Here is a 46,704-nt window from a genome sequence, read left to right on the forward strand (position 1 = left end):
GAAGCAATCTATATCAATATCACCTAAGTTTTGTAGACACTCACTGTAACTACTTGCTTCAAAGCTAACTTGCCAATCAGGATCTTCTTCTTCGATGAGAGCCTTAAAACCTTCCCTTACCATTTGATGATCGTCAATAAGCGCAAATTTCATAACAACTCCATGTATTGATTAATCCCATTATAACGCGGGAGTGGATTACTAAGGTAAGAAAAATTCTTATAAGCCTAAGAAAAGTGGAAGTAATTTTATTGTTTATCTCCTTGTAAGCTTACCCAAAATGACAAGGAAATAGCCATGAAAAAGATCGCAGGGGAAACAAGCCACTTTCAAAACATCACCGTATTACTACATTACATTGGCGAGTCAAATTATCGTATTGAGTGGACAAGTAAAATGACAAAAGGCTCTACTAACCTAGTCAAAACAGGTAAAAATAAATATGTAGTCATGCGTAAATGGCCAGAATCAAAAGCCTTAGCTAATGTTACGGCTAACTTCACTTCACGAAATGCCGCGTTTGTTCATTTCATTAAAAATGTAGACATAATTAAAAGTAATGACGAGACCATCAATAAAGCAAAACAGCAATGTTTAGATTATTTTACTCAGTGCGAGCATATCAAGCCGGTAACCAAAACAGCTTTCCCTAAACCACGCTTGCAAGGAGCTTTAGGTCGTGAAGTGATTGTAAAACATAAGCGTAATATGTCAGATATTGCTAAAGGGCATTTATTACAACTCATTGGAAATAAAGCTGAAATTCAAGTTACACAACGTTATACTTTGTGTAACCCTAGCGCCAAACAACAGTTTGATACGACGCAAGTTTATATATTATAAAAAGGTTATGCTTACTCATGGATAGAGTCTTCAACAAAAATTACTTTGTTCCGCTAGCTTTCAAGTTGAAGAGCACCCAGCGCAGTGACATAGTAAAGTTTGCATTGTTTTCGTGCTTAATAGTTTTAATTGCGCCAGTTATCGAAAATAGTCTTTATTTATTTTCCTTTAACTATGTTGTGTACGAGGACTTTGTTAGTTGGTACTTTCCGGTTGGCTTCAGAGTAGTTTGTTATCTGTTTTTTCCTTTACGTTATTGGCCAGCATTAGCAGTAGGTTTTACATTAGGACAAATCAGTTATGTTTGGTATTTTTATGATGTTCCTCTTGATGATGTCCTCTATAGACTGGTTAGCTCTGCATGCCGAGAGTTTTTGATTCTTACTCCTCTTGTGCTGGCAAAGCTTTTCAAAGTTCGATTAGATATTCAAACTGTTAAAAGTGCTGTTACAGTATTATTTATTGCAATTTCATATCGCTTTATACGATCAATGCTCATTATCTTACCGAGTGATAGCCAAAATAAATACCGACTTATTGCTGATGAAGATCGCTTTGAAATGATGTTAGCTCATCAGCTTGGCGGTATCATAACGACACTTATCATGTTGCTTTTCGCGTTTCATGCTAAAACAATTTACCAGCAATTAAATAAACTTATAACTAAAGAAGTTGGCACGCTTTTAGTGCAGCTGTGTTTTTGCCTCACTGTTTTTATTGGGGTTTACCTGTTTGAACCTAAATCACTCTACCTCTTGCGAATGCTCGCTATATTTCCTTTGATATGGTTTAGCTATCGATACGGGGCCTTAGGTGCTCTGAGCTATGCAAGTGTAACTGTTATATCTTTGCTCATTAACGTCTATGGTGTGAATGAAACCGAATTACTCCTGACTACGCAACTTTACATAATAAGTTACAGCGTTCTGGCTCTTTTGCTCAGTGCATTTGTTACTGAATTAAATGAGTCTAAATCCGCATTATTAGAGCAAAATAAAGAGTTAATTGAACTTAGTACGTTAACTCAAAACTTAGCTACTAAAGTTGTTAATGTTCAAGAATCTGAGCGAAGCCAGCTTTCACAAGAATTACATGATGATATAGGTCAAAACCTGACAGCTTTAAAAACAAATATTGCAATATTAGAAAAGAAAACAGCTAACCATAACGAGTTAGCATCGACAATTACAAGACTTCAAAACGTTTCAAGCCATATGTATGACTCGGTATACAGGTTAATGCACTGGCTGAGACCTCGTCTATTAGACGAATTAGGTTTAGAAGCAGCATTAAAAAGCGAGTTATTCTCTGAGCACCTAAATGAAGCTGGAATCGCTTATCAATGCAAAATAAGTGGACCGATAGATAGCTTAAATGATGATTTTAAAATCGCTATTTTCCGCATTTGCCAAGAAGCATCAACCAATGCAGTTAAGCACTCTCTAGCCACTGAGTTTTCAATAGATATTACTTACCAAGAAAGTGAGCTTGAGATAATTATTTTTGACAACGGCATAGGGTTACCTGAACATAAAAACTCAAATGCTAAGGGCGGGTTTGGTGTATTAGGGATCGTCGAACGTGTCTCAGTGCTCAAAGGTAAAACTCAGTTTAAAAATGGTGAATGTGGTGGTTTAACAATAATGATAAATTTCACTATTTAGCATAATGGTTAGGCCAAAATAGCAATCAGCTAAAAACTCTGCTATTACCCTCTCCTTGTATACTTTTATGCAAAAAAATAATCCGCTGTTTTGTATGAGCGGAGTGGATTTTCTCCGCCTAAAAAGCAAAAAGCCCGTAGCATTCACTACGGGCTTTAATATGATTTGGTGAGTCAGCCAATAAGCCGCTGTTTTATATGCGCGGAGTGGATTTTCTTCACCTAAAAAGCAAAAAGCCCGTAGCATTCACTACGGGCTTTAATATGATTTGGTGAGTCAGCCAGTAAGCCGCTGTTTTATATGCGCGGAGTGATTTTTCTCCGCCAAAAAACAAAAAGCCCACAGTTTTCACTGTGGGCTTTCTTTAATTTGGTGAGTCAACCAATAAGCCGCTGTTTTGTATGCGCGGAGTGGATTTTCTTAATTTTGTGTCCATGAAGATAGCAAAAAGCCCCGCATTGCTGCGAGGCTTTTTATATAATTTGGTGAGTCAGCCAATAAGCCGCTGTTTTGTATGCGCGGAGTGGATTTTCTCCGCCCAAAAAACAAAAAGCCCACAGTTTTCACTGTGGGCTTTATTTAATTTGGTGAGTCAGCCAATAAGCCGGGTTCTGTCGTGGATAATCATTCGTCTAGGCCATAAATTGCTCTATGGCTCAAGCAACCTACCCGGTTCCAACGTGGGCCACGCCATAAGGAACCCTATTTGGTCTTGCTCCGGGTGGAGTTTACCTTGCAACCAACTGTTACCAGTGGCCCGGTGCGCTCTTACCGCACCCTTTCACCCTTACCAACCGAAGTTGGCGGTCTCCTCTCTGCTGCACTTGTCGTAGGCTCGCGCCCCCCAGCCGTTAGCTGGCACCCTGCCCTGTGGAGCCCGGACTTTCCTCCCCCTGCGCATTTTCGTTGCAGGCAGCGATTATCTCGGCTGACTCGGCGCGTAGTATACCTGAGCGCGCACGTCTATGCAGTAAAGAATTAGCCTTTTTCGTCAATAATTGCTTTATAAAGTGCGTTTTTCTTCAAACCAAAATACTCAGCCACAACACCACAGGCTTTTTTCAGTGGCATTTCGGCTTCGAGTAAACCGAGCATGCGGCGCGCATCTTCTGGAATATCGTCACTTTGCTTTGCTTTACCCGGTAGCATCAGTACGATTTCACCACGCTGCTTAGTGGGATCATCCGTTAAGAACTGTTTTAGCTCGGCAACTGTGCCATTGAAAAAGGTTTCGAAAGTTTTGGTAAGCTCTTTGGCAAATACTACAGGCTGTTCTTTACCGAGCGCTGCTTCTAAATCATCAAGGCTCGCCATAATACGGTGGGTACTTTCATACATAATGCTAGTAATACCTGAGTTTACCGCTTCGATAAAAAAGGTCTGCCTTGCTTTACTCTTTGCTGGTGTAAAACCAATAAACTGAAAACGATCTGTTGGTAAACCAGAACAACATACAGCGGTAATTGCAGCACATGCTCCCGGCACTGGCGTGACGTGCGCGCCTTGTTCACGGCATAAATTGACCACTGCATAACCTGGGTCGCTAATAAGAGGCGTGCCGGCGTCAGATACCAGCGCAATGTTCATTCCTTGCTCTAACCAATCTACAATTTGTTGCGCTTTTTGTTTCTCGTTATGGTCATGCAGAGCAAAGGTTTTTGCTTTGATATTAAAGTGGCTTAACAACTTTCCTGTATGACGAGTATCTTCAGCGGCTATTAAGTCAACCTCAGATAGGGTTTGGATGGCACGCTGGCTGATGTCATCAAAGTTACCAATAGGCGTGGCAACAATGTAAAGAGTGCCGATTTTATCTGAATTGTCCTCATTTAACATTGAGGTCTCCTGCGTCAGTCAGTAATATAAGCAAATCGCGTTAACGTATCGGGAAATCATTGTGCGACTTAAACTTGTTAGTCTATTAATTGTATTGTCAGGGTTATCGGCTTGTAGCACAACCGAAAAACCTCGAAATAGTGCAGAAAATCAATCGAGCCAATCGAGTATTGCGCTATCACAGCTAACCGACGCACAATCTATGTACCAAGCGGCGCTAAACCGTCAAGGTGCCGATAAAATCCAGCTTTTATATACTGCACGTGATGCGGCTATCAGCGAAGAGCGCTGGGCACTGCTAGAAAAAATCTGCCTCGAACTAGAAGCAACCCCAAGTGTCGACCAAATTCAAAACAAACTTTACATTGCCCTTGCGCAAGAGCATCAAGGCAAAAGCGACTTAGCTTTAGCTCAGTTACAACAACTTGAGCCTCAGTTAAGCCAGCCAGAGCATCAAGCATGGCATCAATACCTGACTGCGCGCGTTTACGCGTCGCAAGGTATGCCAAAACAAGCAATGCCTTTCTTTTTTAAGGCATCAATACTTAGCAGCGAAAATAACTTTACTGTAGCGAATTTAAACAAAGATTTATGGCAAAGCCTAACCCAGCTTTCATCGTACGCACTTGAGCGCTTTAACCGAGGCTCTGTGGTGCAACAAGGTTGGGTTAATTTAGCGCTTTATCATCAAGTATATTTAGGTGCGCCTGTTGAACTTCACCAAGCAATGAATAACTGGCTGCGTCGCTACCCGGGTCACCCAGCCGCTGAAGTGCTGCCAAAAAAAGTGACTGAGCTGGTACAAATTGAGCCTTTAAATGTGAACCGTTTAGCTGTGCTTATTCCACAATCAGGTGCTAATGAGCGATTAGGTGATGCCTTAAAAGCCGGTGTGCTTGCGGCCTTAGATGGACAGTCATTAGAGCAAACTCTATTTATTGATGAATCACTATCAGCTGCAGAGATCTCACTCAAGCTAAGCGAATTTAATGCTGATTTTATTATTGGCCCACTACTAAAAAGCAATATCGAAAAGCTTACTAGCGCACAAACACTGGTTGATTACCCGGTAATGCATTTAAACACCTTTGATGGTGAGCGCATTTCACAGCAGCACTTTTTCTTTGCACTAAGCCCTGAGCATGAAGTTCAGCAAGCATTAGAGCGATTTTTAACAGCAGGCTATCAAAAGCCGATGTTGCTAGCCCCTAATAATAGTAACGGTAAGCGTTTAGTTGAACACTTTAATACGCAGTGGCAACGATACAGCGAAGTTAAACCACAAATAGGGTTTTACTCAGGTAAAGATGATATGCCGAAAACGATCACTGGCTTACTTGAAGTAGACCAAAGTAAAGAGCGTATTAAAGTCGTCAAATCATTATTCAAGCAAGAAGTAGAAAGTGAAACCCGCTCACGCAGCGACATTGACGTGATTTATATTTTAGGTGATGCCACCGAAACACGCTTAATCAAGCCTTATTTAGACGTTAATGTGAGTACCTTCGCAGATAGAATCCCGCTTTATGCCAGCTCAAAAAGCCACAGTAAACAAATTGATAGAACCGATAAAGGCGACTTAGATGGCCTTTATTTTACGGAACTACCTTGGATGCTTGACGGTCAAATTCAGCAACACAATTTACGCCAACAGTACGAAAGCTTATGGCCAGAAAACGCTGATATAAGCCAGCGCTTATTTGCCATGGCGTTCGATGCAGCCAGTATGCTCGGTGATGTAAAACAACTGAGTATGGTACAAGGCAAACGCTTTAGTGGTATCAGTGGTCAATTAAGCATTGCTAGTAATGGCTATGTTACACGCACCCTAGATTGGGCACAGTACAAGAATAAGAAAATCATTGCGGTTGATTTAGCGACTGAGCAACCAATCCCGCTATTTATGCAATCTGCTATTGGGATCAATGCCGCTGAATAACCTTTTTTAAACGTAGAATTAGCTCAAGGATGAAGCTATGTCGTGGTTTAATCAATTGTGGCAAAATAGCCGCGAGAAAGGCCTGTATTACGAACATCAGGCAGAACAGTATTTAATACAACATGGCTTAAAAGCCATTGAGCGCAATTACTTATGCAAGTACGGCGAGCTCGATCTAATAATGCGTGACGGGCAAACACTGGTATTTGTAGAGGTAAAGTTTAGAAAAAATGCCCTGCGTGGTGGTGCAAACTATGCGCTCAGCAAACAAAAGCAGCAACGATTACGGCGCACAATTAGCCATTATCTTGCCGAAAAAAAGATCTCACACCAGGCAATGCGGATAGATTATGTCGCTATAACAGGTGAGCTTAACAGCACCCTAAACTGGTTTAAAAATATTTACTAACGCCGTTTGGCGTCGGCTTAATTTGGTAGGTTATGCAAGAAACGATAAAAAAAATCTTTACCGAAAATATTCAAGTTCAAATAGCGGCAGGTGAAGTACTGCCAAGCGCACTTGAATCGGCAGCGTTCACCATTGCACAAAGTCTTATTAACGGCAATAAACTGCTATGTTGTGGCACTCCTAGCTGCCACATGTTGGCACAGCACATGGCAGGGCTATTAATTAACTTTTATGAAACCGAGCGCCCATGCCTACCCGCAGTTGCGCTTGCACAAGATCAAGTTAACTTAGGCTCAGCCGCAAATAATGATGAGCACGAAACCTTTGCACGACAAATTCGTGCATTTGCACAGCAAGGCGACCTTTTATTAGCAATTGCTGTCAATGGTAATGAAAAGCAGATTATCTCAGCCGTTGAAGCGGCACTGACCCGTGATATGAAAGTAATTGTGCTTGTTGGTGATGACGGCGGTGAATTAGTTGGCTTACTTGGCCCAAATGATGTTGAAATTCGTGTTCCATCCAAACGCCCAAGCCGTATTGTTGAGTCACACTTAGTGAATTTGCACTGCCTCAGTGAGCTTATCGATTTAACCTTATTCCCACAGGAAGAAAATTAATGTTTAAACAGTCTTTACTAGTATTTGGTACCGTTTTATTGCTGCAAGGCTGTGCAGCTGCCGTTGTCGCCGGTACTGCAGGCGCTGTAACTGCTGCGAATGATCGCCGCACGATTGGTTCACAAATCGACGATAACAATATCGAAATTAAAAGTTCTATTGCTATCAGCGAAAATGAGCACCTACATAAATTTGCTAACGTTAACGTCATTAGCGTTAATGGCATTGTGCTTATGATTGGCCAAGTTGCCAACGCAGAAATGAAAGACGAAGCACAACGCGCTATTGAAGGCGTTGATGGCATTCGTAAAATCCACAACCAAATTCGCATTGGTTCAAATATTGGCATGAGCACGCAAACGCACGACTCTTGGTTAACCTCTAAGGTGAAAACGCAATTACTCACCACAGAGAGTATCAGCAGCAATAATATCAAAGTAGTAACAGAGAATGGCGAAGTCTTTTTAATGGGCTTAGTGAGCGATTCTGAAGCGAATTTAGCGGTTGATGTAGCACGTAACGTATCAGGCGTTGAACGTGTTATTAAAGTGTTTGAATATTTGTAATATCCAACCGTAAATTGATAATAAAAAACCCGCTAAATAGCGGGTTTTCTTTTGTCTGACTAAGGTTACTTAATCACTCGTAAGTGAGCACCTTTTTTCTTCTCTGGTTTAGCAGGTGGTTCATCATCTGGCGTAATCTCGTCAGGTGTTTCAACACTTTCTAATACCGGAGCAAAGTCGTCTTCGTCCTCGATGAATTCTTCTGCAGTAAATACAGTCCCTTCACCATTCTCACGTGCATAAATTGCGAGCACAGCACCCATAGGTACGTACACTTGCATTGGTTGGCCACCAAAGCGCGCATTAAAGCTAAGCTGTTGGTTGTCCATTGCAAATTGTGTTACCGCTGATGGGCTAATGTTCAAAACGATCTGACCGTCTTGCACAAACTGTGTTGGTACTTGTACAGCAGGAAAATCAGCGTTAACCACTAAGTGTGGTGTGCACTGATTATCAACAATCCAATCAAAGAAAGCGCGTAGTAAATAAGGACGATTAGGCGTCATTATAAACGGATCTCACGCTCTGCTTCAGTTAGTGAAGCTTGGAATGATTCACGCTCAAATAAACGCAACATGTATTCTTTAAGCTCTTTCGCGCCTGCACCATTAAGCTCAATGCCAAGCTCAGGTAAACGCCAAAGTAGTGGTGCTAAGTAACAATCAACTAAGCTGAACTCTTCACTCATGAAGTAAGGTGCTTCAGAGAAGATTGGTGCAATTGCAAGTAACGCTTCTGTAAGCTCTTTACGTGCTTGCGCAGCTTCGCTGCTACCGCTAGTGATTTTGTTAGCTAGGCTATACCAATCCGTGTCGATACGATGCATCATCAGACGACTACGGCCACGCATAACCGGATAAACTGGCATTAGTGGAGGATGAGGGAAACGTTCATCAAGGTATTCCATGATGATGTTTGCCTGATATAAACCAAGCTCACGATCGATCAGTGTTGGTACTGTACCGTAAGGGTTAATCTCATGAAGTGCTTCTGGCAGGTTATCCTTTTCAGCCAGGTGAATGTCAACACTTACACCTTTTTCAGCAAGTACGATACGTACTTGATGGCTATACATACAGTTAGCACCAGAAAACAGGGTCATTACAGGGCGCTTATTGGCAGCTACGGCCATGCCTACCTCCATTATATTACAAAAACAGCAATAGGGGCTTAAGCCCCTATCACAAAACTACCTTTCAAAATGCCCAGGATTAGTGAACATCTCTCCAGTATTCTTTCTTCAGCATGAATGCCAAGATAAATAGAATCACTAGGAAACCAATTACCTTTAGACCTAACGCTTCTGACTCTAAACGTGACGGCTCGCCAACGTAAGCTAAGAAGTTAGTTAAGTCACGAGCAGCACGATCGTACTCGTCAACACTCATTTCACCAGAACCATCTGTTTCAACGCCAACAACTTTAGTCACAGTGTGACCATGTTCTTCCACTTCTTCAGTGATTGGTGTTGGTAAGCCTTGTAGTTCTTGAAGAACGTGTGGCATACCTACCGATGGGAAAACAACGTTGTTTACGCCAAACGGACGAGACTCGTCTTTATAGAATGACTTCAGATAAGTGTAGATCCAGTCAGTACCACGAACTCGCGCTACAAGCGTAAGATCCGGTGGCGCTGCGCCAAACCATTTAGCTGCGTCATCTTTATCAATCGCATTTTTGATGTGGCTACCTACTTTTGAGCCATCAAAAATTAGTTGCTCTTGACCAATCTCAGTAGGAATACCGATATCGCGGAACGTACGCTCATAACGTTGATACTGCATTTGGTGACAACCAAGACAGTAGTTCATGAACAATTTAGCACCGCGCTGTAAAGATGCGTTATCTTTAAGGTCAATGTTCGCATCCATTAAAGGAACCGAAGGACCTGCTGCCATTGTCAACGATGGCAACAATGCGAATAAACCGATAATTAGCTTTTTCATCATTTCGTCAACCTCGTTGGTAATGGCTTAGTTTTCTCATTCTTGCTGTAAACAAATAACAATACGAAGAACATGAAGTATGTCACAGTCGTGATTTGTGATAACAGCGTTTTGAAATCAGTTTGTGGTGTAGCACCAACCCAACCCAAGATAACGAAAGTTACCACGAATTGTGCGATGTTTAACTTGTGAAGACCACAACGATAACGAATAGAGCGAACCGAACCACGGTCAATCCAAGGTAGTAACGCAAGCACTACGATAGATGCACCCATCGCCACAACACCCATTAACTTGTTAGGGATTGCACGTAGGATTGCGTAGAATGGCGTAAAGTACCAAACTGGGAAAATATGCTCTGGTGTTTTCAGCGGGTTAGCTGCTTCGAAGTTTGGCGCTTCTAGGAAGAAACCATTCATCGCAGGCATAAAGAATACAACCCAACAGAATAAGATTAAGAAACCAACCACACCCACAATATCTTTTACTGTGTAGTAAGGGTGGAACGGGATTGCATCAACAATGTCTTTCTTGTTGGTGTAATACTCGTGGAATTTGAATTTAGGCTTATCTTCTTCAGCTACAGTGCCTTTCTTACGCTTAATTTCAACACCATCTGGGTTGTTTGAACCCACTTCGTGTAGTGCAACAATGTGTAAGAATACTAAGATAACGATTACTAAAGGTAATGCAATTACGTGTAGTGCAAAGAAGCGGTTAAGCGTAGCACCAGAAATTACGTAGTCACCACGGATCCAAAGCGTTAAGTCATCACCAATAACCGGAATCGCACCGAATAGTGAAATGATTACCTGTGCACCCCAGAAAGACATTTGTCCCCAAGGTAGTAAGTAACCCATGAAAGCTTCAGCCATAAGCGCTAAGAAGATGAACATACCGAATAACCACAGTAATTCACGTGGTTTTTGGTAAGAACCGTAGATCATGCCACGGAACATGTGCAGGTATACAACGATAAAGAACGCTGATGCACCTGTTGAGTGAAGGTAACGAAGTAACCAACCGTATTCAACATCACGCATGATGTATTCTACCGATGCGAAAGCACCTTCAGCAGATGGTACGAAGTTCATTGTTAACCAGATACCAGTTACGATTTGGTTAACAAGTACTAACATGGCTAAAGAGCCAAAGAAGTACCAGAAGTTAAAGTTTTTTGGTGCTGGATACTGTGCAATATGCATGTTCCAAACACGTGTCATTGGAATACGATCGTCGATCCAACCAATAATTTTACCAAACATTACGCCACTCCTTTTTCTTCACCGACTAGAATAGTCGTGTCATCAAGGAAGGTATACGGAGGAATTTCTAGATTTAATGGTGCAGGTACAGATTGGAATACACGACCAGCCATATCAAATTTAGAACCGTGACACGGACAGAAGAAACCGTCGTCTGTGCCCTCTACTTTCTCACCAAAGCCACCTTGTAGGAAGCTAGGAGAACAACCTAAGTGCGTACAAATACCAACAGCAACGAAAATTTCAGGACGTTGCGAACGATATTCATTGGTTGATGATTCAGGTTGTTGAGGCTCTTCAGACGCAGGATCACGAAGTTGACCTTCATGTTCTTTCATCTGTTCAAGCATTCTTGGTGTACGATTAATAACCCAAACAGGTTTTCCTCGCCACTCAACACGTATTAATTGTCCTGGCTCAAGCTTGCTGATATCTACTTCTACAGGCGCACCCGCAGATTTAGCTCGCTCACTTGGATTCCAAGACGCAATAAAAGGAACAGCAGCCCCAGCCGCACCAACACCACCAACAACAGAGGTAGCTATGGTTAAAAAGCGACGTCGGCCATTGTCTACAGGCGCATTGCTCATCCACTTATCTCCACTATGATTCCCAACACTTGCCATATTGAGAACATCAGTTACAGCAGGTTAATTTTTAGAAATTTCAAAATAGACGCGATCATAATTAAAACCCTTGATTAAAACAAGGTTATTCACAGTCTCATGCTCGAATAAACCCTATTTAATGAATTATTAATTTAGGTTAGCTCGAGTATGAAGCCGCTGGTTATGATAACGCATATAAAAAAACAATATACTGACCAAGATCAACCTCACTAAGAGGAAACAGAATTCTGCATTAGCTGTTGTTGAACTCACTCACATTACTTGCCCCCCAATTGTAGCAAAAAATTTCATCAATTAACTGATGGATTTAAGCTAATTTTGCTAAATCTTGAAGTTTTTTTACTGTTATACGTACTAATTATTAACAGTGGTTAAATATCGAACGAAAAAAGGTAGGATTTTGCGCTTCAGCGAGATGAGAGATGCGAGATGCGAGATGCGAGATGAGAGATGAGAGATGCGAGATGAGAGATGCGAGATGCGAGATGCGAGATGCGAGATGCGAGATGCGAGATGCGAGATGCGAGAAGTATATGGGAATATTAAGCCTTGGCAAGAACTTGTTCATTCAAGCAGAGAGCCCTCTTTCGATTAGCTAAAAACTGACGTCTGAAAGCTGACAGCTCCAAGAAACAAAAAACCCAGCCGAAGCTGGGTTTTTGGTATTCTGATAAACGTAAATATTAACGTTTTGAGAATTGTGGACGCTTACGTGCTTTCTTAAGACCCACTTTCTTACGCTCAACTTTACGTGCATCACGTGTAACGAAACCTGCTTTACGAAGTGTAGGACGTAGAGACTCGTCAAACTCCATAAGTGCACGAGTGATACCGTGACGGATAGCACCAGCTTGACCAGTAGTACCACCACCTGAAACAGTGATGTGTAGGTCAAACTTTTCAGTCATTTCTACGTGCTCTAATGCTTGACGAACAACCATGCGAGCAGTCTCACGACCGAAGTACTCTTCTAGAGAGCGCTTGTTGATTACGATGTTACCAGTGCCTGGGCGTAAGAATACGCGAGCACTTGAACTTTTACGACGACCTGTACCGTAGTATTGATTTGCCATGATAGTGCTCCTTAAATGTCTAGAACCTGAGGCTGTTGTGCAGCATGGTTGTGCTCAGTACCTGAGTAAACTTTAAGTTTACGGTACATTGCGCGGCCTAAAGGACCACGTGGCAACATGCCTTTAACAGCTTTTTCGATGATCATTTCAGGCTTTGCAGCTTGAAGCTTGTCGAAAGTAGTAGACTTAAGACCACCTGGGAAACCAGTATGAGCGTAGTACATTTTGTCTTTTGCTTTATTACCAGTAACAGTAACTTTCTCAGCGTTGATAACGATGATGTAATCACCAGTATCTACGTGAGGAGTGTATTCAGCTTTATGCTTACCGCGTAGGCGACGAGCGATTTCAGTAGCGATGCGACCTAAAGTTTTACCTTCAGCGTCAACTACGTACCAGTCACGTTTTACTGTTTCTGGCTTAGCAACAAACGTTTTCATTTATTAAAATCCAATGTTTTTTAATTAAAACCACAGGTAATTATTATAAATTACCGCTCTAAGTTGAATGCTTTAACCCCTTCGAGTTTAAGACTTTGAGCCATCAATTAGAGGCTAAACTAATATCTGGCAATAGAACGCAACGTGGCAGACGCGGGAGTATACCAGCACTTGAACCACATTGCTATATGATGGTTGTTTTTTATTCGAGAAAATCAGCTAAGTGCGCGCGAAATAAATTTCACGCCTACATTAATTAGTAGGCGTCACGCTTGCTTGGCGCGCCTTACATTCAACACCGATCAGCTAAAAACTGACAGCTGAAGGCTGACAACTTGACTAAGCTAGATGCTCTTTTGCCAAATACTCTAACGATTGCATTTCTTGTAGTCGGCTAATACAACGCTTAAATTCAAAATTTAAGTTACCTTCGCTATATAGCTCAGTTATTGGCTTTTCAGCAGAAATAATCAGCGTGACATGGCGCTCGTAAAATTCATCCACTAACGCGATAAAACGACGTGCGGCATCATCATTGGCTTGGCCCAGTGATTTTACGTTAGACAAAATCACCGTGTTATAAAGTCGGCTTATTTCCATGTAATCAACTTGGCTGCGGGCTGTTTCGCATAGTTCACTAAACTCAAACATAGCAATACAGTCAGACACTTTACGGGTTTTGATCATCCGCCCTTCAATTTCAATTTCTTTATCGAGCACACCCGGCTCAGGTGACAACTTATCGAAGTATTCAAATAAATTATCATCAGCTTGCTTATCAAGCGGACTATGGAAAATTTCGGCTTGCTCAAGGGTACGTAAACGATAATCAACCCCCGAGTCCACATTTACGATTTCGGTGTTGGCTTTTACCAGCTCAATTGCTGGTAAGAAACGCGCACGTTGTAAACCATTTCGATACAGGTCATCAGGCACGATGTTTGACGTCGCAACCAGCACAATGCCACGTTCAAATAATGCTTCCATCAAACCACCTAGTAGCATTGCATCAGTGATATCTTGTACAAAAAATTCATCAAAACAGATAATATCTGTCTCTGATTTAAAGATATCTGCAACTACATTTAATGGATTACTGGTATTTTTTAACTTTTTCAGCTCATCATGCACGCGATGCATAAAACGGTGAAAGTGCACACGCATCTTACGATCAGTAGGTAAAGCTTCGTAGAAAGTATCAACTAAATAGGTCTTACCTCTACCTACTCCGCCCCAAAAATACAGCCCTTTTATACTTGGCGTGCTATCTTTAGAGAATAGTTTGGCAAACCACCCCTTCGCGGCCGGTTTGTCTGCCGTTAGGTCATCATAGAGTCTTTGCAAATGGCGCACTGCATTTTCTTGCGCTGCATCATGTACAAAGTCTTCACGTTGTAAATCTTGTTGGTATTTCTGCCAAGGAGTCATAGGTCGTTACAATAAAACACAGTTAAATTTGCACAGTATATTAACACGCATCGTATCTCAGGGTATATTAGCCCGCAGTATGATTTCACAATCAAATTAAGCATATTTTAATAATGATTGGACTATAAATGCTTTTAAAGTATTTGTTTTTGTTATTTTTTCCCAAAGGGGTAGATTTATGGGCACAATTACCTGGATAGGTATTCTAATCATCGTTGCAATTTCAGCATTCTTCATTGGTGCTTTTGTAACCAAAAAACAATTTAAGCAAGACGAACTAGAACAACAAGTCGAGCAAGCTAACAATGCGCTTGAACAATATCGTCAAGATGTAGCTGATCATCTAGCGAGCACAGGTAAGCTAGTATCTAAAATGAAAGATAACTACGACCAGCTACTGAACCATGTAGAAGAAACAAATAAACTACTACTTGCTGATAAAAAACAGCATCCAAATGAGCCTTTCTTTTCTAAAGAAACGACTGAGCAATTACAAAACTCATTACAAGACCGCAGAGGCGATCGTTCAAGTGCTGAAGCTCAGCCTGCTGACTATGTTGTTGGTGAAACGGGCCTGTTCACTGGCTCAGAGAAAGTTTCAGAACATTCTAAAGCCTCTTGATGAACTTTTTTTTGACCCCATAGTCTTTAGATATAACAGCTTTATATCTAAACCAAGAAAAGGGCTGCTTATGCAGCCCTTTTTAGTTTTTGCTTTATCTCTGAAGTGGAGTAAACCCAGACTATGAAAATGAAATTATCTGTTATCAGTGCTGCTATTTTATCTTCTAGCTTATTATTAAGCCCTGCAATTTCAATGGCAAAACTTCCTGTTGCTGTAAATGGTCAACAATTGCCAACCCTCGCACCTATGCTTGAACAGATCACACCGGGTGTGGTGAGTATTCAAGTGTCAGGCTCTAAAGAAGTTCGCCGCCGTGCGACTCCTTTTGATGACTTTTTTGGTGTTCCTCGTGGTGGCAGTCAAAAGCGTGAATTTAGTGGCCTAGGCTCAGGTGTGATCATTGATGCAGACGAAGGTTACGTGGTAACCAATAATCATGTTATCGAAGATGCCGAAAAAATGGTGGTGACCTTAGAAGATGGTCGCGAATATGAAGCAACTAAAATCGGTAGCGACAAAGAATCAGATATTGCCTTATTGCAAATTGATGCAGAGGACTTAACCGCGCTTAAAATTGCCGATTCGGATCAGTTACGTGTAGGTGATTTTGCAGTTGCCATTGGTAATCCATTTGGTTTAAGTCACACAGTAACATCAGGTATCGTCAGTGCCCTTGGCCGTAGCGGTTTAAATATAGAAGGCTATGAAGACTTTATTCAAACCGATGCAGCTATTAACCAAGGCAACTCAGGCGGTGCGTTAGTTAACCTTAACGGTGAACTGATTGGTATCAACACCGCTATCTTAGGCGCATCTGGCGGTAACGTGGGCATTGGCTTTGCAATTCCATCTACCATGATGAAAAACCTTGTTGACCAAATTATCGAACACGGCGAAGTACGTCGCGGTTCGTTAGGTATTTCGGGACGCCCACTTGATGCAGGCCTTGCTAAAGCACAACAACTTGACGTGAAGCAAGGCGCTTACGTTATGCAAGTAATGGATGATACCGCAGCAAGTAAAGCGGGTATCAAAGCCGGTGATGTAATTATTAGCGTCGATGGCACCGAAATTAGTGGCTTCCATGAACTACGCAGTAAAATTGCCACACTTGGTGAAGGCAAAAAAGTAAAACTGGGCATTTACCGAGATGGCAAAGTTAAAACTGTAAATGTCACACTCGATGGTGCATCAGCAACTACTGCCGCTGGCGAAGAGACACACCCAGCTTTCCAAGGTGCAACATTAGAAAACACTCAGAAGAGTGATGGAAAAGGGGTTGAAGTAACCGGCGTGCAAGCACGTTCTCCTGCTGCTCGTGTTGGCCTTGAAGAAGGTGACGTGATCATGCAAGTTAACCGTCAACGCGTTGAAACAATCCGCGACATGAATAAGATCATCGAAAATACCAAAGGTAACATCGTACTAGGTGTTAAACGCGGTAGAGAGCTTATTTTCGTACTGATCCAGTAAACCTAGTTGATAAATCATGAAAAAATAACAGCGGTGCTTGCCGCTGTTATTTTTTTTGTGCCATCATTAAGGGATTGCTCACTGATAATAAGAATACTGTGCTAAAACTTTTTAAATTTATCCTTCCTCCGCTTTTCACCGGTTTAGGCATTGCCTTTTTAGTGGTGTTATTTAGCCCAAGCCTTCGTAGCACACTGTTACCAGATATGAATTTACCTGCGGCGATATCATCAGAGCACATGAGCTTTGCTGATGCAGTGCAAAAAGCAGCACCTTCGGTTGTTACTATTTTTTCAGAAAGCATTTCCAATCAACCGCGCTATAAACGCCAAAACACCGTTCAAGCTCTTGGCTCCGGCGTGATCATGACCCAAGACGGCTATATTCTTACTAACTACCATGTAATCAAAAATGCCGATCTCATTATCGTTACACTCGCTGATGGCCGTCGCTTTTATGATGTACAAGTGATTGGTTTTGATACTCAAACAGATTTAGCGCTATTAAAGATCAGCGCTGAGCATTTACCAAAAATTCCAGTGAACGATAAATTTAAGCCACGTGTTGGTGATGTTGTTTTAGCGATTGGTAACCCACTTAACTTAGGCCAAACCATTACCCAAGGTATTATCAGTGCGACGGGTAAACAAAATTTAATCGATAGCCCTTACAGCAGCCTGTTACAGATGGATGCTGCGATTAACGTAGGTAACTCAGGTGGCGCGTTAGTCAATTCACGAGGTGACTTAGTCGGTATTACCTCGGCGCAATTTAAAACTCATGAAAATCTCGATATTCAGGGTATCTTCTTTGCGGTACCTTACTCGATTGCCAAAGATGTGATGGATAAGCTAATCAAACATGGTCGTGTAGTCCGTGGCTATTTAGGCTTCAGTGGCACAGGTATTGATAGCACGGGCAAAGATGTAAGTGATAGCTTTACACCTGTTGCAGGAATGCGTATTTCTCAACTTGATCCATTTGGCCCAGCTTGGAAAGCAGGCATCAGAGAAACTGACATTGTAATCAAAATTGGCGGTATTCCTGTAGCAAACCCACAACAAGTGCTTGAGAAACTAGCGAATACAGAGCCAGGTAAAGAACTTGAATTTGAGATTTACCGCGATGGTAAGGTCTTAAAAGTGATGGTAACTGTTGCAGAACTCGAAGACGAGCAGTAGTTACTGAAACAACACAGATATAAAAAAGGCCTAACTGATGTTAGGCCTTTTTTGTAAGTCTTAGCGATTAGCTTGAACGGCGCTTGATATTGGCACCCAGCGCACTCAACTTATCTTCAATGCGTTGATAACCACGATCTACGTGATAGATGCGGTCAACAATAGTCTCACCTTGAGCAACGATGCCAGTAAGAATTAGACTTGCAGAGGCACGTAAATCAGTTGCCATTACCTGTGCGCCCGATAAGCTTTCTGTATCCCCACAAATTGCTGTATTACCTTCTAAGCGAATGTTTGCGCCCATACGCTGTAACTCTGGCACGTGCATAAAACGGTTTTCGAAAATCGTTTCTGTGATGGTTGCACTGCCCTTCGCTACCACATTTAAAGCTGTAAATTGCGCTTGCATATCGGTAGGGAAACCCGGGTGTGGCATAGTCTTAATGTTAACCGCTTTTAGTTCGCGGCCACGCATATCAAGGTAAATGCTGTTATCAGTGACTTCAACCAAGGCATTGGTAGCACGCAACTTTTCAATCACAGGATCAAGACTATGGTGGTCTGTATTTTTACAAAGTACTTCACCGCCAGCCATTGCCGCCGCAACCAAGAAAGTGCCTGTTTCAATGCGATCGGGAAGAATGCTGTATTCACAACCCGATAGTGACTCAACCCCTTCAATTTCGATACGGCTAGTGCCTGCACCACTGATCTTCGCCCCCATCGCAATTAAGCAATTAGCAAGATCGGTAATTTCAGGTTCGCGAGCTGCATTTTCCAGTACAGTTTTACCGTCAGCCAGCGTTGCTGCCATTAGTAAGTTTTCTGTTGCGCCAACACTGACCATCTCCATAAAGATCTCAGCGCCTTTTAAGCGACCATCAACCTTGGCATTAATGTAACCATTTTCAACCTTGATGATAGCGCCCATGCGCTCAAGACCTTGAATATGGATATCAACTGGGCGAGCACCAATTGCACAACCACCTGGCAGTGATACTTGCGCTTCACCAAAACGGGCAACTAAAGGGCCTAATGCAAGCACTGAGGCACGCATTTGCTTTACCAACTCATACGGTGCAAGTGTTTTATCAACCGTCGCACCATCAATGATTAGCTTGTCTTGCTGCCACTCGACATTTGCACCCAGTGTTTTTAACAAGGCTTCTGTGGTGCCGATATCGCGTAAACGAGGAACATTACTAAAGGTACTTTTTCCCTGCCCTAAAAGCGCAGCAAAAAGAATTGGAAGAGCGGCATTTTTAGCGCCAGAAATAGTGACTTCACCTGCCAGCGAGGTGCCACCTTGAATAACAAATTGATCCATTAGGAGGCCCTGCGACTATTGAGGTAAAATAAATTTTTGTTCGCGTTTCCATTCAGTCGGTGTGAACGCTTTGATAGATACAGCGTGGATTGTACCGTCTGAGATTGTTGACATTAACGGAGCATAAACCAACTGTTGCTTCTTCACGCGAGATAAACCATCAAAACACTCACCAACAGCAATCACTTCATAGTGGCTACCATTTGCTTTAACAATCACTTCATCTAGTTTTAGTTCGTCGCGTAATAACGTTTCGACTTGGCTTGTTTCCATAAATCTCACTCAAATAGGTTTGTGACCTGACCCAACTGCATTAAATTTTGCAATTGTTCAGGGCTATTTTGCAGTTCAAGGTGAATACCTTGCTGCTTTAATTCTGCGAAAGAGTGAATTAACCAAGCTAAGCCCGCCGTGTCAACCCTAGATAGCCCAGAAAGGTCAAAATACCATGTTTTATGGCTAGAATCTGGCTTGGCGTTCAGAAGGCGTTCACGGCCAATTGAATTTCGAGTCAGTTCGCCACTGACTCGAAACTGGTTATCTTCAAGTTGAGTAATCTCGACTTTACTCATCGCCACCATCACCTCTAAATTGCACTGGCAGTTGGCTCTTCTGCTCTAGTAAGTCACTTACATAATCTAGACCATGTTGGCGTAAAATACCTTGTAATTCACTTTGTTTAGCATCAAGCAAACTAATACCCTCTGCTATCATATCGTACGCGCCCCAGTCACCACTGCGGTCTTCACGTACTTTAAAGTCGATTCTGATATCAGGTTTACCGGCTTCAACAATCTTAGTTTTAACAACCACCACATCTTGGCCTTTGAAAGGCTGAGGCGGAGCAAACTCAACGCTTTGATTAGTGTATTGAGTAAACACACCTGCGTAAGTAGCAATTAAATACTTTTGAAAAACGTCAATGAAGCGTTGTAACTCTTTAATCGCTTTCGCTTTTTCCTCTTTATCTTCGATAGCACGAACCTTTGACACGTGATTACCTAGTACGCGCAGTGCAGCATACTTGTAGTCAATGTAAGGCATTAGCTCTTCTTGTACGATAACGCGAAGATGCTCTTTGTCTTTCGCAATAAGAGGTTGATCTTTCGTAATACGAGCAAAAGTATTATCTGACACTGTACGAACCATTTTGTACGGGTCTTTTAAATCAACCTTAGGTTCAGCGGCTTGTGCGTTTAGGCTAAACAGCACAGCAATACATAATAAAAACTTCTTAAACATAATTATTCACCACCCTGGTTGAATAAGAACTGACCGATTAACTCTTCTAAAACAAGCGCTGATTTCGTATCAGTAATGTAGTCACCATCTGCAAGCGCTTTACTCTCAACACCAAATAAATCATCTAGATCTGTATCATGCTCACTTGCTGTTACATCTTCACCCATACAGCGTTGCTCAGCAGATTCAGGAGCAATAACAGGGTTAATGCCTAAGTACTGCTCACCTAAAATACCTGATGTCAAAATAGAGATTGATGTTGTGTCTGAAAACTTACATAAGTAATTTGCATCAATCGCCATATTTACCACAGGCACAAACTCTTTTGGGTGAATAAAGATTGATTCAACTCGGCCAACAACTACACCACCTACTTTAATCGGCGCACGAGCTTTTAAAGAACCAATGTTTTCAAACTTTGCGTTCAGTTGGTAAGTCTCACCACTACCACTAATGCCGGCATTCGCAACTTTAAATGCTAATAATGCAAATGCAGCGATACCAAGGGCTACAAAAAAGCCAACTAATATTTCTAATTTCCGTGAATTCATCTTTATACCCTAATTAGCTGGTAAACATTACCGCTGTTAAAATAAAGTCAAAACCTAATACTGCCAATGACGAGTGCACAACGGTTTCTGTTGTCGCTTTACTGATCCCCTCAGATGTAGGAACACAGTCATAGCCTTTGTAAAGTGCAATCCAAGTCACAATCATGGCGAATACAAAACTCTTAATCATGCCGTTCACAATATCTTGTTGGAACGACACTTGCGCTTGCATGATTGACCAGAAGCTTCCTGAGTCAACACCAAGCCAATCAACACCCACTAAATGAGCGCCGATAATAGCAACCGCAGAAAATATTAATGCAAGTAATGGCATACTGATAAAACCAGCCCAAAAACGCGGTGCAATAATGCGTTTAAGTGGATCAATCGCCATCATTTCTAAACTTGATAATTGCTCGGTTGCTTTCATTAAACCAATTTCAGCAGTAAGTGCACTGCCCGCGCGGCCTGCAAACAGTAACGCTGTTACTACAGGGCCTAACTCACGTAATAAGCTCAATGCCACTAAAGGCCCTAAGCTATCTTCAGCACCATAGCCTACTAATACGGTGTAACCCTGCAGGGCGAGCACCATACCGATGAATAAGCCTGACACCATAATGATTAAAAGAGATTGCGAGCCCACCATATATAATTGGCGAACAAGTAAAGGCGTGCCTTTTTTGAAGTTCGGCACATTAACGAGTGCACCAAACAGCATCTGAGTAGAACGGCCAAGCGCAGCAAAGCGCCCTAATGTTTTGTGACCTAACTTCTGGAATAGATCAAGCATTATGCACTCCTAGTAATTCATCATCATACGCAGGAGCTGGGAAATGGAATGGTACAGGGCCATCCGATAAACCATTTAAGAACTGTTGTACAAGTTCGGATTCATGGTTTTGCATTTGCTCTGGTGAACCTTCGCCTATCACCCCTTGATCAGCAATGATGATCACGTGATCAGCGATGCTCATCACCTCTGTTACATCATGGGTCACAATCAGTGATGATAAACCTAGCACCTCATTCAGTGACTTTATTAGTTTAACTAACACACCCATAGAGATAGGATCTTGGCCAGCAAATGGCTCATCGTACATGATAAGCTCTGGATCAAGAGCAATTGAACGCGCTAAAGCAGCACGGCGAGCCATACCACCAGAAAGCTCAGACGGCATTAAGTCTTGTGCGCCACGTAAGCCGACAGCTTGTAATTTCATTAAAACGACAAGTCGGATTAAATCTTCGCTGAGTTGAGTATGTTCGCGCAAAGGAAAGGCGATATTGTCAAACACTGACATATCGGTAAATAAAGCGCCACTTTGAAACAGCATACTCATTTTGGTGCGGGCAGCATAAAGTTCCTTGCGAGTCATGCCAGGAATGCTGTTGCCTTCAAATAAAATGTCACCAGAATCAGGTTTAAGCTGACCGCCAATTAAGCGCAACATGGTGGTTTTACCAATGCCGCTTGGTCCCATGATAGCGGTAATCTTGCCTTTCGGAATGTTAAAACTCATATTTCTATATATGATTCTATCGCCCCGTGAAAAGGTTACATCCTTGATTTCTACTATTGATTGCGACAAGTCGCTCTCCATAACGTTTTTCACTAGTTTTGCCATTTTAAGGGTTTTTTAGTCAAGATGGAAAAAACAAATCGTAAAATTTTGTAATATTTTCTATCAATAAATTCTAAAGCTAGCTGCAAAGAGCTTAACGACACCTGAAATTTAGTTTCCTTGCTAAGCACGCTTTATGCTCGCCAGCCCATTCTTTTACTTATACTTTCAGGTTCGCTTTTGTTACTATTTGCAGTCATCTGTATAAGTAATGTTGGCGTATCACAATGGTGACTTCTTTTGTCATTTTAATTATTGGTTTTGCTGCACTCGTTTGGAGTGCCGATCGGTTTGTTTATGGGGCGGCTGCACTCGCAAAAAATATGGGGATCCCCACCCTAATCATTGGTTTAACCGTTGTTGCTATGGGCTCATCAGCCCCTGAAATGATGGTATCTGCATCGGCAGCACTTGCTGATAAAACAGATACTGCGGTAGGTAATGCGGTCGGCTCTAACATTACTAACATCTTACTTGTACTTGGTGTCACAGCTTTACTACGCCCTCTTTCAGTATCTTCAATGACACTTAAACGTGAAATGCCGCTGGTCCTGTTAATCTCTGTAGCTGCTTGGTATGTGTTCTCAGATAACTATTTTTCGTTCGCTGAAGGCATTGCCTTGATGATTGCTTTTGCCGTGTTTATTGGTGGCTTAGTTATTGTGTCTCTGCGTGCTAAAAACCAAGATGACCCATTTGTCAGCGAAGCATGTGAAGACGTTCCGAACGATGTAAGCACTAAATCAGCCGTATTTTGGTTAGTCATCGGCATGATTTTATTACCCATTAGTTCACACTTTTTAGTTGAATCAGCCGTTGATATTGCGAAATATTTTGGTCTATCAGACCTTGTAATAGGCTTAACCATTATTGCTATTGGTACCAGCTTACCAGAGCTGGCAGCCTGTATTGCAGGGGTATTAAAAAACGAAGACGATTTAGCGCTTGGGAATATCGTTGGCTCAAACATTTTCAATTTACTCGCCGTATTACCACTTGCGGGTATTATCAATCCATCAGTTATTGACCCTTCTGCGGCAAACCGCGATGCACTTATCATGATTGCAGCAACCGTTGTATTGATTGCCATGTCATTGAACTTTAAAGGTGCTCGTCGTATCAATAGAGTAGAAGGTGGCTTCTTGTTAGTCGCATTTATTGCATATCAGGGCTATATTTTCAGCCAAGTAGGATAATTAATGACACAACCTAGCTTTATCGCGCAGGGTAAGCGCGTACTCGAAATTGAAGCACAAGCTTTACAAGAAATTGAGCAATATATAAATCAAGATTTCGATAACGCTTGCCAATTAATGTTCCAATGTACAGGTCGTATTATTGTGATTGGTATGGGCAAGTCTGGCCACGTTGGTAATAAAATTGCGGCGACCCTTGCAAGTACTGGCACACCGGCATTTTTTGTTCACCCTGGCGAAGCAAGCCATGGTGATTTAGGCATGATCACCCGTGATGATGTGGTAATGTGTATTTCGAACTCAGGTGAGACCAGCGAAGTACTTAGTATTATCCCCGTTATTAAGCGTATTGGCGCAAAGATGATTTCACTCACTGGCAACCCAGACTCAACCATGGCAAAACTGTCTGATGTACATGTGTGCATTAAAGTAAGCCAAGAGGCATGCCCGTTAGGCCTTGCCCCAACTGCAAGTACCACAGCAACCTTGGTGATGGGTGATGCAATGGCGGTTGCGTTACTTGAAACCCGTGGTTTCACAGCCGATGATTTTGCGCTTTCGCACCCGGGTGGCAGCTTAGGTAAACGTTTATTGCTTACATTAGATGATGTGATGCACGCAGGCGACGCCACGCCAATCGTTAGCGAAACCCAAAGCATTAAAGACGCACTAATCGAAATGTCAGCCAAGGGCCTTGGTATGACCGCGGTGATTGGTGCAGATGAAAAGTTAGCCGGATTATTCACTGATGGTGACTTACGCCGTATTTTAGAGCAGCGCATCGATATCCATAATACGGCAATTAGCCAAGTAATGACCCGTTCATGTACAACTGCTCGCCCTGATATGCTTGCAGCTGAAGCTTTAAATATTATGGAACGTAAACGTATCAATGGTTTAATTGTGGTAGATCAAAGTAATACGCCAATTGGTGCCCTTAATATGCAAGACCTATTAAAAGCAGGAGTTCTTTAAGCAATGACATTCGCCGAGCTATACCAGCCTCTTAGCCCTGATGTGAGTCAGCGCGCACAAAAAGTAAAATTGCTAATCTGTGATATAGATGGCGTTTTTTCTGATGGCCGAATTTATATAGGTAATGATGGCGAAGAGCTTAAAGCATTTAATACTAAAGATGGCTTTGGTATTAAAGCGCTCATTAATAGTGGCTTTGAAGTGGCAGTGATTACTGGCCGCCATTCACAAATAGTTCAGCAGCGAATGACTAGCCTAACAGTTCAGCACATTTATCAGGGACAAGAAGATAAGCTGATTGCTTATCAAGAGTTAAAAGATAAACTGGGGCTGACCGATGAACAAATTGCCTATATTGGTGATGATGGTCCAGACTTACCAGTAATGGAAAAAGTAGGGTTTGCTGTTGCTGTAAACGACGCACACCCACTGATTAAAAAGCTGGCTCATTACACCACATTATTACCAGGTGGCTTTGGAGCTGTGCGTGAATTAACTGATTTACTCATGTTAGAAAACGGTAAGCCGTTAACTAGCGATGGAACCAGCGCATGAATATAGCCCGTATTTTACTGAGTATTGTTTTTGTTTGTTGCATGGTGTGGTTATGGTACCCGTACTTTAACCAATCAACAGACACAATAACTAGTGAAGACGAGATCATCGCAACACCTGATTACACCGCAGTGGCGTTAAAGCAAACAGCGTATGACGAGCAAGGCAAAATTAGTCATAAAGTGGCTGCTGCTAAAATGGAGTTGTATCAACAATTAGGGTTTACCTTTTTTGAGCAACCTATTTTTACTATTTATGGCGACCAGCAGGTTTGGCAAGTAAAAGCCAAAGAAGCCACATTGTACGAAAACGATCAGCTGATTTTTGAAGGGGATGTAGTTGCTAAAAACTTAACCCATAACGGCATGATCGAAGATATAAAAGCAGAAAACATTAATGTCGACATTGATAAAATGACCATGTTTTCTAAGCAACCTGTGACACTAACAGGACCGAATTTAAAGATTACCGGTAAAGGCTTAAAAGCCGATTTAAAAACCGAAATTGTTGAGTTAACTAACCATACACGAACCATATACTATGACCAATAAACTGAAGAAATTACTCCTGATCCCAAGCTTATTGATTGCCTTTTCGGGCGCAGCTGCCGAGCAAACTGGCGCTCAAATTAGCATTAGCTCAGATCGCCAAGTAGGTAAACTAAAAGATGGCGTTGGCATATTTGAAGGTAACGTAGAGATCGTGCATGGTAATCGTCGTATTACCGCTGAACGCCTTGAAGCACACGGCGGTGACACCGAAGGTACAGTAGAGTTGATTATTGCCACAGGTAAGCCTGCTTACTTCGAAGAAAAGCAAGCTGATGGCACCGTAATGAGCGCTAGCGCAGAAGAAGTACGTTATGATGTTGCAAAACGCTTCTTAACCTTAAATGGTGAAGCTGAAGTTACTCAAGCAGGTCAAAAAGTAACAGCAAAAAGCATTACCTATGATATGGCACAGCAGCTGATCAGTGCTGAAAAAGACGAAAATTCAACAGATCGTGTACACACTATTTTAGTGCCTGTTGAAAATAAAAAAGATAATAAAGGCCAACCATGAGCACATTAAAAGCAGAGCTTTTAGCTAAAAGCTACAAAGGCCGCCAAGTGGTTAAAAATGTCGGTCTTGAAGTTGAAGCTGGCAGTATTGTTGGCTTGCTTGGTCCAAATGGCGCAGGTAAAACAACGACCTTCTATATGATTGTAGGCCTAGTACCTAGCGACAAAGGTAAAATCAGTATTGATGATAACGATATCACCCTTTTACCAATGCATAGCCGTGCGCGTTTAGGTATTGGCTATCTGCCACAAGAATCGTCAATTTTTCGAAAGTTGACGGTTTACCAAAACTTGATGGCCATTTTAGAAACTCGTAAAGATCTAAATAAAACCACCCGCGAAGAAACACTCAATAGCTTACTTGATGAGTTTAGTATTCAACACATTCGTGACAGCCAAGGTATGGCGCTGTCAGGTGGTGAGCGACGCCGTGTAGAAATTGCTCGCGCATTAGCCGCTAATCCTAAATTTATCCTTTTAGATGAGCCTTTTGCTGGTGTTGATCCAATTTCAGTGTTAGATATAAAGAAAATTATTGAGCACCTAAAAAATCGTGGTATCGGTGTACTAATTACTGACCATAATGTTCGAGAAACCCTTGATGTTTGTGAAAAAGCCTACATTGTTTCTCATGGGGAGCTAATTGCATCAGGCACACCTGAGCACGTATTAGCAGACCAAACTGTACGCGATGTATATCTAGGCGAGCAATTCAGGCTGTAACCATTACGCCAGCGACTAGAGCATCTGCTAGACTTATAACAATGACAATAAATCGATAACTGTGTTTATACAGGTATCGATAACTTAAAAAGGATTGTTAGGGATACATGAGGCAATCATTACAGCTGCGCATGGGCCAGCAACTTACAATGACTCCACAACTGCAACAAGCTATTCGTTTGTTGCAGCTCAGTACATTGGATCTCCAGCAAGAAATTCAAGAAGCGCTTGATAGTAATCCTCTACTTGAAGTGGAAGAAGCGGATTACAACGAAGAAAGCACCGGCAAGAATGAGCAAAAAGCTGAATCTGACGATGTACAAGTCAGCGCGTCTGCCGAAGAAGCACCTAGCGAGTACGAGCAAGAAAGTAGTGATGCTCTCAATAAAGACACCGTAAGCGATGACTTAGCAATGGATGTTACCTGGGATGAGTACATGAGTGCCGCCCCTTCAACATCGTCAGGGCCAATGCCTGAAGATGAATCTATCTATCAGGGAGCATCAACCGAAACCCTTCACGAATACCTGATGTGGCAATTGCAACTCACGCCATTTAGCCCTACTGATGAAGCGATTGCTGTGGCAATTGTAGAAGCTATCGATGACTCAGGTATTTTAACGGTAAGCTGTGAAGATATCGTCGAAAGCTTTAATCAAAATAACGATGAAGAAGAAATCGAACTTGATGAAGTCGAAGCGGTCTTAAAAAGAATTCAGTTATTTGATCCTGTGGGTATTGGCGCGCGCAGTTTACAAGAATGCCTGTGCATTCAGCTACGCCAATTCGATGCCGATACGCCATATTTAGCTGAAACTAAAATGGTTTTATCTGAGCATATCGAATTATTAGCGAGTCGCGACTATCGAACTTTGATGAAAAAGACTAAGCTTAAAGAAAATGAGCTTAAAGAAGTGATGACGCTTATTCACAGCTTAAATCCTAAGCCTGCGGATAGCATAGTACGCGAAGAATCTGAGTACGTTATACCTGATGTATCAGTGAAAAAAGTGAAAGGCCGCTGGGTAGTCGAGTTAAACCCAGATTGTATGCCAAAGATTAGAGTGAACAGCCAATATGCGGCGATGTCTCGCTCTGTTAAATCAAGTAGCGACAGCCAATTTATTCGCTCTCACTTACAAGAAGCAAAGTGGTTTATTAAGAGCTTAGAAAGCCGTAACGATACGCTATTAAAAGTGACCAACTGTATCGTTCAACAACAACAAGCTTTCTTTGAGCATGGCCCTGAGGCAATGAAGCCGATGGTGCTAAATGATGTTGCTGAAATGGTCGAAATGCATGAATCGACGATTTCACGGGTAACAACGCAAAAATATATGCATACCCCACGGGGTATTTTTGAGTTGAAATATTTCTTCTCAAGCCATGTCAGCACCGAAAATGGTGGTGAGTGTTCTTCTACAGCAATACGCGCTTTAATCAAGAAGTTAGTCGCTGCAGAAAACTCAGCTAAACCATTGAGTGATAGCAAAATTGCAGATATATTGGCTGAGCAAGGAATTAAAGTAGCTAGACGTACAATTGCAAAATATCGTGAGTCTCTAGCAATACCTCCGTCTAATCAGCGTAAGAGTCTGATTTAGACGTTTTACATAGAAGGAAAAATGCTTATGCAACTAAATTTAACTGGTCGTCATGTAGAAATCACAGATTCATTAAGAGACTATGTAAACACCAAGTTTGCGAAACTAGAAAGGCATTTTGACCATATTAATAATGTTCATGTCATTCTAGATGTAGAAAAATTAAGCCAAAAAGCAGAAGCAACTTTACATGTAAACGGAGGCGAATTGTTCGCTTCTACAGAACATCAAGATATGTACGCAGCCATTGACTCACTGATCGATAAACTTGATCGCCAAGTCATTAAACACAAAGAGAAATTAGCTCGACATTAAATTATGAAACTAAGTTCACTTACTAACCAGGACTGCAGCAAAGCTGCGGTCCTTTTTAATAGCAAAAAAAGAATTCTTGAATATATCAGCGAACTGGCCCACCAGCAGCTTCCTCATTTATCGCAACAAGATATCCTAGATGCTTTACTCAACCGAGAAAAACTAGGTAGCACCGGCATTGGCCGAGGTATTGCTATTCCACATGGCCGAATGAGCGGCGCAGATGAGCCTCATGCATTTGTGATAGTGAGTGAATCCCCTATTAATTTTGATGCAATTGATAATCGTCCAGTTGATATTTTTGTGGCACTCATCGTACCAGATGGTGACTGTCAGCTTCACCTAAAGACCTTATCAACAATTGCTGATAGACTTAAAGATAAAGAATTTTGTAAACAGCTGCGTAGTGCTACTACCGATCAGCAACTGTTTCAGGTCATATCAGCAGAGGCATAAATGGAATTAATAATTATCAGCGGTCGCTCAGGCTCAGGTAAATCGGTCGCTTTACGAGTACTTGAAGACTTAGGCTATTATTGCGTTGATAATATTCCGGTTAATTTACTGCCTTCGCTCGTACGAAGTGTGTCTGATAACTACGATAAAATAGCGGTCAGCATCGACGTGCGTAACTTACCGAAAGAGCAGCAAGAATTTAATGATATTCTTGAGTACCTGCCAGGTTTCGCAAACCCAACACTATTCTATTTAGACAGTGATGACCAAACTCTGATCAAGCGCTTTTCAGAAACACGCCGCTTGCATCCACTATCTATTGATTCTTTGCCGCTTGATCTGGCCATTAAACAAGAAAAAATCCTGCTTGATGTGTTGATCACTCGCGCTGACTTTATGATTGATACCACTGATCTGAGTGTTCATCAGTTAGCAGAATCAATTCGCGAAAAGATTTTAGGTAAAAAAGATAAAAAGCTGATTATTACTTTTATGTCGTTTGGCTTTAAGCATGGTATTCCAAAAGAAGCTGACTACGTTTTTGATGCACGCTTTTTACCTAACCCACACTGGGAACCTGATTTAAAGCCACTAACCGGCCTTGATCAACCAGTAAAAGATTACCTAGCTAGCCACAGCATAGTACAAAAGTTCACGTGGCAAATACAAACCTTTGTGCAAACTTGGTTACCGCACTTAGAGCGCAATAACCGCAGTTACCTGACTATTGCTATTGGCTGTACCGGTGGCCAACATCGCTCTGTTTACTTAGCGCAAACAATTGGTGAGAGCTTTGCCAAAAGCCATGCTAATGTAAAAATTCGCCACCGCGAACAAGACATTTAATTAGGCACCAACAATGCACGCTGAAGATACCTTTTTAATTCAAAATAAACTTGGCTTACATGCTCGTGCTGCTACTGTTTTAGCGCAATTAGCACTGCAATTTGATGCCAAAATTACGCTTTATCAAGATGATAAAGAAGCTGAAGGCGACAGCGTGTTAGCATTAATGCTACTTGAAAGTAGTCAGGGTAAAGAAGTTCGCGTTGTATGCGAAGGCCCTGACGCCGATGCTGCATTAACGGCAATCGGCGAATTAATTGCACAACGCTTCCACGAGCAAGAATAGCATTTGCTAAGACTTCAAGGTTTACGGTAAACTTAATTCGGATATTTAAAATTCCCTTTAAATATCCTACTTTTATATCGCTCGCTTTTCTAAATTACAAAACTCTTAATAAATTTATCGCAGTGCGACGATATCTCTGCAAATACACTACAAAGCAACTATGCTGTATTTGCTTAGCCTATTTAAACTTTTTTCAGTTGTAAGGACGCCAATGCCAGAAGCCTTTGAACAAGATTACCCACTACAACAACTCAAACAAGTGACCAAGTCACTCAATAGTGGTCAATTTGTTCAAGTGCGCGGAATGTTAGCCAAAACGGCACCTTGTGATACAGCCCTTTTACTTGAATCTTCTCCCCATAAAATTCGTCGTATGCTTTGGCAGCTGGTTGATCCAGATGTCCGTGGTGATGTTCTAGAAGAACTCTCTGAAGATGTACGTCTTGGCATTATTGCCCAGATGGAGCCTGAGCACATTGCTGCTGCCACTGAAGATATGGACGACGATGACTTAGGTGAGGTTTTACGTAGTCTTCCTGATACTGTATATCAAGACGTTGTCAGTGCCATGGATTCGCAAGATAGAGAGAGAGCAACTCAAGCACTTTCTTATCAAGAGCGTTCAGCCGGTGCCTTGATGAACAGCGATACGGTTACCATTCGTCCTGACGTTACTCTCGATGTTGTACTGCGCTATTTACGCTTACGAGGTGAGCTACCAGAGGGTACCGATGACTTATATGTAGTTGATAAGCATAACTGCTTTTTAGGCGCGCTTTCATTAACTACATTGCTGACCAGCCCATCAGATAAAATTGTTCGTGATTTAATGGATGAAGACTGTGAGTCAATCCTAATCTCTATGGATGAAAGTGATGTAGCGCAATTGTTTGAACGTCACAACTGGATTTCAGCCCCTGTCGTCGATGATAACGCTCACTTGCTTGGTCGTATTACCATCGATGATATCGTTGACGTAATCCGTGAAGATGCTGAACACAGCATGCTTAGCCTCGCTGGTCTTGACGACGAAGAAGATACCTTTGCGCCAGTGCTAAAAAGTTCGCAGCGTCGCTCTATTTGGCTTGGGGTTAACTTATTAACCGCATTGTTAGCAGCCATTGTGGCAAGCTTTTTCGAAAACACCTTAGCAATCTTGCCTATTTTAGCGGTACTCAATGGTATCGTCCCTTCAATGGGGGGTGTTGCGGGTAGCCAAACCCTAACTCTGGTTATTCGTGGTATAGCGGTTGGTCATATCAACCAAACCAACCAACGCTTCTTATTACTTAAGGAGCTGGCGATTGGCGCACTGAATGGCATTATTTGGTCGATATTAATTGCTGGTGTGGTTGCCCTATGGCAGTGGGACTTTAAACTCGGCGCAGTGCTGGCCTTTGCAATGTTTATGAATCTTGTTGCCGCTGGTATTGCGGGTGCGAGCATTCCATTAATTCTTAAGAAAATGAAAATAGACCCAGCCCTCGCCGGCAGTGTGGTACTGACAACCGTCACTGATATTGTTGGTATCTTTGCCTTTTTAGGCACCGCAACCTGGTTATTGATCTAATATAAAACGGCCCTTTAAGGGCCGTATTTATATCTTTTACTTTGCGCGCTGCTTATTTTTACCTACTCGAGGTTTGGTATTGGCCTTTTTAAACTGGCTAAAACCGGTGTGACGAGTCAGTGCCGCACGGCCTTTACCGCCCTTTCCTCTAGCAGCTTTCTCGTTACGACCTTCTTCAGGTACCAAACAGTTCGGTCCTTTACCGATTAGATTCGCTTTGCCCATTTTTCTTAGTGCTTCACGGATCATCGGCCAACCAGCAGGATCGTGGTAACGTAAAATCGCTTTGTGTAAGCGACGCTGGCGTGCGCCTTTTGGAACAGGCACTTGCTCAGTATTGTTCTTAATATTGCGCAGCGAGTTCATCTCAGTGTGATAGATCGTGGTTGCATTGGCCATCGGTGATGGATAAAAGTTTTGCACTTGATCAAGCTTAAAGTCATTAGACTTTAACCACAACGCCATGTTCACCATGTCTTCGTCTTTCGTTCCTGGGTGAGCAGAAATAAAATACGGGATCAAATACTGCTTTTTACCCGCTTCTTTTGAGTATTTATCAAATAGCTCTTTAAACTTATCGTAAGCTCCCATGCCCGGCTTCATCATCTTAGACAATGGACCATCTTCAGTATGCTCAGGGGCAATTTTTAAGTACCCGCCTACGTGATGGGTAACCAACTCTTTTACATAGCGAGGGTCTTCTACAGCTAAGTCATAACGTACGCCAGACGCAATCAAAATTTTCTTCACACCTTTTACATCACGGGCTTTTTTATAAAGCTCAATAGTTGGGGTGTGATCCGTGTCCATGTGCTTACAGATATCAGGATAAACACATGATAAACGTCGGCATGTACTCTCTGCTTTTTTACTCTTACAGCGCAACTTGTACATATTCGCTGTCGGTCCACCTAAGTCAGAGATAACCCCAGTAAAGCCCGGTACTCTGTCACGAATTTGCTCAATTTCATCAATAATTGATTGCTCAGAACGGCTTTGAATAATACGTCCTTCGTGCTCTGTAATCGAACAGAAAGAACAGCCACCAAAGCAACCACGCATGATGTTCACCGAGGTTTTAATCATTTCATAGGCTGGGATTTTTTCATCGCCGTAGCTTGGGTGCGGAATACGCTGATATGGCAAACCAAATACGCCATCCATTTCTTCAGTTTCAAGCGGAAATGCAGGCGGGTTAACCCAAATAGAACGGTCTCCATGGCGTTGAAATAACGCACGTGCACAACCTGGGTTTGTTTCTTGGTGCAAAATACGCGAGGCATGGGCATAAAGCGGTTTATTTACGCTTACTTGCTCATACGCTGGTAGCTTAACGTAGGTCTTTTCCCAAGGCTTAGGACGAGCTGGCTGGATAGTGATTGGCTTAGCCGCCTCGGCACTTAAATCAATACCTGCTTTTTTAAATTCAGATTTACTACAACCCACATCATCTGCGCCATACGGGTTTGGAATTGGATCAATCTTACCGATTTTATCAATTGCAGTTGAGTCACTACCACGCCAACCCGGTAATGGTTCTTTACGAATAACCGCAGTACCACGAATATCTTGAATTGTCTCAACCGACTCACCCGCAGCAATACGGTGGGCAACTTCAACAAGTGGGCGCTCAGCATTACCGTAAATTAGAATGTCAGCTTTGGCATCAAACAATACGCTACGGCGTACTTTTTCTTGCCAATAATCATAATGAGCAATACGGCGTAAACTCGCCTCAATACCACCAATGATCAGCGGCACATCTTTATAAGCTTCGCGACAGCGTTGGCTGTATACAACTACCGCACGGTCAGGACGTTTACCGCCTATGTTACCCGGCGTATAAGCATCATCATGACGCATACGCTTTTCAGCAGTATAACGGTTGATCATCGAGTCCATATTACCCGCTGTAACACCAAAGAATAAGTTAGGCTTACCTAACGCCATAAAGGCATCTTTTGAGTTCCAATCAGGTTGTGCAATTATACCCACACGAAAACCCTGTGACTCAAGCATACGCCCTATCACAGCCATACCGAAACTTGGGTGATCTACATACGCATCACCACTTACAATGATCACGTCACAGCTATCCCAGCCTAACGCGTCCATTTCTGCACGAGTGGTTGGTAAAAATGGCGCCGTGCCATAGCATTCAGCCCAATACTTAGGGTAAGAAAACAGGCCTCGCTCGGCTTTTAATGCGCTCATAAAGTGTACTCTGCTAACAAAAGGGGCGAATTATACCTCAGTCTTATAGATTATTATAGAAAACAAAACGCCCTTCACATGGAAGGGCGCTGTTTAATTTTTATGTAATTACTGGAACTGGTTACTGCTTAGCTTGCAAGTAGGTAATTAACTCTTTTTCAGGCATAGGCTTAGCGTACATAAAGCCTTGCACTTCATCACAGCCAAGCTGGGCTAAATAATCCGCTTGCGCTTGTGTCTCAACCCCTTCTGCTATGGTTTTTAAGCCTAACCTTGCACCAAGAGAAATAATTAACGCAGCAATCGCCTGACAATCTTGACCTGGTAAGTCTTTAATAAAGTCGCGATCAATTTTGAGTCTGTCTAGCGGCAGTTTTTGCAAGTAACTTAACGATGAAAACCCTGTACCGAAGTCGTCGATCGCAATCTCGATACCAAACTCTTTAAGTTCTTTTAGTGTGGTGATCACATTAGCTAGCTCATCCATAACCACGCTTTCAGTCACTTCGAGTTCAATAAACTGCGGTTTTACATCATATTTAATAAGCGTGTCTTTAACCTGCTGCGCATAGCCTTTAACTTTAAATTGCGGCACTGAAACATTTACAGCAATGCTAATTGCAAAGCCCATTGCTTCGAGGCGCTTTTGCTGCATACATGCTTGCTCTAGCACCCATTGCCCTATTTCAACAATTAAACCGGCATCTTCAGCCATTGGAACGAAAATCGCTGGCGAAATATACTGACCATTACCTGACGGCCAACGCAGTAGCGCTTCACAGCCAATGATTTCAAGGGTGTTTAAATCAAGTTGTGGCTGAAACCAAACCTCTAATTTACGCTGCTCAAAATCTTGACGAAGCTGTCTGATGATCCCTAAACGCCAAGCCATTTTCTCTTCCATGTCTGGGGTATACGTCACCACCATTTCAGAAGATTGTTTTTTAGCCTGGTTAAGCGCAATGTAGCCCAGCTTTAAGGTCTCGATCCCTGCTTGCAGGAAGTCACCTTGATAACATAAACCAATTTTAAAGTTGATTGGTAAAATGTGTTCACCTGCATTGAACGGCAAACTTAAGTGCTCGCGTAGTAGCTCAACGTCACATTCACCAACGGGTAACAGTAAGCCAAATACATCTGCACCGATGCGCGAGAGCAGCTCAGCATTTGGGTATTCTTGATGCAGTCTATCAACAATGGCATTTAGTAATAAGTTACCAATCTCTTGGCCTAAGCCATTGTTAATATCTGAGAATTGCGCAACATCAATTAATAAAAAGACATAGTCACTTTTACCCGGCTGGTAGTAACGCTCCACTTTATTCATGAAATCGTTACGATTCGATAAGCCAGTTAAAACATCTTTATAAGCTGCATCACGTAAACGGTTGAACAGCCTAACATTATCAAGACCAACACTGACATTGGTTAAAAATATCTCTGCAAATTGTAGTTGCGAAGGACTTGGTGTGTGCTCGGTTTCTAAGTAAATAGCTGCTTGGCGGTTTTTGCTTTTTAATAAGTACGTACTGTCTACATCGGTGTGCTGATGCTCACCTTGGGCTAGGCAGTTGTTAACTTGCATGATAATACGGCCATCATCAAGCTGCTCAATACCCTGGCCAATAAACTCATTATATTCAGCACAACCACCTAAAACATAAACCTGATTGTCATCTTCAATAGAACCACACAGTAAACCTTGCGGTTCGCAATCTAAAATAATTGAGAGCTGCTTAATCACTGCCATTGAAAAGGCTTTGATATCAGTAAAACCAAGAATAGCCTTAGATGCATACAAAATATTATTTAACGCGCGGCTTTGAAATTCGAGCTGACATACTTGCTCATAAGAGCGAATAGCCGTAACAAGGGCGGTGATAAGTTTACTACGTGTAAGTTCTGTTTTTGTTTTGTAGTCGTTAATATCGTATTCGCGGATCACTTTTTCTTCAGGTGCGTAGCCTGGTTGTCCGGTACGTAAAATAATGCGCACATTGTGATTATTAAGGCACTCTCTAACCTGCTTTACAACTTGCAAGCCAGCATCATCTGACTCCATAACCACATCAAGGAGAATTACCGAAATCGAATGGTCATTTTTAAGTAATTCGAGCGCTTCTGCACCTGAGTAGGCATGGTGAAATCGCAGCCCTTTATCCCAAAACTCAACGCCTGAGAGGGCAAGCTTAGTAACTGAATGTATTTCTGGATCATCATCGACAATTAATACGTCCCAAAAATCAGAGACAGTTTCATCCACTAACTGTTCGTCATCTTGGTCACTAAACAAAAAGTCGTTACTCTCTGATGCCATTAATAATTCCTTAGAGTGATCCCCGTAATACTGTAACTATGGCGCCACTCCATTTTACAGCGATGCTCAAAATTCTATCACTTATTTAACTATGATACATTAGTGATAGCTTATATAGTATCAAACAGATTATAGTCTATGTTACGTATAATGTTATGAAAGTTATAAAACAATTGCCTGAGGTGAGATTATTAAAATACTCATTTTTACCCTAAAAGCGATTTTTATCAGCATTCTGATCTCACTTGTGATTGGGCTTATGCTTTCACCGCAATATACTGTTCACAAATCAATTAAAGTGAATGCGAGCAGTGCTGAGATTGCAAGCCTTATAGGCGACTTTAATCAATGGCCTAAGTGGCAACCATGGCAGGCTGTCGACCCGAGTATTAAATTTACCATTGCAGAACCTAGCCAAGGAGTAGGTGCACATCAATTTTGGCAAAGTCGCTTTGGCGAAGGTGAAATGACCATCACCCAACTCGACAACAGCCAGCTTTCATTTAATATCTTATTTAATAAAGAACACATTGCCCAAGGCACAATTCGCTATTTACCTGAAGGCGATAACGTTAACATTGAGTGTTCATTAAAAGGTGAGGTCAACACCCCTATTATTGGTGGCTACCTTGCTTTACTAAGTCAGTATATTCTCAATAACACAGTAAAACTGGCGCTCAATAACATCAAAACTCATGCGCAGTTAGCAACAACAGGCAAGGACAGTGTGACCGATGACAGTGAAAGCAGCTCAGGCGAGAGTTAATCTTGCTAATATCATAGAAAACCAGCTTGGCTACCCTATTCATAAGGCATCATCGGCTAGGATCAACCATGCTGGTGATGACAGCTACTCAGCACAAGGTCAACAGCAGTTAGCTTATCAAATTAAAGCGCAAGCAAGCCTTTTAGAGCGCGCCCAAACTCGCCAAGAAATTCAATTCATTAAGCGCCAAGAAAATATCGAAACCATTATGGCGATGGCTATGGCGTTTTGCCCCGATGTCACTGGCCAACAACAACCAGATTTTGATTGGATAGAGCGCTTTATTAGTTTATGTGAAGACACAGCTAATTCTTCAATGCAAAAGCTATGGGCAAAAATACTCGCAGGTGAGACCGTGTCACCGGGCACCTTTTCGATTAAAAGCTTACAAACCCTTAAGCACATGACACAGCGCGAAGCAGATGCCCTTCAGCGCTGTACATCACTGTGTGGCTTCAATGAAAAAGATAACAGCCACTTAATTTTACTTGGCTTTTACAAGAAGCCTTCACTGTTTGATTTACTTAGAAAAGGTAACAAGGTGTCATTTAATTTAGGGAAAACCCCTGTTAGCTTTCCTGACATTCTTACCCTGATGGATATTAACTTGCTGTATCGAAAAGAAATCGAATCAGCTGTTTTAAAAGCTGGCCAAGAACTGGTGCTGAGCTTTATGAATCAACGCTTGGTTTTAAAAGCAAAAAGTAATGACTTAGTACTCAGTTATTATAAATTTACACAAACGGGCGACGAGTTAAGAAAGCTAATCGCATCGCCAATAAATAAGGCTTATAAGCAGATACTTTCAACATCATTAGAAGATGAATTTGAAGTTAGCTGGCAAGCTTTAAAATAAAGCTGCCAGCTAAATATAAACCGAAAAACTCGATTAGAAGTGGATTTGAATACCCGCAAATGGACCTGATGCATCTAAATCTGTGTAGATATCATCAATATCATCAAGCTCTAAAGTCATTGAGCGGTAACCCGCTTTAATGTCCATATCAATTGCTAAGTTATCAAGTAAAGCGTATGCAACACCCGCTTGGTAGTCTTGAATTTTGCTATCGTCGATAGCCAGTAAGCTACCTTCAAAGAATACGCTTAAACCTGTTAACGGCAAGCCAACTTCAGCACGACCATACACTAAAGGTACGAAACCAGAAAAATCAACGCGCTCAGTTGTACTTGGGCCACCTTCTTGCGAAGTACCCGTTACCGTAATTTCACCGTCAAATTGTTTAGCGTTTACACCTAAATCAATTGAAACCAAATCATTATCAAAGATTTCGTAATATAGGATGTAGTCAACATGTGATAAATCACTCACTGTGCCTACTTGTGTGCCTACAACGTAATCAGAACCACCAAAGCTAAACGTTTCATCAAGTGTTGTATCACCATTTAACTCAAGTTCAGTGTATTTTAGTTTAATGTTTGGTACTAACGGCACTGGGTGCTCAAGTGCTGCGTAGTAGCTCGTAAACGTTTCATCATCAAATTTAAAGCTTTGTAGATTTCCGTCTTGAGCAAAACTACCGCTGTTATCTGATTGCCAGCCATCAACACCTAGGTATAAACCTAATAATGTATCAGCTTGCGCTGTTGGAGCTAAACAGGCCATTGAAAGGGCAGCTGCTAAACAGTACTTTTTCATCATTTTATCCTTGCGCTAAAAGTTCGCTAAGTTCAATTAGAGCCGCATTGGCTCGAGAAATATAATTCGCCATGACCAGTGAGTGGTTAGCAACAAAACCAAAACCACTGCCATTTAAGATCATTGGGCTCCACACAGTTTCTTGCGTGGCCTCTAATTCACGAATAATTTGTTGCAGACTAACACGAGCATTTTTCTTTTCTAAGACATCAGCAAAATCATATTCAACCGCTTGTAAAAAGTGCAGTAATGCCCACGTTGCACCACGCGATTCATAAAATACATCATCAATTTGCCACCAAGATGTTTTTACTTGGCTTTGCAAAGGGGTGTATGTTGCTTGATGAGCCGCAGTATCGCCAGCTAAATCAGTGTTCAAACGATCTTGGCCAACACTTGCGCTTAGACGCTGACTTAAACTACCTAAGCGCTTTTCAGCTTCTTTTAACCAGCCACGTAAGTTATCGGCACGGGCATAAAACTGGCTATCTCGATCGTTCTGATCCGCAATTTGGGTACGGTATACAATAAGTAAATCAATACCCTTTTGATATTCAGTTTCTGCGCTAGGCCATGCCCATGCTACCGAGCTTATATTAAATTGCGGCTGTGCTTTTTTAAGTGCTTCGTGCTCAGTTGATTGAGACTGTGAACGGCTGAAGTCTTTACGCATCGACAACACTAAATCTCGGGTCATCTCAAGCGCGCCATATTCCCACGCCGGCATGTTATCCATCATTACACTTGGTGGCATCATATCGTTAGATAAGTAGCCGCCAGGCTTATTTAATAATGTACTTGCCACATTGATCAACGTAGTTGTTGTTGTGTAGCCGGTGACAAACTTTTCACCGCGCATTTGCGCTTCCTGTTTTGCCTTGCTAACAACATCCATACGAGCTGGTTCACTACTCCAGTAAACAGCAATCGCGTAAAAAATAATTAGTATAATAAGTAATGCACTGGCTATTTTTCCTTTATGCTCAGACATAATACCTCCTAGTGATGTGAGTGCTCTTTACTTTTTTTTGATGCCTGCTCAGACATTTCTTGTAAAGACACAACCTTGGCTTGAGTAAAAACTCGATTGCCATCATTAAAATATAGCGTGAGTTTTCGTTCTTGCCCTGCTTTTAGTTGATCTTCAGGTTCAAACACCATTAAGTGATAACCACCCGGTTTAAACTCAACACTGCTGTGACCATCAATCTTTAATGATAAAACCTGTTCCATTTTCATCATGCCATCAACATGAGTATGCTGATGAATTTCAACACGTCCTAAACCATCAAGCTCAGCTTTAGTTAATACCGTTGCATGCTCACTTGGGTTAGTAATAGTTAAATAAGCCACGCTGGCTTTACTGGCTGGTAAAAATTCACGTACCTGCGCATTGCTTACGGCTACTTCGGCAACATCGCTATGATCATGGCCACTATGGGCAGATAAAAAAGTACTAAAGAATAAACTTGCGGTAAGAAAAGAGAGTGCGGGCCACAGTTTCATTATGTTTTAATCCTTGTTAAGACATTAACTTACCCGCTAAATTTAGCATATTTTATGTATTAAGGCAGTTTATTAGTACCTTAAGCTGGCGATTTTTTGTTATCGGCAATCAACCAGCATAATGCTGCGATTAGTAAAAGTGGCCATGCAATCATTACTGAGCCAAATAAAAACGCAAGCAAAACACCAATCAAAGCAACAACACCTGCGCCTAGCAGCCCAATAGTGAATAGCGCAACACCTGCAACGACGGCAATGACTGCCACTATTGCACCGATGACCTCAAGCCCAGCCCAACTCATATCAGCAATTGATAAAGGTAATTGCCATGAGTCAAACGATACAAATGAAACCGCATCAGTGCATAGTAATAACATTGCCAAAATGATGATAGCTAACGTTTTCATGTCCTACTCCTAGTAACCTTTCACTGGTAAAGTGCAATGAGCCACTAAATAACCCACGCCTATTAACAGCGGCATTTGAATAAGTAATATGATCATGACCAGACGTGTTGACCATACAGGGAAGCCTAAGCGCGCAGCGAGTCCGCTACATACACCCGAGATCTTTTTATTACTCAGATCACGGTACCAACGTGTCGATGTGTGATAAGTATTCATTATTAACCTCCTAAGCCGACTGCTTCATCGTTGCTTTCAAGTCAGCAAGCTCTTTATCGATTGCTTCATCTTTCTCAAGGGCAGCGAATTGTGCTGCTGTTGAATTTGCAGCATCACTTTGTGTCAGTTCATACGCCTCAACTTGCGACTCAATGTTTTCAACGCGCTGCTCTAAGTAGTCAAAACGCGCTAATGCATCTTCAACTTTACTGCTATGCAGCTGCTCTTTTACTTTTAAGCGTGCTGTAACAACGCGTTCTTTTTGCATGTAAGTCAGCTGTTTGGCCTTTGCATCTGCAAGCTTGTTTTGTAAACGCTGACAATCTTCTGTCAATTTAGCGAGTGACTCTGCCACTTTATCCATTTCAGCTTGTTGCGCTTCGATTTCTGTCGTTAAACGCTGCTTTTCAACTAATGCTGCTTTGGCAAGATCATCGCGATCTTTACTCAACGCTTTTTCTGCTTTCGCTTGCCAGTCAGCTACTTTCGCTTGTTTCGCTGCAATTTCACGCTTCATTTGCTTTTCTTGCGTTAAAAATGTCGCAGCAGTTGCACGGCATTCAGTCAGTGCATCCTGCATTTCTTGCACGAGTAGATTAAGTAACTTTTCAGGATCTTCAGCTTTGTCTAATGCTGCAGAAAGGTTTGCCTGAATAATGTCATTTACGCGATTTAATACACCCATGTGACTCTCCTGTTGATTATTGGGTTAATACAGCTAGGAGATTCCAATTCTTGTGCCAACTAACGAATAAATTAAAATTATCATTTATATACAATGAGTTGAGTCAATTAAATTTAGATTTAGGCTGACTAGTGACTGAATGAAAAATAACTAATTTGACTAAAAAATTAACTTTTTCACTAAATTTTAGGATCAAAAAAAGCCACAAAATGTGGCTTTTTTAATAGGCTTTGTGATTAGGCTTCTGGGACAAAACTTAAGGCTTTATCCATAACAGATAAATCGGCCGCTTTACCATGGCCTTTTTCTGAAAGGTGGCGTCTAAAACCACGCGCACCAGGTTGGCCTTGAAAAATTCCCAACATATGGCGAGCAATATGCCAAAAGTTAGCGCCTTTACTCATTTCGTCTTCAATATAGTCGTACATCGAGCGCACAACCTGATGACGACTCAGCGTAAAGGCTTCATCACCATAAATGTTTTCGTCAACCTCAGACAAAATAAACGGATTACTATACGCTTCACGACCAATCATAATGCCATCAACATACTCAAGGTGAGCTACGCTATCAGCAATTGTTTTCACGCCACCATTTAAGCTTAAGTGAAGTTGCGGATAATCTTTTTTCAACTGGTAAACCCGCGGGTAATCAAGAGGTGGGATCTCACGATTCTCTTTTGGGCTTAAGCCATTTAACCACGCTTTACGCGCATGAATAATAAAGTCATCACAGCCAACATCATGACTTGCTTCAATTAAAGCACATAAAAACTCATACGAGTCTTGCTCATCAATACCAATGCGCGTTTTAACAGTAACAGGAATAGTCACTTCGGCTTTCATTGCAGCAACGCAGTCAGCAACCAGTTTAGGCTCAGCCATTAAACAAGCACCAAAACGACCATTTTGCACACGATCAGACGGACAGCCAACATTTAAATTTACTTCATGATAGCCGCGCTCCGCCGCTAACTTTGCACACTTAGCCAACGCTTCAGGATCTGAGCCACCAAGTTGCAATGCCACTGGCCCTTCATGCTCATTAAAGTGTAAGTAATCGCCTTTACCAAATAAAATAGCGCCGGTTGTCACCATCTCTGTATATAGCACAGCATGCTTAGTCATTTTGCGGTGAAAAGTTCGACAGTGACGATCTGTCCAATCTAACATGGGTGCCACGGAAAAACGGCGGTTTAATGTCGTTGTGCTCATAACATGGCCCCTTTAAAGATCAATGCATTTACTTGCAACTTAAATTACCTAATACGATTAACGCTTAATATAGCGATGACACATACCCTTTAGGTATGCACCGAAATGAAAAATTGCGACCATTATACCACCGAAGCTCGCTCGCGGCATGGCTTAATCGAAGATCTGATAATGAAAAGAGGCGAAGAAGTGTACTGCAATCTCACTTCTTTGATGAATAAGGTAAAATGCTAAGTCTACATTTTTACTTTACTTAGGAGATGTTCAAGGTTTTGGCCCGTAAGTTCCAAAATCGTAATTTCAAGCTCTTTGTAGTCCTCGTTTTTCAGGTTAACTAACTTAGCACCCACTGCAATTCGCGCTACTTTCTCAACGGGGTCCATTTCGACAATTTCAATTGATGCACGCGTATCATGATCTTTTGATTGCACATAATATTCACTAAAGAAGGTACCATCTGCACGTACATTTGGATTACTGTCAGACACAGACTGCAGAAGCGTGCCTTTCTTTAAATCACTTTTACGAAGTGAGAAGCTGTACTCCGCCACATTGGCATGACCAACAATTACGGTAACTGCGCTTTCACCATTAATTTTAAAATCATGATCTGTTACTTCGATAACTTTTAGCTTACCACTATCATAGGTCGGCTCCATGCAAGCACCTAAACTAAAAATCAGAAAAACAGATAAGACGACATTTTTGATTAGCATTCTTTGTTCCTTAAATTTTATATTGCCTTCTTTAAAGTTAGATAAAAGAAGGCAATTATTCAAAGTTTAAATCACTGAAAATGCACTTTAAATTAAAACTAGCCGACAACACTCAAACCGAAGTAGTGAGCGATACCGCCTAAGATATTAGTCACCGCTACTGACGATAAAATTAAGCCCATCACTCGACTGATAATGCTCGCGCCACTATCACCAATTAACTTATGAACATGCGTGGCAAGTAGTAATAAAACCAGTACGATTATTAACACAGAAAGCATAATCGATGAGGTAATTAGCTGCTCATACCAAGTGTATTCGGTATTTCGAGTCATCAGTACTGCACCAAGCATGGCACCGGGGCTGGCAATAGAAGGAATCGCCAAAGGGAAAATAGCGGTTTCTGTGCTATCTCGAACACTTTTGATTTCTGTTTCTGGTTTACTTTCACCGAAGATCATCGACAGAGCAAACAGTAATAATACGATACCTCCGGCAATCTGAAATGCCGAAAGTGGAATATTGATCGCGTTTAAAAGTAACTCGCCCGCAACAACAAAAAACAATAGCACTAATGCCGAAACACCAACCGCTTTTAATGCAACTTTGCGCTTAAATTTGGCGTCATCCCAGCGTGTAACAGCAATAAAAACAGGCACGGTTCCGATAGGATCAATGACGGCAAAAAAGAAAATGAATGCAGCTAGCAATTCACTCATTAAGAAAACTCCCTGAAAACGTGTTAGCGAATAAAAACACTGCAACTACAATACAGTATGTTAGTATATCACGGTAGCGTAAGGATAAGAGAAGATGAATATAGAATCACTCGTCAGTAAAGCAAAACAAGTATGCGATAATCGTGGTGCACGTTTCACACCTATCCGTGAAAAAGTATTCCGCCTGTTAGCTAGTGCGCAAGGTGGTGTGGGTGCTTATGACTTATTAGAACAACTCAAATTAACTGAGTCAGGCGCAAAACCGGCCACTATTTATCGAGCGCTCGATTTTTTATCGGAACTTGGCTTTATTCATAAAATTGAAAGCACCAACTCATTTATGCTGTGCCATCATTTTGATCACATTCACCCTGTACAGTTATTAATTTGTGACAGCTGTGGTTATGTAAAAGAATTGCATTCAACAGTAATTTCTCATGAACTTAATAACTTAGCGGCAGAAAGTGGATTTATTGTCTCAGGACAAACAATTGAAGCGCACGGTAAATGCGAAAAATGCAAAGAATAAGTGCGGTGTTTGAAACAACCACTACACTTAAAGTATGATTAACGGCATTTCGAAACCTAAGGGAAAATAAATAATGAATGTGGAGTTCATCAACCCTTTTTTATCATCATTATTAAATGTATTGAGCACTATGGCTCAAACAGAATTAAAGCCGGGTAAACCTAGTTTAAAGAAAGACGAACTAGCCCGTGGCGATGTATCAGGTTTGATTGGTATGGTTGGCCCACAAACTAAAGGTTCACTTTCAATCACCTTTGATGAAAATCTAGCACTGACCATTATGGAAAGAATGCTAGGTGAACGCCCTGATACGGTTAACGAAGAAGTAACCGACATGGTAGGTGAAATTACTAACATGGTAACAGGTGGCGCTAAAAACCTACTTGGCGAAAAAGGCTATGAGTTTGATATGGCAACGCCAGTTGTAGTGTCTGGTAAGGGACATACAATTGCACATAAATGTGAAGGCGCTAAAGTGTTAATTCCATTCACATCTGCTGATGGTAACGCCAATATTGAAGTTAGCTTTGATAAACTATGAGCTGGCAGCAAAAAACCATTCAATTGAAGCCTCGCTCACGAGGCTTTCACATCATTGATGACGAGCTACTTCGTCAACTTCCAGAGATAGCACAATACAAAGTCGGCTTATTACACCTATTCATTCAACACACTTCTGCAAGCTTAACTATTAACGAAAATGCAGATCCTACAGTAAGAATGGATATGGAAAGTCACTTCAATCATTTTGTGCCAGAACGACAAAGTTATTATCGTCATGATTATGAAGGTGATGACGATATGCCAGCCCATATAAAAAGCAGTACATTAGGTGCTGAACTCACCATACCAATTAATCAAGGCCGCTTAATGCTAGGCACATGGCAAGGTATTTATTTAGGTGAACACCGAGATCATGGTGGCGCTAGACGTATTATCGCGACGGTTCAAGGCCAGATCTAAAACTAGCTGTAAGCTGTAAGCTGTAAGCTGTAAGCTGTAAGCTGTAAGCTGTAAGCTGTAAGCTGTAAGCTGTAAGCTGTAAGCTGTAAGCTGTAAGCTGTAAGCTGTAAGCTGTAAGCTGTAAGCTGTAAGCTGTAAGCTGTAAGCTGTAAGCAAATCTTGGTATTAACTAAATTATTTAAGAAAGTGTTTTTGGGATTTTTTAGAGATTGGAGCGGCACACGAGGCTCGAACTCGTGACCTCAACCTTGGCAAGGTTGCGCTCTACCAACTGAGCTAGTGCCGCTTTAAATAGTTTCTAGTTACAAGATTCAAGTTACAAGTTTGAATAGCTTGGTGCTTTCAACTTTCCCCTTGAAACTTATATCAATTTCTTTTGGTGAGAAATTGGAGCGGCACACGAGGCTCGAACTCGTGACCTCAACCTTGGCAAGGTTGCGCTCTACCAACTGAGCTAGTGCCGCTTTTAAGTAGTCAGTAATTTGTCCGTTGTCGCACAACCTGAAGGTTGCGGTGAAACGTTCTG

54 protein-coding genes, 2 tRNA genes and 1 other RNA gene (1 of these 57 cut by a window edge) are annotated in these 46,704 nt (G+C 41.8%); 26 read left to right on the forward strand and 31 right to left on the reverse strand.

The window, feature by feature from the left end:
- On the reverse strand, nucleotides 1–153 hold the beginning of the coding sequence (locus PASHI_RS17525) for a response regulator transcription factor (RefSeq protein ID WP_062566519.1). 486 nt of this gene lie to the left of the window's left edge; the window shows 153 of its 639 coding nt (coding positions 1–153); the start codon lies at nucleotides 151–153; its stop codon lies off the left edge, out of view.
- Nucleotides 154–297: 144 nt separating this feature from the next.
- Between PASHI_RS17525 and PASHI_RS17530 the strand changes: the two genes are divergently transcribed.
- A complete protein-coding gene (locus tag PASHI_RS17530; protein ID WP_062566520.1) occupies nucleotides 298–843 on the forward strand; it encodes a hypothetical protein in 546 nt (181 codons plus the stop codon).
- A 17-nt stretch (nucleotides 844–860) separates the two neighbouring features.
- Nucleotides 861–2,507, forward strand: coding sequence for a histidine kinase (locus tag PASHI_RS17535; RefSeq protein ID WP_062566521.1), 1,647 nt, complete (start codon nucleotides 861–863; stop codon nucleotides 2,505–2,507).
- A 584-nt stretch (nucleotides 2,508–3,091) separates the two neighbouring features.
- Here the strand turns inward: PASHI_RS17535 and rnpB are convergent.
- Nucleotides 3,092–3,443: RNase P RNA component class A (gene rnpB, locus PASHI_RS17540), an RNA gene on the reverse strand.
- A 42-nt stretch (nucleotides 3,444–3,485) separates the two neighbouring features.
- Complete coding sequence (rsmI, locus tag PASHI_RS17545; protein ID WP_062566522.1) at nucleotides 3,486–4,343, reverse strand: 16S rRNA (cytidine(1402)-2'-O)-methyltransferase; 858 nt, start codon at nucleotides 4,341–4,343, stop codon at nucleotides 3,486–3,488.
- Nucleotides 4,344–4,404: 61 nt separating this feature from the next.
- On the opposite strand from rsmI, the gene PASHI_RS17550 reads away from it, so the two are divergent.
- The 4 genes from PASHI_RS17550 to dolP are packed head-to-tail and all read left to right on the forward strand — an operon-like array spanning nucleotide 4,405 to nucleotide 7,877.
- Nucleotides 4,405–6,282, forward strand: a complete 1,878-nt coding sequence (locus tag PASHI_RS17550; protein ID WP_062566523.1) for a penicillin-binding protein activator — start codon at nucleotides 4,405–4,407, stop codon at nucleotides 6,280–6,282.
- A gap of 37 nt (nucleotides 6,283–6,319) precedes the next feature.
- Complete coding sequence (locus tag PASHI_RS17555) at nucleotides 6,320–6,691, forward strand: YraN family protein (RefSeq protein WP_062566524.1); 372 nt, start codon at nucleotides 6,320–6,322, stop codon at nucleotides 6,689–6,691.
- A gap of 32 nt (nucleotides 6,692–6,723) precedes the next feature.
- Nucleotides 6,724–7,311 carry an SIS domain-containing protein gene (locus tag PASHI_RS17560; RefSeq protein ID WP_054561085.1) on the forward strand — a complete coding sequence of 196 codons (588 nt, stop codon included), beginning with the start codon at nucleotides 6,724–6,726 and terminating at the stop codon, nucleotides 7,309–7,311.
- Nucleotides 7,311–7,877 (forward strand): division/outer membrane stress-associated lipid-binding lipoprotein, encoded by a 567-nt coding sequence (gene dolP / locus PASHI_RS17565; protein WP_062566525.1) that lies wholly within the window; start codon nucleotides 7,311–7,313, stop codon nucleotides 7,875–7,877. The genes PASHI_RS17560 and dolP overlap by 1 nt, the downstream gene beginning before the upstream one ends.
- A gap of 65 nt (nucleotides 7,878–7,942) precedes the next feature.
- Here dolP and PASHI_RS17570 read toward each other — a convergent pair whose 3' ends face one another.
- The 8 genes from PASHI_RS17570 to zapE all read right to left on the reverse strand — a co-directional run bounded on the left by PASHI_RS17570 (nucleotide 7,943) and on the right by zapE (nucleotide 14,658).
- Nucleotides 7,943–8,383 carry a ClpXP protease specificity-enhancing factor gene (locus PASHI_RS17570; protein ID WP_062566526.1) on the reverse strand — a complete coding sequence of 147 codons (441 nt, stop codon included), beginning with the start codon at nucleotides 8,381–8,383 and terminating at the stop codon, nucleotides 7,943–7,945.
- Nucleotides 8,383–9,009, reverse strand: a complete 627-nt coding sequence (sspA, locus tag PASHI_RS17575; RefSeq protein WP_054554181.1) for a stringent starvation protein SspA — start codon at nucleotides 9,007–9,009, stop codon at nucleotides 8,383–8,385. Before sspA ends, PASHI_RS17570 begins: the two co-directional genes overlap by 1 nt.
- Nucleotides 9,010–9,088: 79 nt before the next feature.
- The gene (locus PASHI_RS17580; RefSeq protein WP_054554180.1) at nucleotides 9,089–9,826 is read right to left on the reverse strand and encodes a cytochrome c1; all 738 of its coding nucleotides are present in this window, start codon (nucleotides 9,824–9,826) and stop codon (nucleotides 9,089–9,091) included.
- Nucleotides 9,823–11,088 carry a cytochrome b gene (locus tag PASHI_RS17585; protein ID WP_054554179.1) on the reverse strand — a complete coding sequence of 422 codons (1,266 nt, stop codon included), beginning with the start codon at nucleotides 11,086–11,088 and terminating at the stop codon, nucleotides 9,823–9,825. The genes PASHI_RS17580 and PASHI_RS17585 overlap by 4 nt, the downstream gene beginning before the upstream one ends.
- Complete coding sequence (gene petA, locus PASHI_RS17590) at nucleotides 11,088–11,678, reverse strand: ubiquinol-cytochrome c reductase iron-sulfur subunit (RefSeq protein WP_054554178.1); 591 nt, start codon at nucleotides 11,676–11,678, stop codon at nucleotides 11,088–11,090. Before petA ends, PASHI_RS17585 begins: the two co-directional genes overlap by 1 nt.
- Nucleotides 11,679–12,400: 722 nt before the next feature.
- Nucleotides 12,401–12,793: a 30S ribosomal protein S9 gene (gene rpsI, locus PASHI_RS17595; RefSeq protein WP_095209788.1), complete on the reverse strand. Its 393-nt coding sequence runs from the start codon at nucleotides 12,791–12,793 to the stop codon at nucleotides 12,401–12,403.
- 8 nt (nucleotides 12,794–12,801) lie between these two features.
- Nucleotides 12,802–13,230 carry a 50S ribosomal protein L13 gene (gene rplM, locus PASHI_RS17600; RefSeq protein WP_054561088.1) on the reverse strand — a complete coding sequence of 143 codons (429 nt, stop codon included), beginning with the start codon at nucleotides 13,228–13,230 and terminating at the stop codon, nucleotides 12,802–12,804.
- A gap of 339 nt (nucleotides 13,231–13,569) precedes the next feature.
- Nucleotides 13,570–14,658: a cell division protein ZapE gene (gene zapE / locus PASHI_RS17605; protein ID WP_058585925.1), complete on the reverse strand. Its 1,089-nt coding sequence runs from the start codon at nucleotides 14,656–14,658 to the stop codon at nucleotides 13,570–13,572.
- 178 nt (nucleotides 14,659–14,836) lie between these two features.
- On the opposite strand from zapE, the gene PASHI_RS17610 reads away from it, so the two are divergent.
- The 3 genes from PASHI_RS17610 to PASHI_RS17620 all read left to right on the forward strand — a co-directional run bounded on the left by PASHI_RS17610 (nucleotide 14,837) and on the right by PASHI_RS17620 (nucleotide 17,937).
- Nucleotides 14,837–15,280, forward strand: coding sequence for a Z-ring associated ZapG family protein (locus PASHI_RS17610; protein ID WP_055020791.1), 444 nt, complete (start codon nucleotides 14,837–14,839; stop codon nucleotides 15,278–15,280).
- Between the two features lie 123 nt (nucleotides 15,281–15,403).
- A complete protein-coding gene (locus tag PASHI_RS17615; RefSeq protein ID WP_054561091.1) occupies nucleotides 15,404–16,756 on the forward strand; it encodes a Do family serine endopeptidase in 1,353 nt (450 codons plus the stop codon).
- 98 nt (nucleotides 16,757–16,854) lie between these two features.
- The gene (locus PASHI_RS17620) at nucleotides 16,855–17,937 is read left to right on the forward strand and encodes a trypsin-like peptidase domain-containing protein (protein WP_055020793.1); all 1,083 of its coding nucleotides are present in this window, start codon (nucleotides 16,855–16,857) and stop codon (nucleotides 17,935–17,937) included.
- A 67-nt stretch (nucleotides 17,938–18,004) separates the two neighbouring features.
- On the opposite strand, the gene murA is transcribed toward PASHI_RS17620, so the two are convergent.
- From murA to PASHI_RS17655, 7 genes are read right to left on the reverse strand one after another with little or no spacing between them, the layout of a single operon-like run.
- Nucleotides 18,005–19,264, reverse strand: a complete 1,260-nt coding sequence (gene murA / locus PASHI_RS17625; protein WP_055199193.1) for a UDP-N-acetylglucosamine 1-carboxyvinyltransferase — start codon at nucleotides 19,262–19,264, stop codon at nucleotides 18,005–18,007.
- Between the two features lie 15 nt (nucleotides 19,265–19,279).
- On the reverse strand, nucleotides 19,280–19,537 hold the full coding sequence (locus tag PASHI_RS17630; protein ID WP_054554171.1) for a BolA family protein: 258 nt from the start codon (nucleotides 19,535–19,537) through the stop codon (nucleotides 19,280–19,282).
- 5 nt (nucleotides 19,538–19,542) lie between these two features.
- On the reverse strand, nucleotides 19,543–19,836 hold the full coding sequence (locus PASHI_RS17635) for an STAS domain-containing protein (protein ID WP_054561094.1): 294 nt from the start codon (nucleotides 19,834–19,836) through the stop codon (nucleotides 19,543–19,545).
- Nucleotides 19,829–20,506, reverse strand: a complete 678-nt coding sequence (locus PASHI_RS17640; RefSeq protein ID WP_062566527.1) for an MlaC/ttg2D family ABC transporter substrate-binding protein — start codon at nucleotides 20,504–20,506, stop codon at nucleotides 19,829–19,831. The genes PASHI_RS17635 and PASHI_RS17640 overlap by 8 nt, the downstream gene beginning before the upstream one ends.
- 2 nt (nucleotides 20,507–20,508) lie before the next feature.
- The gene (gene mlaD, locus PASHI_RS17645) at nucleotides 20,509–21,057 is read right to left on the reverse strand and encodes an outer membrane lipid asymmetry maintenance protein MlaD (RefSeq protein WP_054561096.1); all 549 of its coding nucleotides are present in this window, start codon (nucleotides 21,055–21,057) and stop codon (nucleotides 20,509–20,511) included.
- Nucleotides 21,058–21,070: 13 nt separating this feature from the next.
- Nucleotides 21,071–21,850 carry a lipid asymmetry maintenance ABC transporter permease subunit MlaE gene (gene mlaE / locus PASHI_RS17650; RefSeq protein WP_054554167.1) on the reverse strand — a complete coding sequence of 260 codons (780 nt, stop codon included), beginning with the start codon at nucleotides 21,848–21,850 and terminating at the stop codon, nucleotides 21,071–21,073.
- Nucleotides 21,843–22,661, reverse strand: coding sequence for an ATP-binding cassette domain-containing protein (locus PASHI_RS17655; RefSeq protein ID WP_082710978.1), 819 nt, complete (start codon nucleotides 22,659–22,661; stop codon nucleotides 21,843–21,845). Before PASHI_RS17655 ends, mlaE begins: the two co-directional genes overlap by 8 nt.
- Nucleotides 22,662–22,909: 248 nt before the next feature.
- Between PASHI_RS17655 and PASHI_RS17660 the strand changes: the two genes are divergently transcribed.
- The 12 genes from PASHI_RS17660 (at nucleotide 22,910) to mgtE (ending at nucleotide 32,269) form a co-directional block, all read left to right on the forward strand.
- Nucleotides 22,910–23,878 carry a calcium/sodium antiporter gene (locus tag PASHI_RS17660; RefSeq protein ID WP_062566528.1) on the forward strand — a complete coding sequence of 323 codons (969 nt, stop codon included), beginning with the start codon at nucleotides 22,910–22,912 and terminating at the stop codon, nucleotides 23,876–23,878.
- Nucleotides 23,879–23,881: 3 nt separating this feature from the next.
- Entirely contained in the window at nucleotides 23,882–24,853 is a 972-nt protein-coding gene (locus tag PASHI_RS17665; RefSeq protein ID WP_062566529.1) for a KpsF/GutQ family sugar-phosphate isomerase, read from the forward strand.
- 3 nt (nucleotides 24,854–24,856) lie between these two features.
- Entirely contained in the window at nucleotides 24,857–25,408 is a 552-nt protein-coding gene (gene kdsC / locus PASHI_RS17670) for a 3-deoxy-manno-octulosonate-8-phosphatase KdsC (RefSeq protein WP_062566530.1), read from the forward strand.
- Entirely contained in the window at nucleotides 25,405–25,959 is a 555-nt protein-coding gene (gene lptC / locus PASHI_RS17675) for an LPS export ABC transporter periplasmic protein LptC (RefSeq protein WP_062566531.1), read from the forward strand. The genes kdsC and lptC overlap by 4 nt, the downstream gene beginning before the upstream one ends.
- Entirely contained in the window at nucleotides 25,949–26,470 is a 522-nt protein-coding gene (gene lptA, locus PASHI_RS17680) for a lipopolysaccharide transport periplasmic protein LptA (RefSeq protein ID WP_062566532.1), read from the forward strand. Before lptC ends, lptA begins: the two co-directional genes overlap by 11 nt.
- Entirely contained in the window at nucleotides 26,467–27,192 is a 726-nt protein-coding gene (lptB, locus tag PASHI_RS17685) for an LPS export ABC transporter ATP-binding protein (RefSeq protein WP_062566533.1), read from the forward strand. The genes lptA and lptB overlap by 4 nt, the downstream gene beginning before the upstream one ends.
- Nucleotides 27,193–27,299: 107 nt before the next feature.
- Nucleotides 27,300–28,796, forward strand: coding sequence for an RNA polymerase factor sigma-54 (locus PASHI_RS17690; RefSeq protein WP_054561104.1), 1,497 nt, complete (start codon nucleotides 27,300–27,302; stop codon nucleotides 28,794–28,796).
- Between the two features lie 27 nt (nucleotides 28,797–28,823).
- Nucleotides 28,824–29,111 (forward strand): ribosome hibernation promoting factor, encoded by a 288-nt coding sequence (gene hpf, locus PASHI_RS17695; RefSeq protein WP_036971325.1) that lies wholly within the window; start codon nucleotides 28,824–28,826, stop codon nucleotides 29,109–29,111.
- A gap of 3 nt (nucleotides 29,112–29,114) precedes the next feature.
- Nucleotides 29,115–29,567: a PTS IIA-like nitrogen regulatory protein PtsN gene (gene ptsN / locus PASHI_RS17700; protein ID WP_054561106.1), complete on the forward strand. Its 453-nt coding sequence runs from the start codon at nucleotides 29,115–29,117 to the stop codon at nucleotides 29,565–29,567.
- A complete protein-coding gene (rapZ, locus tag PASHI_RS17705; protein ID WP_054561107.1) occupies nucleotides 29,568–30,413 on the forward strand; it encodes an RNase adapter RapZ in 846 nt (281 codons plus the stop codon). It begins immediately after the preceding gene.
- A gap of 13 nt (nucleotides 30,414–30,426) precedes the next feature.
- Nucleotides 30,427–30,699, forward strand: a complete 273-nt coding sequence (locus PASHI_RS17710; RefSeq protein ID WP_054561108.1) for an HPr family phosphocarrier protein — start codon at nucleotides 30,427–30,429, stop codon at nucleotides 30,697–30,699.
- 211 nt (nucleotides 30,700–30,910) lie between these two features.
- Nucleotides 30,911–32,269 carry a magnesium transporter gene (mgtE, locus tag PASHI_RS17715; RefSeq protein WP_054561109.1) on the forward strand — a complete coding sequence of 453 codons (1,359 nt, stop codon included), beginning with the start codon at nucleotides 30,911–30,913 and terminating at the stop codon, nucleotides 32,267–32,269.
- A 36-nt stretch (nucleotides 32,270–32,305) separates the two neighbouring features.
- Here the strand turns inward: mgtE and PASHI_RS17720 are convergent, their stop codons facing one another.
- Nucleotides 32,306–34,483 carry a YgiQ family radical SAM protein gene (locus PASHI_RS17720; RefSeq protein ID WP_054561110.1) on the reverse strand — a complete coding sequence of 726 codons (2,178 nt, stop codon included), beginning with the start codon at nucleotides 34,481–34,483 and terminating at the stop codon, nucleotides 32,306–32,308.
- 121 nt (nucleotides 34,484–34,604) lie between these two features.
- On the reverse strand, nucleotides 34,605–36,800 hold the full coding sequence (locus PASHI_RS17725; protein ID WP_062566534.1) for a bifunctional diguanylate cyclase/phosphodiesterase: 2,196 nt from the start codon (nucleotides 36,798–36,800) through the stop codon (nucleotides 34,605–34,607).
- A 259-nt stretch (nucleotides 36,801–37,059) separates the two neighbouring features.
- Here PASHI_RS17725 and PASHI_RS17730 point away from each other — a divergent pair, with 259 nt between their 5' ends.
- Both PASHI_RS17730 and PASHI_RS17735 read left to right on the forward strand, forming a co-directional pair.
- Nucleotides 37,060–37,566 (forward strand): SRPBCC family protein, encoded by a 507-nt coding sequence (locus PASHI_RS17730; RefSeq protein WP_235575457.1) that lies wholly within the window; start codon nucleotides 37,060–37,062, stop codon nucleotides 37,564–37,566.
- On the forward strand, nucleotides 37,535–38,422 hold the full coding sequence (locus PASHI_RS17735) for a TIGR03899 family protein (RefSeq protein ID WP_058585939.1): 888 nt from the start codon (nucleotides 37,535–37,537) through the stop codon (nucleotides 38,420–38,422). The genes PASHI_RS17730 and PASHI_RS17735 overlap by 32 nt, the downstream gene beginning before the upstream one ends.
- Nucleotides 38,423–38,455: 33 nt before the next feature.
- Here PASHI_RS17735 and PASHI_RS17740 read toward each other — a convergent pair whose 3' ends face one another.
- The 9 genes from PASHI_RS17740 to PASHI_RS17780 form a co-directional block, all read right to left on the reverse strand.
- A complete protein-coding gene (locus PASHI_RS17740) occupies nucleotides 38,456–39,223 on the reverse strand; it encodes a TIGR04219 family outer membrane beta-barrel protein (protein WP_062566535.1) in 768 nt (255 codons plus the stop codon).
- Between the two features lie 4 nt (nucleotides 39,224–39,227).
- A complete protein-coding gene (locus PASHI_RS17745) occupies nucleotides 39,228–40,214 on the reverse strand; it encodes a DUF2333 family protein (RefSeq protein ID WP_062566536.1) in 987 nt (328 codons plus the stop codon).
- Between the two features lie 8 nt (nucleotides 40,215–40,222).
- On the reverse strand, nucleotides 40,223–40,729 hold the full coding sequence (locus PASHI_RS17750; protein ID WP_062566537.1) for a copper chaperone PCu(A)C: 507 nt from the start codon (nucleotides 40,727–40,729) through the stop codon (nucleotides 40,223–40,225).
- 80 nt (nucleotides 40,730–40,809) lie between these two features.
- Nucleotides 40,810–41,136: a hypothetical protein gene (locus tag PASHI_RS17755; RefSeq protein WP_062566538.1), complete on the reverse strand. Its 327-nt coding sequence runs from the start codon at nucleotides 41,134–41,136 to the stop codon at nucleotides 40,810–40,812.
- Between the two features lie 9 nt (nucleotides 41,137–41,145).
- Nucleotides 41,146–41,352: a PspC domain-containing protein gene (locus tag PASHI_RS17760; RefSeq protein ID WP_054554145.1), complete on the reverse strand. Its 207-nt coding sequence runs from the start codon at nucleotides 41,350–41,352 to the stop codon at nucleotides 41,146–41,148.
- Nucleotides 41,353–41,362: 10 nt separating this feature from the next.
- Nucleotides 41,363–42,037, reverse strand: coding sequence for a PspA/IM30 family protein (locus tag PASHI_RS17765; RefSeq protein WP_054561117.1), 675 nt, complete (start codon nucleotides 42,035–42,037; stop codon nucleotides 41,363–41,365).
- Nucleotides 42,038–42,273: 236 nt separating this feature from the next.
- Entirely contained in the window at nucleotides 42,274–43,251 is a 978-nt protein-coding gene (gene dusA / locus PASHI_RS17770) for a tRNA dihydrouridine(20/20a) synthase DusA (protein WP_082422939.1), read from the reverse strand.
- A gap of 236 nt (nucleotides 43,252–43,487) precedes the next feature.
- Entirely contained in the window at nucleotides 43,488–43,967 is a 480-nt protein-coding gene (locus tag PASHI_RS17775; RefSeq protein ID WP_054561118.1) for a hypothetical protein, read from the reverse strand.
- 98 nt (nucleotides 43,968–44,065) lie between these two features.
- Entirely contained in the window at nucleotides 44,066–44,686 is a 621-nt protein-coding gene (locus PASHI_RS17780; protein WP_062566539.1) for a MarC family protein, read from the reverse strand.
- Between the two features lie 94 nt (nucleotides 44,687–44,780).
- Here PASHI_RS17780 and PASHI_RS17785 point away from each other — a divergent pair, with 94 nt between their 5' ends.
- The 3 genes from PASHI_RS17785 to PASHI_RS17795 all read left to right on the forward strand — a co-directional run bounded on the left by PASHI_RS17785 (nucleotide 44,781) and on the right by PASHI_RS17795 (nucleotide 46,178).
- Nucleotides 44,781–45,215 (forward strand): transcriptional repressor, encoded by a 435-nt coding sequence (locus tag PASHI_RS17785; RefSeq protein ID WP_054554141.1) that lies wholly within the window; start codon nucleotides 44,781–44,783, stop codon nucleotides 45,213–45,215.
- A gap of 73 nt (nucleotides 45,216–45,288) precedes the next feature.
- Nucleotides 45,289–45,756 carry a chemotaxis protein CheX gene (locus PASHI_RS17790; RefSeq protein ID WP_054554140.1) on the forward strand — a complete coding sequence of 156 codons (468 nt, stop codon included), beginning with the start codon at nucleotides 45,289–45,291 and terminating at the stop codon, nucleotides 45,754–45,756.
- Nucleotides 45,753–46,178 (forward strand): secondary thiamine-phosphate synthase enzyme YjbQ, encoded by a 426-nt coding sequence (locus PASHI_RS17795; protein WP_054561120.1) that lies wholly within the window; start codon nucleotides 45,753–45,755, stop codon nucleotides 46,176–46,178. The genes PASHI_RS17790 and PASHI_RS17795 overlap by 4 nt, the downstream gene beginning before the upstream one ends.
- A gap of 210 nt (nucleotides 46,179–46,388) precedes the next feature.
- Here PASHI_RS17795 and PASHI_RS17805 read toward each other — a convergent pair.
- Nucleotides 46,389–46,464: transfer RNA gene (locus tag PASHI_RS17805), tRNA-Gly, on the reverse strand.
- Nucleotides 46,465–46,566: 102 nt separating this feature from the next.
- Nucleotides 46,567–46,642: transfer RNA gene (locus PASHI_RS17810), tRNA-Gly, on the reverse strand.
- Nucleotides 46,643–46,704: the final 62 nt, after the last annotated feature.

Origin of the sequence: Pseudoalteromonas shioyasakiensis (genome assembly GCF_001550135.1) — a bacterium.
In the GTDB taxonomy this organism is placed as follows: domain Bacteria; phylum Pseudomonadota; class Gammaproteobacteria; order Enterobacterales; family Alteromonadaceae; genus Pseudoalteromonas; species Pseudoalteromonas shioyasakiensis.

What these genes read in the sequence shown, in the direction of transcription:
- PASHI_RS17530 (WP_062566520.1), top strand. Translation starts at nt 298, where the DNA reads ATGAAAAAGATCGCAGGGGAAACAAGCCACTTTCAAAACATCACCGTA.
- PASHI_RS17535 (WP_062566521.1), top strand. Translation starts at nt 861, where the DNA reads ATGGATAGAGTCTTCAACAAAAATTACTTTGTTCCGCTAGCTTTCAAG.
- rsmI (WP_062566522.1), bottom strand. Translation starts at nt 4,343, where the DNA reads ATGTTAAATGAGGACAATTCAGATAAAATCGGCACTCTTTACATTGTT.
- PASHI_RS17555 (WP_062566524.1), top strand. Translation starts at nt 6,320, where the DNA reads ATGTCGTGGTTTAATCAATTGTGGCAAAATAGCCGCGAGAAAGGCCTG.
- PASHI_RS17560 (WP_054561085.1), top strand. Translation starts at nt 6,724, where the DNA reads ATGCAAGAAACGATAAAAAAAATCTTTACCGAAAATATTCAAGTTCAA.
- dolP (WP_062566525.1), top strand. Translation starts at nt 7,311, where the DNA reads ATGTTTAAACAGTCTTTACTAGTATTTGGTACCGTTTTATTGCTGCAA.
- PASHI_RS17570 (WP_062566526.1), bottom strand. Translation starts at nt 8,383, where the DNA reads ATGACGCCTAATCGTCCTTATTTACTACGCGCTTTCTTTGATTGGATT.
- sspA (WP_054554181.1), bottom strand. Translation starts at nt 9,009, where the DNA reads ATGGCCGTAGCTGCCAATAAGCGCCCTGTAATGACCCTGTTTTCTGGT.
- PASHI_RS17580 (WP_054554180.1), bottom strand. Translation starts at nt 9,826, where the DNA reads ATGATGAAAAAGCTAATTATCGGTTTATTCGCATTGTTGCCATCGTTG.
- PASHI_RS17585 (WP_054554179.1), bottom strand. Translation starts at nt 11,088, where the DNA reads ATGTTTGGTAAAATTATTGGTTGGATCGACGATCGTATTCCAATGACA.
- petA (WP_054554178.1), bottom strand. Translation starts at nt 11,678, where the DNA reads ATGAGCAATGCGCCTGTAGACAATGGCCGACGTCGCTTTTTAACCATA.
- rplM (WP_054561088.1), bottom strand. Translation starts at nt 13,230, where the DNA reads ATGAAAACGTTTGTTGCTAAGCCAGAAACAGTAAAACGTGACTGGTAC.
- zapE (WP_058585925.1), bottom strand. Translation starts at nt 14,658, where the DNA reads ATGACTCCTTGGCAGAAATACCAACAAGATTTACAACGTGAAGACTTT.
- PASHI_RS17610 (WP_055020791.1), top strand. Translation starts at nt 14,837, where the DNA reads ATGGGCACAATTACCTGGATAGGTATTCTAATCATCGTTGCAATTTCA.
- PASHI_RS17615 (WP_054561091.1), top strand. Translation starts at nt 15,404, where the DNA reads ATGAAAATGAAATTATCTGTTATCAGTGCTGCTATTTTATCTTCTAGC.
- murA (WP_055199193.1), bottom strand. Translation starts at nt 19,264, where the DNA reads ATGGATCAATTTGTTATTCAAGGTGGCACCTCGCTGGCAGGTGAAGTC.
- PASHI_RS17630 (WP_054554171.1), bottom strand. Translation starts at nt 19,537, where the DNA reads ATGGAAACAAGCCAAGTCGAAACGTTATTACGCGACGAACTAAAACTA.
- PASHI_RS17635 (WP_054561094.1), bottom strand. Translation starts at nt 19,836, where the DNA reads ATGAGTAAAGTCGAGATTACTCAACTTGAAGATAACCAGTTTCGAGTC.
- PASHI_RS17640 (WP_062566527.1), bottom strand. Translation starts at nt 20,506, where the DNA reads ATGTTTAAGAAGTTTTTATTATGTATTGCTGTGCTGTTTAGCCTAAAC.
- mlaD (WP_054561096.1), bottom strand. Translation starts at nt 21,057, where the DNA reads ATGAATTCACGGAAATTAGAAATATTAGTTGGCTTTTTTGTAGCCCTT.
- mlaE (WP_054554167.1), bottom strand. Translation starts at nt 21,850, where the DNA reads ATGCTTGATCTATTCCAGAAGTTAGGTCACAAAACATTAGGGCGCTTT.
- PASHI_RS17655 (WP_082710978.1), bottom strand. Translation starts at nt 22,661, where the DNA reads ATGGAGAGCGACTTGTCGCAATCAATAGTAGAAATCAAGGATGTAACC.
- PASHI_RS17660 (WP_062566528.1), top strand. Translation starts at nt 22,910, where the DNA reads ATGGTGACTTCTTTTGTCATTTTAATTATTGGTTTTGCTGCACTCGTT.
- PASHI_RS17665 (WP_062566529.1), top strand. Translation starts at nt 23,882, where the DNA reads ATGACACAACCTAGCTTTATCGCGCAGGGTAAGCGCGTACTCGAAATT.
- kdsC (WP_062566530.1), top strand. Translation starts at nt 24,857, where the DNA reads ATGACATTCGCCGAGCTATACCAGCCTCTTAGCCCTGATGTGAGTCAG.
- lptC (WP_062566531.1), top strand. Translation starts at nt 25,405, where the DNA reads ATGAATATAGCCCGTATTTTACTGAGTATTGTTTTTGTTTGTTGCATG.
- lptA (WP_062566532.1), top strand. Translation starts at nt 25,949, where the DNA reads ATGACCAATAAACTGAAGAAATTACTCCTGATCCCAAGCTTATTGATT.
- lptB (WP_062566533.1), top strand. Translation starts at nt 26,467, where the DNA reads ATGAGCACATTAAAAGCAGAGCTTTTAGCTAAAAGCTACAAAGGCCGC.
- PASHI_RS17690 (WP_054561104.1), top strand. Translation starts at nt 27,300, where the DNA reads ATGAGGCAATCATTACAGCTGCGCATGGGCCAGCAACTTACAATGACT.
- hpf (WP_036971325.1), top strand. Translation starts at nt 28,824, where the DNA reads ATGCAACTAAATTTAACTGGTCGTCATGTAGAAATCACAGATTCATTA.
- ptsN (WP_054561106.1), top strand. Translation starts at nt 29,115, where the DNA reads ATGAAACTAAGTTCACTTACTAACCAGGACTGCAGCAAAGCTGCGGTC.
- rapZ (WP_054561107.1), top strand. Translation starts at nt 29,568, where the DNA reads ATGGAATTAATAATTATCAGCGGTCGCTCAGGCTCAGGTAAATCGGTC.
- PASHI_RS17710 (WP_054561108.1), top strand. Translation starts at nt 30,427, where the DNA reads ATGCACGCTGAAGATACCTTTTTAATTCAAAATAAACTTGGCTTACAT.
- mgtE (WP_054561109.1), top strand. Translation starts at nt 30,911, where the DNA reads ATGCCAGAAGCCTTTGAACAAGATTACCCACTACAACAACTCAAACAA.
- PASHI_RS17720 (WP_054561110.1), bottom strand. Translation starts at nt 34,483, where the DNA reads ATGAGCGCATTAAAAGCCGAGCGAGGCCTGTTTTCTTACCCTAAGTAT.
- PASHI_RS17725 (WP_062566534.1), bottom strand. Translation starts at nt 36,800, where the DNA reads ATGGCATCAGAGAGTAACGACTTTTTGTTTAGTGACCAAGATGACGAA.
- PASHI_RS17730 (WP_235575457.1), top strand. Translation starts at nt 37,060, where the DNA reads ATGCTTTCACCGCAATATACTGTTCACAAATCAATTAAAGTGAATGCG.
- PASHI_RS17735 (WP_058585939.1), top strand. Translation starts at nt 37,535, where the DNA reads ATGACAGTGAAAGCAGCTCAGGCGAGAGTTAATCTTGCTAATATCATA.
- PASHI_RS17740 (WP_062566535.1), bottom strand. Translation starts at nt 39,223, where the DNA reads ATGAAAAAGTACTGTTTAGCAGCTGCCCTTTCAATGGCCTGTTTAGCT.
- PASHI_RS17745 (WP_062566536.1), bottom strand. Translation starts at nt 40,214, where the DNA reads ATGTCTGAGCATAAAGGAAAAATAGCCAGTGCATTACTTATTATACTA.
- PASHI_RS17750 (WP_062566537.1), bottom strand. Translation starts at nt 40,729, where the DNA reads ATGAAACTGTGGCCCGCACTCTCTTTTCTTACCGCAAGTTTATTCTTT.
- PASHI_RS17755 (WP_062566538.1), bottom strand. Translation starts at nt 41,136, where the DNA reads ATGAAAACGTTAGCTATCATCATTTTGGCAATGTTATTACTATGCACT.
- PASHI_RS17760 (WP_054554145.1), bottom strand. Translation starts at nt 41,352, where the DNA reads ATGAATACTTATCACACATCGACACGTTGGTACCGTGATCTGAGTAAT.
- PASHI_RS17765 (WP_054561117.1), bottom strand. Translation starts at nt 42,037, where the DNA reads ATGGGTGTATTAAATCGCGTAAATGACATTATTCAGGCAAACCTTTCT.
- dusA (WP_082422939.1), bottom strand. Translation starts at nt 43,251, where the DNA reads ATGAGCACAACGACATTAAACCGCCGTTTTTCCGTGGCACCCATGTTA.
- PASHI_RS17775 (WP_054561118.1), bottom strand. Translation starts at nt 43,967, where the DNA reads ATGCTAATCAAAAATGTCGTCTTATCTGTTTTTCTGATTTTTAGTTTA.
- PASHI_RS17780 (WP_062566539.1), bottom strand. Translation starts at nt 44,686, where the DNA reads ATGAGTGAATTGCTAGCTGCATTCATTTTCTTTTTTGCCGTCATTGAT.
- PASHI_RS17785 (WP_054554141.1), top strand. Translation starts at nt 44,781, where the DNA reads ATGAATATAGAATCACTCGTCAGTAAAGCAAAACAAGTATGCGATAAT.
- PASHI_RS17790 (WP_054554140.1), top strand. Translation starts at nt 45,289, where the DNA reads ATGAATGTGGAGTTCATCAACCCTTTTTTATCATCATTATTAAATGTA.
- PASHI_RS17795 (WP_054561120.1), top strand. Translation starts at nt 45,753, where the DNA reads ATGAGCTGGCAGCAAAAAACCATTCAATTGAAGCCTCGCTCACGAGGC.